The organism is Rothia sp. HMSC072E10, assembly GCF_001813965.1.
In the GTDB taxonomy this organism is placed as follows: Bacteria; Actinomycetota; Actinomycetes; order Actinomycetales; family Micrococcaceae; genus Rothia; species Rothia mucilaginosa_A.
In genome coordinates, this window is record NZ_KV814489.1 from 51,043 (window position 1) to 95,038 (window position 43,996).

The following is a 43,996-nucleotide window of genomic DNA, read 5'->3' on the forward strand; positions in this document are numbered from 1 at the left end:
CTTCACGCTGCGGGCGCATCAGGGTGTGGTGTACCGCCGGCGGTAATTTGAAGGTCTCTTGTTACAGCGTATATACGGTGGTACTCTGTACCCTACCCGGGGCGGGAATACCGCCTATTCGTTTCCACATGGTGGAGAGCATACCTGAATAAAGTCCGTTTCATGTCAAGAAACGGGCTGATTCACAGCGTAGCAGCCCTGTACTGTTGAACAAGCGGCTGGAATACAGCCAACCATTCTCGTGGTGTTGAGTTTAAGGAGTGAACTACAGTGAATATTCTTTTGATCGACGGCGGTAAAGCATTCGCCCACTCGGCGGGTCGCCTGAACCACACCCTGCATCAAATAGCCCGTGATACGTTATCGGCGCTCGGTCATCAAGTGCGAGAAACTGTGATTGACGACGGGTACGATATTCAGCAGGAAGTAGAAAAATTCCAGTGGATGGATGCGGTCATCTGGCAGATGCCCGGTTGGTGGATGCACGAGCCGTGGACCGTGAAAAAATATATCGACGAGGTGTTTACCGCCGGCGCGGGTACCCTGTACACTAGTGACGGTCGCCACAGGGTTAGCCCCACTGAAGGATACGGCACCGGCGGTCTTCTTCAGGGTCGGCGGCATATGCTGTCGCTGACGTGGAACGCGCCTCGCGAAGCTTTTACCCGGGAGGGCGACTTCTTCGAGGGAGTCGGGGTAGATGCCCTCTATATGCACTTTCATAAGGCCCATGAGTTCATGGGGACTACCCAATTGCCCACCTTTGTTTGCTATGACGTGATTAAAAATCCGCAGGTCGAACAGGATCTCGCTGACTATACTGCCCACCTCAACGAGGTCTTCGGTCGGGCGTAAGGGTTTAAGCCTGCATGCCTTCATAAGCATGTCTGAGATGGATGCGGCAAACCGTCCGGTGCTCTCGAGCTTCACGCTGCGGGCGCATCAGGGTGTGGTGTACTGCCGTAAGGCGTAATTTACCGCTCACGCATCTCTTTGGAGCCTCTGTGCGGCACCGCTTATTTGCGTATATAACCTCATAAACAAACCCACCGGCAATATAGCCAATTGGCTATATATACCGGTGGGTTTGTTATATGTGTGCTAGATGAGCTGGGGTAGCTTACTTAGCGGGGTAGGAGGGGACGTCGTAGCCGCCCATACGCTCCAGAACGCGAATCACCTGGCAGGAGTAACCGAACTCGTTGTCGTACCAGACGTAGACAATCGCGGAGTCATCGGTCACCACGGTAGCCAGCGAGTCCACAACACCTGCGGTGCGGGAACCCACGAAGTCGGTGGAAACAGCCTCGGGGGAATCCGAGTAGCCCACCTGGCGGCGCAGCTCGCCGTCGATGGACTCGCGGCGGAACAGCTCGTTCAGCTCCTCAGCGGAACCTGCGGGCTTGGTCAGCTTCACGTTCAGGATTGCCATGGAGACATCCGGGGTGGGAACGCGGATGGCGTTACCGGTCAGCTTGCCTTCCAGCTGCGGCAGAGCCTTAGAAACAGCCTTCGCAGCACCGGTCTCGGTGATGACCATGTTCAGCACAGCGGAGCGACCGCGGCGGTCACCCTTGTGGAAGTTGTCAATCAGGTTCTGATCGTTGGTGAATGCGTGAACGGTCTCAACGTGGCCGCGCTCAACACCGTATGCGTCATCCAGAACCTTCAGCGCCGGAGTAATCGCGTTGGTGGTGCAGGAAGCGGCGGAGAGAATCTTGTCCTCATCGGTGATGACGTCGTCGTTCACGCCGAACACGATGTTCTTCATGTCGCCCTTGCCGGGAGCGGTCAGCAGAACACGAGAGATACCGGGGCGGTTCAGGTGCTGCTCCAGGCCCGGAACGTCGCGCCAACGGCCGGTGTTGTCCACCAGCAGAGCGTCCTTAATGCCGTACTCGGTGTAGTCGACAGTGGTCGGGTCCGAGGAGTAAATGAAGCGAACCGGAACACCGTTAGCGATGATGGTGCTGTTCTCCTCATCCACCTCAATAACGCCCTTGAAGGGGCCGTGAACCGAGTCGCGCTCCAGCAGGGAGGCACGCTTGACCAGGTCCTTATCACCGTTCTTACGCACCACCACAGCGCGCAGGTTCAGGCCAGAACCCAGCGGCGAGGAGGAACGCTCCAGCAGGATGCGGGCCAGCAGGCGGCCAATACGACCGAAGCCGTACAGCACAACGTCCTGCTCCTTCGGCTGGTCACCCTGGTGGTTCACGGAGGAACCCAGCTGCTCGGGCAGCCACATGGACAGCTCGGGGGAGCCAGCCTCACGGTGTGCCTTGTGCAGGGCAGCGATGTTAATCGAGCAAGCGCCCAGGTTCAGCTCAGTCAGAGCACGAACCAGCTCGAGGGAGTGCGCGGGGTTCAGGGGCGCACCATCAATGTGGGATACGAAATCGTGCAGCTTCAGCAGCTCAATGACGGACTTGTTGACCAGGCTGCGGCCGTGAATGCTCAGCACCACGCCGTTCTCGCGGTGCAGCTTACCGATGAGGGGGATCAGCTCCTCTGCGGTAGCCTCACGGTTAACCCAGGTAGCGGTTGCAGTCGTCACGTATGACCTTCTTCCTAACTTCGTTGTCGGAGGGTAGGCGCGACGATGCTGTCGCGTCAATACCGGGCCGGGCGTAAGACCCGGCGTCGGTTTAAGTCTAACCCGTACAAACCCTTCCAGAGCCTCAAAATCAGCGATATTGAGGCTAAAAGTCAGAAGAGACCGAAGGCAGTTTGTGAACCCACACGGCAAGCCAACAGAACCCGTCAGAAGGGAAAGCAAAACCACTTGAAATCCCCACAAAAACGCACTCTCCCGAACGGGCTGGCCGAGTAGAATTGAAACCATGTTGACTGTAATCGGTGAAGCACTCGTAGACGTCGTCCACCAGCACGACGGAGAAACCCACGCCTACCCCGGCGGGTCCCCCATGAACGTCGCCGTTGGCGCATGCCGCCTCGGCCACCCCACCAACTTTGTCGGCCACTACGGCCCGGACGCCTACGGTGAAAGCATCAACGCGCACCTAAACGCCTCCTCGGTGCAGCTGCCCTTCGAACCCACCGCGGAGCGAACCTCCGTCGCCCAGGCCACCATTGGCGCCGACGGTGCGGCGGAATACGAATTCGATATCGAGTGGGCCCTGGACGCTATCGCCGAGGAGCTGGCTGAACTGGCCCGCACCTCTGACGCGGTGCACACCGGTTCTATCGCCGCCATGCTTGAGCCCGGCGCACACGTTGTTGCGGCCGCCTTCGAGGCCGCCCGCGACAGCGCCCTGCTCAGCTACGATCCCAACTGCCGCCCCACCCTCATCCACGACGTGGAGCAGGCGCGACAGTGGGCCGAAAAGTTCGTCTCCCTCTCCAGCGTGGTCAAGGCCTCCGACGAGGATCTGCAGTGGCTCTACCCCGAGCGTTCCCTCGAAGACACCGCCCGCGCTTGGCTGGACCTCGGTGCCGAGCTGATGGTCATTACCCGTGGTGAGGACGGCCCCATCGCCTACAGCAAGAAATACCCCGAGGGTATTTCCCAGCCCGCCTACCGCGTTGATGTTGCGGACACCGTCGGTGCCGGCGACTCCCTCATGGCGGCTCTTATTGCGGGCCTGCTGGACCGCGGTATTGCCGGCCCCGAGGCTCGCGCCAAGGTTGCCGCACTGGCCGCCGAAGACATCGCCGACCTGATGCACTTCTCCGCCACCGCGGCGGGCATCACCGTATCCCGCGCGGGCGCCAACCCGCCCACCCGCGAGGAACTCGTCGCCGTTCTGAACGGCTAATAAATGGCGCGCGGCCGGCGGATAGCTCACCCTATCCGCCGGCATCGTCATATACACGGCCCCCTACCCCGTGAAAATACAACCACCGCGAGAAATCACGAGGAGAATCATGAGCTCCATTGGCCCCGCACCCCTGCCCCGCGAACCCTACGCGGGTCTGCCCGAACTGCCCGAATTCACCCTAACCTCGACCGACGTGCAGGACGGCGGCACCGCCCCCGAGTGGATGCGCTCCGCCCTCTTCGGCGTGGCAGGCGGTCAGGATCGCTCCCCGCAGCTGTCCTGGAGCGGATTCCCCGAGGGCACCAAGTCCTTCGTTCTGACCTGCTTCGACCCGGATGCGCCGGTCCCCAGCGGCTTCTGGCACTGGACTGTCTCTAATATTCCCGCAGAGGTGACCAGCATTGACACCGGCGCGGATGCACCTGCCGGCGCCCTGACGCACCGCAACGACGCCGGTGTGGCGGGCTTCCTGGGCGCTGCGCCTCCGGCTGGTCACGGCCCGCACCGCTACATCTTCTGCGTCACCGCCGTGGATGTGGAGAAGCTCGACATTGACGAGAACGCCAGCCCCGCCGTCGTGAACTTTAACCTGCTCGGCCACGGTCTGGGTCGCGCGTTCCTGACCGTCACCTACGCGGAACCGGCGGCATAGCGGCACGCCGGCACAGTCTCACCAGACCCGCGCCCTGACCAGTACCGTACACTGACCAGCACCGATACACCCCACCACTGAAGGCATATCTGCATGATTAAACTCATCGCCAGCGATCTGGACGGCACCCTCATCGGGCACGACTTCCGGTTCCGTCCGCGTACCTTACGCGCCCTTGAGGCCGCCCGCGCCGCCGGGATCGACATCGTCTTCGTCACCGGCCGCCCGAGCCGCTGGCTCACGCCCCTGCGCGAGCAGACCGACTTCGACTCCTACGCCATCTGCTCTAACGGTGCCGTGGTGTACCACCTGGGCGCGAACGAGGTGGAAGAAGTCAACGGCGCTGATCCCGTGGTGATTGCCCGTACTCACGAGCTGCTGGAGCCCATGTTCCCCGACGCCACCTACACCCTCGAAACCGTGGATACCGTCTTTATCCAGGGGCCGCACGAGGGCGGCGAGGTGCTCGAGGGCGCCCGCGTAGTGGAGGCGAAAATTGCCGAAGCGCTCGAACGTATCGGTTCAACCCCGGTCATTAAGTACCTGATTCGTGTGCCCGGCATGGACCCGGATATTCTGCAGGCACGCGTGCATCAGGCGGTCGGTTCGCTGGTGTCGGTGACCCGCGGCGTGGTCGGTGAGCCGCTCGTCGAGATGGGCTCTAAGACCGTGAATAAGGGGCGGATTCTGGAGAAGTTCGCGGCACGCCACGGCATTGAGGCGCACGAGGTGATGGCGTTTGGTGACATGCCGAATGACGCGGAGATGCTCTGCTGGGCGGGTGAAGGTTTTGCGATGGCGTCGGGTCAGCCGGCGCTCATTGCGAAGGTGGGGCGCACCTGCCCGCCCTTCCATGAGGACGGTGTGGCGCAGACGATTGAGGCGATGCTCGCCGAACGGTCCTAGGTGCCTAGCACTAGCTATCCAGCACGGGCCCTCCGGTGCTAGCTATCCAGCGCTAGCGGCTTGGTTAGCCTCCGCAGACATAACTTAGACATAAACTTTTATGTCTACACATAAAAAAATTTGAGTCTAGACATAAAAATTCATGTCTAGACTCAAATTTTTGTGTCTGATTTGTGTCTAGACTAAAATTTTTTGTATGAACAACGTGGAATGGACCCCCGAATGGCTTGCTGAAACCATCAAACTATTGCGTACTCACGGCAGTGATACGCAGTTTATTGAGGTTAAAAAAGCCCACGGAGGCTACCCGGGAAGCCTAGACGCAACCCTGAGTAGTTTCTCCAATAGTTCCATGGGCGGAATCATTATCTGCGGCCTCGACGAGAATAATGACTTTGCGCCTGTAGGCGTATACGACCCTGCAGACCTAGAAAAAACCCTCGGCAACAAGCTCCGCAGGGGCCTCAAGCCGCCGAACACCATGGAATCCGGCACCATCCTCTACGAAGACGCCAAAATCTTTGTTGCCGCAATCCCTCCGCTGCCTCCCTATGAACGCCCCGCCTACATTGGCGGTAAAGCGTACGTGCGTTCTGGCGACGGTGACCACGAAATGAGCCGCCATGAAACCGACCTGATGGTGGCTCAGCGGACACGCACCGGATTCGATGAGGAGCCGGTAGAATACACCTCCATTGCCGACCTAGACGAAGGCCTCAAAACTGCTTATCTGCGAGACATCCGTGCTAAATCACGCCGCCTCGCCGGAAGCTCCGATGAAGAGGTCCTCCGCCGCAAGGGAATTATTGCCCTCGGAACCGACAACCTTTCCCTTGCGGGCTTGTACGCCTTGGGTTCTTACCCTCAGGAGTTCAGGCCCTCGCTCAAAGTCACCGGAGTCGTCATCGACCCGAGCGGTAAAGCCCGCAACCTCGACAAATTTGAGGCGGACGGCCCCATCCCCGCCATGCTCGAAGAGACTCTGGCATGGGTCAAACGGAACCTGGCACACCCGGTTGTCGAACTGTCCAATGGGCACCTCATCAACGGGCAGGAAGTACCCGATATTGCCCTTCGCGAGATTCTGTCGAATGCACTCGTACACCGCAGCCTCAACCCCAAAGCAGATACCGAAGAGGTGCGCGTCAGGATTTTCCCTGACCGAATCTCTGTAGAGAACCCCGGCGGTCTGTACGGAATCACTCTCCAGCGTCTGCAAGAGTATGGCGAACGCTCCCGCGTGAATGACCGCCTGTATGACGTCTGCACGCATGTAACAACCCCTGACGACGGATACCGAGTCATCGAAGGTGAGGGTAGTGGCATCTACACGGCACAGGAGGCGGTGCGTCAGGCAGGGCTGAAACCCATCCAATTCATTGATGGGGTCATTCGTTTTACCGCGATTATTAGCAGGGAGCCTCTGGATGGTGCTCGTATCGCCGATGTTAGTTCACCGCAGCAGAAGTCGGAGATAGACCCGCGCCAATCGTCACCCACGGTTCCTAGTAACCGTCAGGAGGCGGTGCTCCTGGCTCTGCGCTCGCTACGCCCCCCCGCCGGTATCGAGGACATCATGGGTGCTCTTCCCGGGCCTTTTGCTGAGCTGCAGAAGCCGCAGGTCCGGTACGTCCTCACGAAGCTCCTTCAAGAAGGAGTCATTACCCGTGAAGGTGGTCGAGGTAACCGCAATACGACATACCGCCTGGCCTAACCGAATATCGGGCTAACGCGCAAAAGCGGCCCGGATGGAAACAATCCATCCGGGCCGCTTTTCTACAGCCTACGCCTCAGGAGTATTACTCCAACGGGCGGTGAAGAACTTAGTGTCCCTCAGTGCTCTTCTCAGGGTCGAAGGGCTCCAGCGGGTCGCCAGCGGCCTTCGTGTACTTCGCGATGAAGGTCATCAGGTGGAAGATAATCAGGGTTGCCGCGGTACCCAGTGCAATACCGGCGAAGGACAGCTCACCGAAGGTCCAGGTGTAGTCCGCAATACCCACAATCAGCGCCACAGCGGCGGTGGTCAGGTTGATCTGGTTCGAGAAGTTCACGCGGTTCTCGCTCCAAATACGTGCACCGAGCATACCGATCATGCCGTACAGCACGGTTGCGGCACCGCCCAGAACACCCGCCGGGACGGTCGCAATTGCCGCACCGAATGCGGGGAACATGGACAGTGCAATCGCGAAGATAGCCGCCACCCAGTACGCCGCGGTGGAGTACACCTTGGTCGCAGCCATCACGCCAATGTTCTCGGCGTAGGTGGTGGTACCCGAACCGCCGCCCATACCGGCAATGGTGGTTGCCAGGCCGTCAGCCATGAGGGCGCGACCCGAGTAGTCGTCCAGGTTTTCACCGCTCATCTGAGCCACTGACTTCACGTGGCCGATATTCTCTGCCACGAGCACCAGAATCACAGGGATGAACAGACCGGCGAGCTCCCAGTGGAACTCGGGGGTCTGGAAGTGCGGCAGACCGATGATGCCCTGAGTCTGCACAGCCTTGTCAATCTTGGAGAAGTCCACCTCGCCGCGAATCACGGCGGTGATGTAACCAACGCCCACGCCCAGCAGGATGGACAGGCGACCAATGATGCCCTTGAACAGCACAGAAATCAGGATGATGGAGCACAGGGTCACCAGCGCGGTCACCGGTGCCACCATGAAGTTGTCCTTGGCGCTCTTCGCCAGGTTGAAGCCAATCAGCGCCACAATCGAACCGGTCACGACCGGGGGCATGAGCTTGGTGAGCCAGCCGGTGCCGGCGAACTGAACGATCAGGCCGACCAGGAACAGCGCCACACCCGCCATGACGATGCCGCCGAGGGCGCCCGCCGGACCGTGCGAGTTCATGGCAGCCGCCAGGGGAGCGATGAACGCGAAGGAGGAACCCAGGTAGGAGGGGACGCGGCCGCGGGTAATCAGCAGGAAGAGGACGGTGCCGATACCCGAGAAGAACAGGGTGGTTGCCGGCGGGAAGCCGGTGATAATCGGCACGAGGAAGGTTGCACCGAACATGGCGACCACGTGCTGCGCACCGATACCGATGGTAATCGGCCAGGCGAGGCGCTCGTTCGGGGCGACGAAGGAACCGGGCTTAATGCTGCGGCCGTCGCCGTGAATCGACCAGTCGAAGCCGAAAAGCTTAGAGATGCTCAAAGGGAGCTCCTGAAGTGAATGTGGTGTATAAAATTCCACATTATTCTACGCGCCTATGGGCGTAGGTCACAGCTAAATGCCTATAAATATGAGCAGGGATACCCCTAAACCGCTTATATTCCCAATTCGCTATCTGATTGATGGGTGCGGGGCACATAAAAATACCGTCGCCCTCTATATGCAAGATATTGCATATAGAGGGCGACGGTATTGATGAAGACAGCGTCGCTAACGTTTAGAGAGCTTCCTGAAGAGCCTCGAGGTGATCGTACTTCGACAGCTCGTAGCGCAGGTGGCCCTCGGTCGGGGACTGCACCGGCAGGAAGGAAGCCTCACGCAGGCGGCGAGCGGTCGGGGACTCGGCCACGTAACCGGCACCTCCAACAACCTGCAGCTCAAAGTGAGTAGCAATGGTCGCGAAGTGCGAAACCCCCAGGCGCAGGCTCAGCAGGTCACGGCGCTCGGCGCGCTCCGGTTCGGACGCCAGGCGAATCAGCTCCTCCCGCAGGCTCTCGTACTCGGAGAGGATTAGCGGGAACTCGGGGCGGAAGATGCCCTTCGACACGTCCAGGTGCTTAGCGGCCTCCTGCAGAGCACCTGCGGCCAGGCCCAGGCAGAAGGAAGACTGAACCAGCAGGAACGGTGCGGTGACATCGTGCAGGAACGCCTCGAGGTTATCGCTCAGGATATCCTCGCTCGGCACGAAAACGTCCTCGAACTTCAGGGTGCCCGACTCGGTGCTGTTGAGCGCCAGCAGGTCGCGGTGGTAGTAAATCTCCAGGCCCGGCACATCCTGGCGAATCGTCACAATGTAGCGGTCCGGGTGACCCTCGGGAGCGTTCTCCAAGGCCACCGGCAGAACAATTACGCCGCTCGGGTACAGGTTCGATGCCCAGGAGATAGAACCGTTGAGCTTCAGGCCACCCTCAACGAGGGTGCCCTTCACCTTAATCGGCTCCAGACCCGACGCCTCCTTGTACGCCGCCGCCATCGCGGTGGTGCCGCTGACGGTCGCATTGGCCAGGCCCTCGGGCAGCTCGCGGCCCACGGCGTCGAAGAACGCGATGGTCGAACGGTGAGCCCAGAGCGAGAAGGCGGTGGTGGCGTCCTCGGTAGCCAGGTCGAATGCAACAGCGACCTGGGGAACCAGGGAGCCGCCGTCGCGACCCAGGGTAATCAGGCCGTCCTTGGCAATCTCACGGAGGGTCTCGAAAGGAGAACGCTCGCCGCGGTCAACGGCCTCCGCATTGGTGCGGGCGAGGGCGAGAACCTGCTCGCGCTGAGGGTAGTCGTACAGGGGTTCCAGGGTGAAGTCGGACATGTGGTTTCTCCTAAGCGGGGAGCGCGCGTCTATGCGTGCAGCTTGAACAGTCGGTCGATGGGGGTGCTGACGGCCTTGCGGGCGCGGACGACAGCGTCTTCGTCGGGTGCATCGTAGAAGCACAGGCACTTGGCGGTGTCTTCACGAACGTAGGTGCGCAGGAAGGAAACCTCGGGCACCTCGGCGTACTTGGGGGCGTTGGCCTTCTTACGGGTCAGGTACTGTTCCATGGTGATCTCTGCGGGGATGTCCCACTCGACCAGGTAGTCGGCGTCCTTCTTGAGCTTCTTGATGTCATCGAGCTCTGCGCCGACGAGGCGGACGGCATCGGGTCCTTCGACGGAGGCGCGCTCACCGATAGCTGCGGCGAGGTCGGGGCCGAATGCGGTGTTCTCGGCTTCGATGATGACGAAGACGATCTTGTGGTCTGCGGAGACCTGGGTTTCGATGAGCTCCGCGCCGTTGGTCAGGGAGGAGTTGACGGTCTCGATGAGGGCGGTTGCCTCTTCCTTGGACGGGTTAGCGGGGGTCAGTTCTACCAGGTACAGTGCCATGATGTTCTCCTTGGGAGGTTGCGTTGGGGTGGCCGGCCGCGTGTTTGTCCGGCCGTTCTGGAATCACCTTAGACCTGTAGTTGAGGGCTGTCTAATAGATGTCCGTTCGTGGCGTAATGAGTCCTTTTTTGACTCTGATTTCCGTCATGTGCGTTCACGCGGAGACATAAATCGTCACAGTTCCGCGCGCGGGAACCTGCCTGCGGCCGCAGAATTTTCGCGCGGGTTATCGAACCCGATGGCGCATCTATCCGCGGCGTCCTGCTCGTGCCGCAAAGTCATCGAGGGCGCGGTTGAGAGCGGGGACAGTCCACACTTTTTGCCCCTGAATTTTGACGCGTTCTTCACGCAGAATCTGCAGCTCCACCATGCGGTTGAGGAGGCGATACACACTAGCTCGGGACCCCTGCGTGTGCTCCTCCACCATGTGCGCAGTGAAGGCGGGCTCAGTGCAGCATAGGTCAGTGAGGGAACGCAGGAGAGGGGTTTTACGCTGGGCAATGGACAGCACCTCATCGCGCAGGGTTCCAATGTCTTGCGCCAGGATTTCTGCGTTGGTGATTGCCTTCTGCGCGGCGTCGATGAAGAGCTCGATGATGGGCTCAGCATCGCCTGCACGGTAGTCGGTGAGCGCCTGAATGTACCCGTCAGTATCGTGCAACAGCCCGGAGGAGACGGGCAGAATCACGTGGCGAGTGACGCCGCGGGCGAGCAGGAGCGCGGAGATGAGGGCTCGTCCGGTGCGGCCGTTGCCGTCGGTGAAGGGGTGAATCGTTTCAAATTGGGCGTGCGCGATAGCCGCCTGCGCGAGGGGATCAATATCGCGGCGGTTCATGAAGGCTACAAGGTCTTCGAGGGCGGCAGGAACTCTCTCGTGATGCGGTGCTACATAGTCGGCGGTTACCGGCGAATCACCCTTAATCCACACCCACTGGGTGCGGAGTACACCGGAGTCCTGATGCAGACCGCGGGTCAGTTCGCGGTGCATCGCGAGGATATTATCGACGCTAATGTTTTCTGCGGTATTCAAGGCTGCACGCATGGCGTGAACATTGCGCGCCACCAGCTCGGCGTTAACTCCGACCTTCGACCCGCTTGCACCCAGGACAGCTAGTGAGAGCCTGCGTGCGCTAACGGTGAGGTTTTCAATCTGTGAGCTGGAGGCGGATTCGCCGCGCAGAAGAACCGCGGAGAAGGGGATTCCGCCGATGTGGTGGAGCCGCTCATCGAAGCGGGTCATTGCGGTGGCGTTCTCTTGGAGGCGCGCTCGCAGTGCGGGGCTGAGTTCGACGTTGAGTGTGGCAATGGAGGCGGGTACGGCGCTGGAGAAGGCGCCGGAGTTGCGGCGCGTTGCGCGTCGGGAGGCGAGGGCGTCGCGGTGAACCCAGGGGGTTTGCGGCTCCCATGTGAGGGCGGGCCAGGTGATGGCTGTGGGCATGGTTCCTCCTCCCTCCTCCTCTTCATCGGTGTCGTCTTGCTGGTCGTATGGGGGGTCTTAATAAGACAATACACTTCGATTTTCTTATTAAGGCGCTTAATAAGAAAATCCGTGCGGATTGTCTCATTGAGGAAAACGCCCGGAGTGTGCATCCAAAGCCTCTTTACCCTTCCCCTCCTGAACCTGTCCTCAACATTTCGGCGCTCCGGCTACCGGCGCATACAGCAGGGCCCCGAACCCTTGGTAATTCAAGGATTCGGGGCCCTAGCCTATATGCGTTCGCCTACACGCTCACGCCGCCCGAAAGCAGCGAGTCAGCGGTACAGGCAAATGCGGTTACTTCACGCCGCGCATGAGCTTCTGAACCGGCTTGTGCACCAGGAACAGCAGCACACCGGTCGCGATGGTGATAATGCCCATCCAGGTGAAGTAGGGAACTTCAGTTTCCATGCTGTAGAACGGAGCCAGCCAACCGGAGAGCACGGTACCCATTGCCACGGAGGTGAAGTACAGCGCCATCATGTTCACGCGGTGCGCCTTCGGTGCGAGCTTGGTCGCCAGCGAAATACCCACCGGCGAAATAATCAGCTCAGCAATGGTGCAGACGAACAGAATCAGCACGATCCAGCCGACGTTCACGCTCTGAACGCCCGCCTGAGCGAGGAAGATCCAGAACGCCAGACCAATAATGATCAGCGCTGCGGAGAACTTCAGGGTGGTGACCGGCTGGCGGTCACCCCACTTGGTCCACAGGGCGGAGAACATCATGCCGAAGATGATGATGAAGATCGGGTTGATGGAGTTGACCAGGTTCGGGCTCAGCTCCATGCCCAGGATGTTCCAGTTGAGGCGCTCATCCGAGTACACCGCCATGACGGTGAACTGCTGCTGGTACAGTGCCCAGAACACGGCGTTTGCAATCCACAGGGGGATGAACGCGGTGACGCGGGAACGCTCATCGGAGGTGACGTCCTTGGCGGTCAGCATCTGTGCGAACAGGGCGATAGCGCCGATGAAGATGAAGCCCATGACCCAGTTCTTGAGGTTATCTGCGGTCATCAGACCGGTCGCCAGCAGGATGCCGAGAACGACGACGATACCGACCAGTGCCAGGGCGAAGTTGCGCTTCTGGGCGCTGGTGAAGGGGGTGCCCACGTGGTGTACGGAGGCGGGCAGGTTCTTGCGGGTCAGCGCGTACTGGGTCAGGCCGGCGGCCATACCGATGGCAGCCAGGCCGAAGCCGAGGTGGAAGCCACCGGCAGTCCAGCCCCAACCGGTCAGGAGCGGGCCGAGGAGTGCACCGGTGTTCACGCCAATGTAGAAGATGGTGAAGCCCGCGTCGCGGCGTGAGTCGTTGTCGCTGTAGAGCGAACCGACCAGCACGGATGCGTTACTCTTCAGGCCGCCGGAGCCGATAGCGACCAGCAGCAGACCAATCACCACGCCTGGCACGCCGGGGATGAGGGAGAGGGAGATGTGGCCCGCCATAATGCCAATAGCGGAGTAGAAGAGGGTACGCTCGGGGCCGAGGAGGCGGTCACCGAGGATACCGCCGAGGATTGCCATGAGGTACACGACTGCACCGTATGCGCCGATAACGCCGGTGGCGAGGTCCTTGTCGAGGCCCAGGCCGCCCTTGTCGGCGGTGTAGTACAGGTAGTAGATCATGATGCCCTGCATGCCGTAGAAGGAGAAGCGCTCCCACATTTCTACGGTGAACAGGTTCGCGAGCATACGCGGGTGGCCGAAGAAGGTCTTGGTGTCCTTGGGTTCGGCACCTGTGATGGTGTGAGACATGGTGGTAATTCTTTTCTGTGCAAGCCCGGGGTTCTGTGTGACCCGGACAATATATTTACAAGTGTATACCCTTACCCATGTATATGTATACATGGTACACACCCATATTTCACAGAATAAACTCTTAGTCAGTGCATGAAAAACCATTTCGATTTTTTCGTATGCACTGCTTCTGAATCTCACAAACCCCCAAATACCGGGCTAGATGCGCCACGCACCCCCAACGCGATAGAGTGGAACCACAACTATGTCCGCGGTGCACCAGCCCGTGCCGACCGGCGCATTTTTAACCATTTCAAAGGAGAACCCCATGTCTGTAGTACCCCAGGTTGACCCCCGCGACGTTCCCGCCGGTGCGACCATTATCGACGTTCGTGAAGACTATGAGTGGGAGGGTGGCCACGTGACCGGCGCAAAGCACATCACCCTCGACACCATCGCCGAGCGTCTAGCCGAGCTGCCCGCACCGGGCGAGGACTTCTACGTCATCTGCCACGGCGGTGGCCGTTCGAACCGCGCGGCAACCTTCCTGCGCGGATGCGGCTACGCGGCCCACAACATTGCTGGCGGCACCAGCGCATGGTTCGCCGCCGGTCTGCCGATGACCAGCGAGAACGGCGAAGCTCCCGCGGTCGTTCACTAAACCGCCGGTTCGCCTGCACGCCATACAATGGAGTCCGTGACTGAAACTTCCGCGGACCGTATGTTTTCTACCTCGAACGCTCCCGCTTCTGCGCCCGATTCCCACGCCCTGCCGAGTATTCTGCAGAGCATCCCGTGGGATGCGCAGACGCGGGAGCTTGTCGTGCGCCCGCTGCCTTTCGCGGTGAACTGCGAGGACGCGTACCCGCTGCTGGCCGCCGGTGCCGAGTACTCGTTCTGGCTGGATTCGGCCCGCGAGGAGTCGCCCATGTCGGTCGCCTCGTACGTGGGTGTGGTTCCGGCGCAGCTGTCGCCCCTGCGCGTGGATTCGGCGCGCGCGGCGGCTGAATCCGGCGCGGAAGACCCCTTCGCCCAGCTGGAGGCGGCGCTCGCCCGCGCACCGCGCGTGCACCCGGATACCGCGGCGGCAACCGGTCTGCCCGCGGGTTTGCGCGGCGGTTACGTGGGCTATTTCGGCTACGAGGCGCGTGCCGCCATGGGCATGGAGCATGGCCACCCGGTGCCCGGCTACCTGCCGGCGCACGAGGCGCCGACCCCGGATTCTCTGTGGTTGCCGGCGGTCCGCTACCTGGCGCATGAGCATGCGCGCCCGGGGGTTGCGGCGCGAAGCTGGCTGGTGGGCGATGAGCCGTGGTGTGAGGCGGCGGAGCGGCTGTTGCGCGCGGCGGGGGAGAGTGCCTCAGATAATGCCCCCGTAAATACCCCCGAGCTCGCCGAGCCCCTGCTCTTCCCTGCACCCGCCGCGGAAGCCTACATGGATGCCGTTCGCGCTAGTCAGCACGAAATCTACGAGGGTAACAGCTACGAGGTGTGCCTGACCGCGCAGACGAGTGCGCGCATCCAGAACCCGAGCCAGGAGCTTTTCTTTGAGCTGTATCGCCGCCAGCGCGCCCACAATTCGGCGCCGTATGCGGCGTATCTGCGGTGCGGTGATTTTTCGGTGCTTTCTTCTTCGCCGGAGCGTTTTTTGAGCGTGGATACGCACCGCAACGCCCAGACGAAGCCGATTAAAGGCACGGTGCCGCGCGGCGCCACCCCGGAGGAAGATGCCGCAGCGGCGGCATGGTTGCGTACCGATGAGAAGACCCGCGCCGAGAACCTCATGATCGTGGATTTGCTACGTAATGACCTGTCTACGGTGTCTGACCCGGCGTCCGTGCGCGTGCCCGTGCTCATGGGTGTGGAGAGCTATTCGACGGTGCATCAGCTGGTATCTACGGTCAGCTCGCGCCTGCGCGAGGGAATTTCCGCGGTGGCTGCCGCGCGGGCGTGCTTCCCGGGCGGCTCGATGACGGGTGCCCCGAAGCCCTCGACCATGCAGATTATTGAGGGCCTGGAGGGTCGCGCTCGCGGCGTGTATTCGGGTGCTCTGGGTTTTGTGTCGACGGATGGTTCGGCGAACCTGTCGATTGTGATTCGCACGCTCGTGGCGCACGATGATGGCACGGTGACTCTTGCCGCGGGTGGCGCTATCGTGGCTGATTCCGACCCGACCGCCGAGTATGAGGAGATGCTGACGAAGCTGCGTGCTGCGTTGCCGCCGTCGGTGGGCCGCGTGGTGGAATAGCCTAGCGCTGGAATAGCACAGGGAATAGCCTGCGCCGCCTGCACGTGAGCCGCTACACTTGAACTATGACTAAGCTTTCTGAAAACCTCCCCATTGAAGAAGCCCGTGAACGCCTGCGCCAGCTGATTTCTGAGCTGGCTGTGGTGCGCGGGCACGTGGTCCTCGCCTCCGGCAAGGAAGCCGACTACTACGTTGACCTGCGCCGCATCACCCTGCACCACGAGGCTTCTCGCCTGGTCGGTCAGGTCATGCTGGACCTGCTGGATAAGAACGGCATCGAGTTTGAGGCCGCTGGCGGTCTGACCATGGGTGCTGACCCGGTGGGTACCGCGATTATGCGTGCCGCTGGTGATCAGGACCGTGCGATTGATGCGTTTGTGGTGCGTAAGGCTCAGAAGTCTTACGGCATGGGTCGTCAGGTGGAGGGCCCCAGCGTTGAGGGTCGCCGCGTGGTTGCTGTTGAGGACACCTCCACTACCGGTGGTTCGGCGCTGACCGCTGTTGAGGCGCTGCGTAAGGCTGGCGCTGAGGTTGTGGCGGTTGCTGTGATTGTTGACCGTGCAACCGGCGCTAAGGAGCATGTGGAAGAGGTCGCGGGCGTTCCGTGCCTGTACGCATACTCGAAGGATGAGCTGGGCCTGGACTAGTCTCTACTGGCTTGGACTTAGGACCTCGTGAATTTTTAAGACGTTCCCGTTGCGGCGGGTGAACCCGTGCCGCTGGCTGCTGTGTGTGGCTGGTGGTGCGGGTTTTTGTCTGTAAGATGGCTCTGTGGGCGCCGGTCGTGGCGCTGGTTGTTGGCGTGAAGGTGGTTGTGATGGTTGAGAATCGTGAGGCGGCTGAGGCTGTACCTGCTGAGGCGGCTGTAGCTGAGGCTGTTGAGGGCACTGAGCAGGGTACTGCCCGTTTTGAGGTGGGTGTGGGCCCGTGGGAGGGTCCGTGGCCTGAGGGCGACCATTGGGATGAGGAGCTGCTGCGTGAGGGCGACCGCCGTAACGTGGTGGATAAGTATCGTTACTGGTCGATGGACGCGATTATTGCTGACCTGGATACGCGCCGCCATGATTTTCATGTGGCGATTGAGAATTGGCAGCATGATTTGAATATTGGCACGGTGGTGCGTACTGCGAATGCGATGTTGGCGAAGGAGGTCCATATTATTGGGCGTCGCCGCTGGAATCGTCGTGGTGCGATGGTAACGGATCGTTATCAGCATGTGCGTCATCATCCGACGATTGAGGATTTTGTGGCGTGGGCGCATGGTGAGGGTCTGGAGATTATTGGTATTGATATTTTTCCGGATTCGGTGCCCCTGGAGACGTATGATCTGCCGAAGAAGTGTGTGCTGGTTTTTGGCCAGGAGGGCCCGGGCCTGTCGGAGGAGTTGCATGCGGCTGCCAAGGATACGTTGTCGATTGAGCAGTTTGGGTCGACGCGTTCGATGAATGCGGCGACGGCTGCGGGTATTGCGATGCATGCGTGGGTTCGCCGCCATGTGTTTGGTCAGATTCCGTCGTAGTTTGGCGGCTGTTGGTTAGGTGTTTAAAGGTTCCGATGCGTTGTGTGCGTGTCGGAACCTTTTTCGTTGTGGTTTGGGCGGCTTAAACCACGCATGGAATTACCTAGGCGTGTTAGTGTTAACGCAAATCACAGGAGATGTGAGAATCGCACTCTCAATTTCGGTTTGGGGTGTGCGATGGATTTCCTGACTTCGGCTCGCCAATGGTTGCGGGCTGTGGATATGAATGACCGCGGCGTCATTCCCCTGAAAGGAGTCGGTAACAATGAAGAAATCTTCTGCCCTACTCGCCTGCTTTGCTTTAGCTGTAAGTTCCTGCGCCGCTGCGCCTAAAGATACTAGCCTCAAAGCCCAGCTGGATTTTGAAAATAACTACATTACTCTTCCGCTCGACGAATACGACATGAGTGACCAGGCCCTAGATATAACATATAGGGCGTATTTGTTGATTCTTAAAGAGTGCTACGCGAAAAAGGGATACGATTTTGAAATTCTAGAAAACGGCTTCGTTTCTGGCGACGCCTCCCAGTACGGCTCCTGGAATGTGAAGCATGCGGCGAATCATTTTACGTCCAGCAAAGTCAGAGAAGAGCAGTCTAGGATTTATGACAGCATCCCTGAAGACGTCAAGGCCAGCTGCCGCGAAGAGCATCGGGAAGAACTGAATGCGCTCAAGTTTGATGAGGCTGATGAGGAAAAGTACCGCCCCGTCCGTCGTATCAGTGGCGAAGCGTACCAGCGTGCGCAGGGTGACCCTGAATGGAAGAAAGCCCGCTCAGATTGGTGGGACTGCCAGCGTGAGGAAGGGTTGACGCCTCGCACCGGGGACGGTGAATGGACGAGCAAAGAAACGGCCAATCTGAATGCTGATGATCCCAAAGTGTTGGAGGAGGTTATCCGCCTGGCGACCATTGAAGCTCAATGTAGTGAGAAGGTGAGGTTGGCTCAGCGTTTGGGTGATCTTGAGGCGTCCTATCAGGGTCCTTTGATTGAGAAGAATCAGGCGTTGCTGAATGATTTGAAGGCCTATCGTGACGCGAAGATAGCCAAGGCGCGTGAAATTATCGCCACCCACCAGTAGATATCAGCGACAAGCAGATAGGAGCCCTTGGGATAATTGGGGTAACTCCGTTTGAACGTCGAGGTATGGAGGAGGAAAAGCCTATGCGTAAGGCTCTCTCTGCGGTAACAGTATTCTGCCTGCTGGGGGCGTGCGTGTCCTGCTCCAGCAGTGCCGAGCGGGACACCTCACGAAAAGCTGTTCTCGACTATTCAAAGAACTACGTACACCTTCCACTGGACGAGTACGCCTTTGACGAACTCACACTCCGTACGGTGAGCACGGCGTGGCACACGCTCATGTCCGAGTGCTATGCGCACCACGGGCAGTCCTATGCCGTGCCCTCAGTAGACACCCCGCAACCGGGAGGCCTGTACGGCAGCTGGAATGTCGAGTACGCCAAAAAGTACGGGTACTCCCAGAAGGAATCCCGAGGCTCAGACGATTCAGCATCAGACGACATCAACACCCGGTGCCAAGAAGAGGTGAAAGCCGCATTCTCTGACGTCGAACTGGACGAAAAAGAATACCGGTTCGTAGGAGAGCTCAACTCACAGGCATACACCTACGCCTCCCAAACCGATGAGTGGAAAAATATCCGCTCAGAATGGTGGACCTGCCTGCGTGAACGCGGACTAACCCCCAGGGAAGGAGAGCGCGACTGGACGTCCGAAGAAAGCGCACATCTCATGACTTCTTCCCAAGGCAACGAAGAAGCTAAGCCGGAGGAAATTCGCCTCGCAACGATCGAAGCGGAATGTAACCAGAAGGTGGGTATGGCTCAGCGCCTGGGCGATATTGAGGCGTCCTACCAGGGGCCTCTCATCGAAAAGAACCAGGCGAAGCTTAACCAGTTGAAAGAAGAGAAAGAAAAGCGTGTGGCGAAGGCGCGCGAAATTATTGCCACCCGCCAGTAGCCGCACCCGCTGAAGGGCAGAACGGGCGAACCAGCCGCAGATTGCGCACAAGTTACCCACAAGAAAATCCGCGCACACGAAAATTTCACAAAGAAGGAGCCGGGGAGTGTCACCACTCCCCGGCTCCCGCTGTATCCACTCTCAACCTCGCAGCCCATGCCAGCGCACCTACAGGCCCGCCAGCTCAAGGCCGCTCAGCGTCAGGTCGCTTAGCCCTTTAGCCCACCGGAACGTTAACGTTCACCAGCGAGTACAAATCCTTCGGATCATCCGGGCTAGCAACCAGGTCAATGAACTGCTGCAGGTCGGTGTCCTGCGTAGCCGCACGGGCATAACGCAGACCCGAGAAGTCAGAAATCGCGAAGCCCACCGAATCAAACAGGGTAATCTGCTCATCCGACACGCGGCCCGGCTCCTCACCGGTCAGAACCTTCCAGAACTCCACCACCGGGAAGTCCGGGTCCTTCTGCTGAATCTCGCCCTCAATGCGGGTCTGCGGCGGGAACTCAACAAACACGGTGGAGCGGTCCAGAATTTCGCTTTCCAGCTCAGTCTTGCCGGGGCAGTCGCCACCAATAGCGTTCAGGTGCACGCCGGGCTTTACCTGGCGGTCCAGCAGAACCTTCGCCTGCTGCTTATCGGCGGTGCAGGTGGTGATGATGTCTGCACCCTCGACAGCCTCGTCCACGTCCTTAGCCAGGTGGATGCGGAAGCCCAGCGGCTCAAGGTTACGGCGGAACTTCTCCATCGCGTGCGGATCAACGTCGTAGACGGACAGGTCCTCAATGCCGAGCACAGCGCGCATACCCAGCGCCTGGAACTCAGACTGCGAGCCGGTACCGATCATCGCCATCTTCTTCGAATCCTTGCGTGCCAGGTGCTTAGCAACCATGGCGGACACGCCGGCGGTACGCAGCGCGGTCAGCAGGGTCATCTCAGCCAGGAACACCGGGTAGCCGTTGTCCACGTCAGCGAGCAGACCGAACGCGGTCACGGTCTGGAAGCCGCGTGCCGGGTTCGACGGGTGGCCGTTCACATACTTGAAGGAGTAGGTGATGTTATCGGAGGTGGGCATCAGCTCAATCACACCGAAGGGGGTGTGGGAGGCGACGCGCGGAATCTTGTCGAAGCTCTGCCACTTCTTGAAGTCTTCTTCGAGGAAGTCGACCATGCCGGCAATGATGTTGCCTACGCCGTCCTTCTGAATCCACTTCGCCATCGAGGCGACATCAACAAATTCCACCGCGTGTGCGCTAGGACGTTCAGTCATGATTTTCTCCTTTGAATAATTATGCTGCAAACAATGCGTTGGCAGTGAGTGCGTTTAGCGCGGATATTAGCAATAATTATGCCAAAAATATTCCAGAACACACTCTTAAAAAATTTATTTTGGTTTTTGGTGCGTGCACGGTGAGCTAAGCACCGTGCACGCGGGCGGGTGGGTTAGGGCTTGTCGTGGTGGCCCTTATGTGCGGTGCCGTGGTCTTCATCGTCGGCAAATTCGTCGAGCGCGATGTGGGTGCGCGGCTCCGAAACGAGCTTCTTCACCACGGGGCGGGCAGCAATCACAGGCACGGAACCGGTGTAGCCGTCACGCACGCGAGCAATCTCGTTGACGCGGTCACGAACCATGAACCAGCCGATAATCAGCAGCGGGATAACCACCAGCAGCGATGCCAGGGTGTAGGTGCCCACCGGGTAATCCAGAGCCATCAGCACAATCACAATCGCGAGGAATACCATCACAGCCCAGTCGCTGAAACGACCGCCGGGTGCGCGGTAGTTGGGGCGCTTGTACTTGCCCTCACCGACCAGCTTCAGGTACTTCTGGTGCGACATTGCGATAGCCGCCCAGCTAGCCATGGTGCCGACCGAGGCGATGTTCAGCACGACCTCGAACGCCTGCTCGGGAACGAAGAAGTTCAGCACAACACCGAAGAGGCCAATTACACCGGTCAGCAGAATACCTGCCACCGGAACGCCGGAGCGGGACACCTTGGTGGTGAACTTCGGTGCCGAACCTGCAACACCCATCGAGTGGAGAATACGGCCGGTGGAGTACAGGCCAGCGTTCAGCGAGGAAGCAGCCGCGGTAATAACGACCAGTTGCATAATCGGTGCGGTACCGTCAATGCCGATAGCATCGAAGAAGGTCACGAACGGCGACTCTGCATCCTTGTATGCGGTGTAGGGCATGAGCAGGCAGAGCAGAACCACGGAACCAACGTAGAAGATCGCGATACGCCAGATCACGGTGTTGATAGCGCGGGGGATAACCTTCTCAACGTTCTTGGTTTCACCACTGGTGGTGCCGACCAGCTCAATACCGGCGTAGGCGAACACAACGCCCTGAACCACGATAAGAGCGGGAAGAATACCGTTGGGGAAGAAGCCGTCATTGGCTGCAATAAGGCTCAGGCCGGGGGTGACGCCGTTGATGGGTTCACCGAAGACCAGGTACCAGATACCTACCGCCATGAAGGACAGCAGGGCAAGGATCTTAATGAGTGCGAACCAGAATTCCAGCTCACCGAAGATCTTCACGGAGATGAGGTTCAAAGCAACGGTGATGACAACGACGATGAACGCGCTGAGCCACTGGGGAATATCTGCGAAGAACTGGTTGTATCGACCGAACCAGCTGATGTAGATAGCGATAGCGGTGGCGTCTGCAACGGCGGTCATTGCCCAGTTCAGCCAGTACAGCCATCCGGATACGAATGCGGCCTTTTCGCCGTAGAATTCGCGGGTGTAGGAGACAAAGGAGCCCGAGGAGGGGCGGTGAAGAATCAGCTCGCCGAGGGCTCGAAGGATCAGGTAGCCGAAGAAGCCGATGACGGCGTAGATGACGGCGAGCATGGGGCCTGCGTCCTGCAGGCGGCTACCGGTGCCCAGGAACAGGCCGGTACCGATAGCGGAACCGATGGCAATCATCTGGAGCTGGCGTGCGCCGAGCCCCTTGTGGAAGCCTTCCTGTTCGTGTGCGAACGGGTCGTCTGTGGGGGGCTTAGTGTACTGATCCGCTGCAGAAGTCTGCGGGTTCTTGTTCGGTGAGGTGCTCACGCTATACCTCCTTGGATAGTTACGTCTGAAGCACGTGCTACACGAAATGTGGTTGGGAACACGTCTGCGGGTTGTTAATGACTATAGCACGGTAATTTAGGTAATATAACTCGCATCACGTAACAATTTATATACATATAATGCATATCTTATAAATATATTTGGTTCATGTTGTATTGTGTGGTTTTCATTGTTTTATGAAATAGATTAATTGAACCCTGAGTCCAAAAAATCAATTACCCCACCACCGCACAGCACAAGAGCACCCACAGCGGGGTGCTCTCACAACCTATTCAAAACGGGGACTTAGCCCTCCATAAGGCGCGTAATCTTCGCGCGTAGCGCGCGCTCGCGACGGTTCAACCACCACCAGCTTGGCCAGTGCAGAAACGAACGGCGACCCACCTGCACGACCGAGGGCAGCTTCGCCTTGGCCAGCGCCTCGTCAATCTGCGGGTCCTCCGCACTCTCGGCGCGCATCCGCTCGATAAGCGCCAGGGATTTGGCGACATCGCCGTGACCCATCACGTGGCGGCTCTTGCGCTCCAGTACCGCGTCCAGACGGGTGCGCACCGGAGCAATAGCGGCGGCGTTCGGGTGCTCACGTTCAGCGCGACGCTGCGCCTGACGAGCCCGTTTTTCGCGGTTAAGCTCGCGCCGCTTCGCGCTATTTTTTGCCTTTGATGCGCCCATGAGAGTCCCTTTCGGTGCCGCAATATCGTGTGCGTTATCCCCGTAGCGGGTCGGGCTGGTGATTGAACCGCGGGCCGAACCCCACTCGAGGCATTAGGTCATTAATACCTCTACTTTACCGCGTAATTCCGCGGAATCTCCGGCCCAGCAAACCCCAAAAAACCCCACAAAAAGATAGAGCTTCTTAGTTATGCCTTGGTAAAATAGTGCGAGTAGGAGGCGCCCCGCGCGCCAACAAAATGGTGAACCGGTCCACTAGGTGTCCGGTCGCATCTATCCAAGGAGTCAGCATATGGCTATTGCAACCCCCGAAGTCTACGCAGAAATGCTGCAGCGTGCGAAGGAACAGGGCTTCGCATACCCCGCAGTGAACGTGACCTCCTCGCAGACCCTGAACGCCGCAATCCGCGGCTTCGCAGAGGCCGGTTCGGACGGTATCATCCAGGCATCCACCGGTGGTGCAGCATACTGGTCCGGCGCTTCCAAGAAGGATATGGTCGTTGGCTCCCTGGCCTTCGCAGCCTACGCACGCGAAGTTGCTAAGCAGTATGACGTGAACATTGCACTGCACACCGACCACTGCCCCAAGGACAAGCTGGAGGGCTTCGTTCTGCCCCTGCTGGCAGAGTCCGAGAAGGCTGTCGCCCGCGGTGAGGACCCCATCTTCAACTCCCACATGTGGGACGGTTCCGCAATCGACCTGGACGAGAACCTGAAGATCGCATCCGAGCTGATCGAGCGTACCTCCAAGGCAAAGATTGTGCTCGAGGTTGAGATCGGCGCCGTCGGTGGCGAGGAAGACGGCGTTGAAGGCGCTATCGACGACTCCCTGTACACCACCGTTGCAGACGCCATCAAGACCGTTGAGGCCATCGGCCTGGGCGAGAAGGGCACCTACATGGCAGCCCTGACCTTCGGTAACGTTCACGGCGTGTACAAGCCCGGTAACGTGCACCTGCGCCCCGAGCTGCTCAAGGAAATCCAGACCGAGGTCGGCGCCAAGTACGGCAAGGGCGACAAGCCCTTCTACCTGGTGTTCCACGGTGGTTCCGGCTCCACCGAGCAGGAGATTGCAGACGCAGTGTCCTACGGTGTTATCAAGATGAACATCGACACCGACACCCAGTACGCCTTCACCCGCCCCGTTGCCGGCCACATGTTCAGCAACTACGACGGTGTGCTGAAGGTTGACGGCGAGGTCGGCAACAAGAAGACCTACGACCCCCGCGTTTGGGGTGCCGCTGCTGAGGCAGGCATGGCCGCTCGCGTGGTTGAGGCTTGCCAGCAGCTCGGCTCCGTTGGTACCTCCCTGAACAAGTAAGGTACCGCGCGCCTAGCGCAGCCGCAGAGCAAAGAGCGGTGCCCGCCTCCTCTTCACGAGGGGGCGGGCACCGCTCTTTTAAATCTCGGGTGAGGGCCGGCCGGGGCCGACGCTCGCACCGGGTCTCAGCTGGGCGGGGTCGACCCGCCGCCGCGGTCGGCTAGTGGCCGCCGCAGCCGCAACCACCGCATCCGCAGCCGCCGGACTTGACGGCCACCGAGCCGGAGGCGGGAATACCGTCGCCGGTGTCGCCGCCCATGAGGTTCACGCGGTTGCCGATATCCGGGCCGCCCACCGGCTGGGCGGTCTTGCCGGCCAGGGTGGCCGCAAAACCGGCGGGCTCGGCCAGGGGGCTGAGGTTCGGCACCATGGAGGAGCCGGTCGGGCCGCACGCCGCGGCGGCCGCGTTCGCCTTCGGCTGCGACACCATGTGCGCGCGGGAGAAGCGCTTAATCTGCTCTGCGGTCGGGTAGGTGAAGGACACCTTCACCTCGCCGTTGACGAGCATGAGCGGCAGCACCTCGCGGCCGTTCATCTCAATCTGCTCGGCCACCGGGGCGCACTCCTCAAATGCAGAGGGGTACGAATCGGTGGAGTACACCTCAATCTCAACGCCCGAATCCAGGGCTTCCTGAGCTGCCCCCAGGAAGACGGAGCGCTCCATGTCCTGCGGGTCCTCCGGGTTCTCGCCCGGGCCGGGGATAAATACTTCAAGAACGGTCTCGGTTGCCGTTTCAGTCATCGTGTAGCCTTCTTACTCTCTCGGCGCGCACCTGTTCGCGGCGCCGGTTCTTCCCTAAGTGTACTCGCGCGCTACCCGCGCATTGAAGCGAGGCTAAAATGCCAGATTTGCGGAATATTTGCAGAAATTCGCTGAAACCGATTACGGTTCATATGTAGCGGCCCCGGGTGCGGTATTCTGAGTTCATATGCACCGGAGTGTCTAGAGCGGCTTCCCTCAACTGGCCTCCCCGGGAGCCCCGGTGCGGAATCCATCAGGCAATGACGCCGCATCCGTCGCGGACGAGCCTGCGCTACGAAAAATACGCTACCCCTAGCGCTAGAGAAGGAGCATATATGTTTGGTTTCGGCAAGAAGAAGAAGGAAGCCGCCGCACAGGAAGCCGCATCCGCAGACGTCTACGTCGCACCCGTCACCGGCGAGTACCTGCCGCTGAGCGAAGTTTCCGACCCTGTCTTCTCCCAGGGTGTCATGGGTGACGGCTACGCCGTGAACCCCACCGCAGGTACCATCGTTGCCCCCGTTGCGGGCACCATCGCCCTGATTCAGGACACCCTGCACGCCTTCATGCTCCGCACCGACAACGGCGGTGAGGTGCTCGTGCACATCGGTATCGACACCGTTGAGCTCGGCGGCGAGGGCTTCACCAAGATTGCAAGCGTGGGCGACAAGGTGGAGGCAGGCGCCCCCATCATCGAGGTGGACTGGGCAGCCATCGAGGGTCGTATCCCCTCCAAGGAAACCATGGTGATGATCACCAACACCGCCAAGTTCAACATCTCGAAGGACTCCGAGGCACGCCGCCCCGTCAACGCCGGTGACCGCGTGGCCCAGGCTACCAAGAAGTAATCGAGGCCCCTACGTTGGGTGAAGGCCTCGTGCAGTGACCGCACGAAAGGCCGCGTTCTGCAGGCTCGCACGAGTCTAGAACGCGGCCTTTTTCGTTATTCGAGAAATTTTTTAACGACCCCGGGATGTTAAACCCGAAAAGCGGCGGAAAAGGTGAAACGCCCAACCGCCCCTTGCGCCGAGAGTAAAAAGGAGGTGTGCATAATACCCCAGAATCCCTAAATACCCGTGAAGAAACGATAAAAAATCGTTATTCTACTTAGAGTTACAGTTTGAGTTGAGAGATTCCGGCATCTCAGCTATAAACGGAAACTTTGAACCCAACCACACACATAACGCTCAACTCACTACAGAAAAAAGGACCACTACGGTGACCGTACTCTCGAACACCACCAAGAAGATGAGCCGCCGCGGCTTCCTCGGTGCCTCCGCACTCGTGCCCGCAGCCCTCGCGCTGCAGACCGGTGAGGCCCACGCAGCCGCCAACACGACCGCACAGCTTGCCGCCGTGCGCAGCGGATCCCCCGCGCACCAGCTGCTGTACAAGACCGATGAATTCTTCATCGCACACCGCGGCGCGGGCAACATCAGCCCAGAGCACACCGCCTACGCCTACGCCGAGTCCGTACGCCGCGGCGCCCTGGCCGTCGAAATTTCCGTGCGCACCACCCGCGACGGCAAATTTGTCTGCATGCACGACGCCAGCATCAAGCGCACCACCGGCGCCAACCTGGTCGTCCGCGACACCAACCTCGATGAGCTGCGCCGCCACCAGGTCGACATGCGTGAAAACCTGGGCGATAACATCGGCCTGTACGACATCCCCACCCTCGAAGAGGCCATCGAAGCCATCAACAACGTGCCCGAAGGCGGCGAATACGCCTCCATCGGCGGCAAGAAGGTTGTGCTCTTCATCGAGGCGAAGGACGGCCCGGCACAGCAGGGCCTGCTCAAGTTCATCACCGACCGCGGCCTGCAGCGTCGCACCGTCATCAAGATGTACCGCGACGGCAGCGGCGGCTTCAACCCCACTTCTCGCTACCTCAAGCTCGTGAACGCCGCGGGCTGCGGCACCTGGTGCTACTTCGACGGCGGCGACCCCATCGACAAGATTTCCGCCATGGCCCGCCACAAGAACGTGGACGCCCTCGGCGTGCCCTTCTACGAGAAGCCCACCGGCGCGGGCTACGGCTCCATGAGCGAGGACGCCGTGCGCACCCTCACGGGCCTTGGCAAGGCTGTCATCGTGTGGGAGGTCCACCGCCGCTCCGTCTACGAAAACTACAAGGCGCTCGGTGTGAAGGGCTTCATGTGCCCCGACCCCTACTGGGTGATCGGCGACCCCTTCGACTCCAGCGTGAAGATTAACACCGGCCGTCGCCAGCACGGCATCCTGCCGGCCGACCCCTCCACCGCGGCCGACATGCCCGAACTGAACGGCAAGGCCATCGTGCACCGCCAGCGTTACGACGAGTCCGTGCTGCTCGGCCCCCTGTCTAACTTCACCACCCGCGATAAGTACACCCTGGACTTCTCCATGAAGTGGACCGGTGAACTGCCCAAGCAGCAGAGCCACTACGGCTACGTTGCCTTCGGCCGCCAGCACGACGGCGCCTTCGGCATCGGCAAGAAATTCGCCGCCAAGCAGGATGACGGCACCTACCTGCTCGCGGTGCGCCCCTCGTACCAGGGCGGCTCGGTCGCGCAGATTCTCTGCTTCGCCCCCGGCCAGTCCACCCCGCGCGTGCTGCACACCATGAAGCTGCGTCAGAAGGTCACCACCGGTCAGGCGCTGAACTGCAAGATCGTGGTGAACAAGAACAGCTTCTACTACACGATCAACGGCCAGTACTCCAGCCCGATTAACCACAGCGCCTACCGCGGCCCGTACGTGCACTTCGGCCGCTTCCACGGCACGAACGACGGTGGTCCTCTGGAGCTGACCCGCATCGAGGCACGCCAGTCCTGGGTTTGAGAGCGCAGGTGGGCTTAAACCACCGCCGAGCACCCCGCCACTCGCGGCTCACCACCGCGGAGAGCGAGGCGCAGGGCTTCGCGGATGCACACCGAGCATCCCTTCCGGGCTAGCCTCCCATAATCCCCAGTTGCTCGCGTACCGAGCGAGAATTCACCCCGAGGGGGGCTGCATCCGTGGCGGATGCGGCCCCCTTCGGCGTGCTCGGGCGGGTTGGTCGGGCGGGGGGGGGATGATTGGAGAGGGGCAGCGGCGGCGCGCGAGGGCACCCCGCGCGCGTTTTGGGGCGCGTAGCGTGCCGCGGGGTAGGGGAGAAGCACGGGACTAGAATTAAAAGCGTCAGAGTCGACCGCACCGGCCGCCCCAACCCGAAAGGCACGCCATGACCACCTCGCCCGAAAACCCCGCCGCAAACACGGCACCAGAGAGCCCCACTTCCGAAAAGCCCGCCGCAAAGTCCGCCGAACTGCGGGGGCGCACCGAACCGCACATGCAAAGCATCAACATGCCGCAGCGCGAACCCATCGACCCCTACGAGCGGCCCTCGTACCCCTTCTTCTACGTGCCCACCGACCTGCTCCTCGGCGGCACCTGGGTCACCGGTGACAACGGCTCCTTCCCCGTGCACAACCCCTCCTGTGGCCAAATCCTCGCGCACATCGCCGACGCCAGCATCGAACAGGGCATTGAAGCACTCGACGCCGCCTGCGACGCCCGCACCTCATGGGCGGCAACCAGCCCCCGCGAACGCGCCGACATCCTCAACCGCGCCTACACGCTCATGACGCAGCGCACCGAAGTCATCGCCCGGCTCATGACCCTCGAAATGGGCAAGCCCCTCGACCAGTCCCGCGGCGAGGTCGCCTACGCCGCGAACTACCTGCGCTGGTACGCTGAAGAAGCCGCCCGCAACTTCGGTCGCACCGCGGTCGCCCCCGAATCCGGCCTGCAGATCACCACCGTACGCCGCCCCGTCGGCCCCTGCCTGCTGATTACCCCCTGGAACTTCCCGCTCGCCATGGCGGCACGCAAGGTCGCCCCGGCGCTCGCGGCGGGCTGTACCGCGGTGCTCAAGCCTGCCTCCCTGACCCCGCTCAGCTCCCTGTACTTCGCGTCCCTGATGCGTGAGGCGGGCCTGCCGGACGGCGTGCTGAACGTGGTGACCACCTCTCGTACCAGCGAGGTTGTCTCCGCGCTGATGGCTGATGAGCGCCTGCGGAAGGTCTCGTTCACCGGCTCCACTGCCGTGGGCCGCACCCTGCTCGCGCAGGCTTCGCAGAACGTTCTGCGCACCTCCATGGAACTGGGCGGCAACGCACCGTTCATCGTCTTTGAGGACGCGGACATCCCCGCCGCCGTGGAGGGCGCCTACGCGGCGAAGATGAGGAACATGGGCGAGGCCTGCACCGCCGCCAACCGATTCATCGTGCACGAGGACGTGGCAGAAGAGTTCACGCGCGCCTTCGTGGAGCGCATGGAGGCGACCGTCGTGGGTGACGGAGCCATCGACGGAACCGAATGTGGGCCGCTAATTCAACCTTCAGCGGTTGAATCCATGCTTTTTATGGTCGAAGACGCCCTGGGCAAGGGCGCGCTCCTCGCCTGCGGCGGAGACATTCCCGAGCTGCCCTCGGAGGTTTACGGCAACACCGGCGGCATGCCCAGGAACCTCAACAAGGGCAACTTCGTGACCCCCACCGTGCTGACCGGCGTGACCGATTCGATGCGCGTGTGGCGTGAGGAAATCTTCGGCCCCGTCGCCCCGATTGCCACGTTCAGCGGCTACGGTGAGGAGGGCGAACGCACCGCCCTGAAGCTCGCTAACGACACCGAGTACGGCCTGGCGGCGTACGTGTACACGAACAACCACCCGCGCTTTACGCGCATGGCGGCTGGTCTGGAGTTTGGCCTGATCGGTTACAACTCCGGCGTTATCTCGAATGCGGCAGCCCCCTTCGGTGGCGTGAAGCAGTCCGGTATGGGTCGCGAGGGCGGCCCGGAGGGTCTGGAGGAGTACACCGAGCTGCAGTACATCGGCGCGCCGAACCCGTTCGCCGGATAAGGCTGTTCGCCGAGTAGGTCTGTTTGCCGGATAGGGCGAGATGCCAGCTATGGCGAAGCCTGGATACAGTGAATCCCCGGCGGGTACCCGAGAAGGTACCCGCCGGGGCTTCGCGCTGTCTGGAGCCCTGCCGAGGCTTTGCCGGGGTTCCGGGTCTCAGCGTTCCGGGGCTCCGGAGTTCTGAGGCTCGGCTGGTGCAGGCGCTAGAGCCGATACAGCCCGCGCAGCTCGCGGCTGAACGCATCCGAGGGCCCCTTGCCGCACGAGTTGGGGCGCGGCTCGAGGGTGACCCGCTCAAAGAAGGCGACCCAGGTGCGTCCGTCGGTGTGGGAGGTGAGTGCTGCCTCCAGGGTGGGGTTCTCGGCAGAAAGCTCGGGGGAGGGGCCTGCCGCCGGGTTGGTGCTCGCCGCGTTGAGCGCATCCAGTGCCTCCTGCACCGACGTTTCACGTGAAACCAAACCGCCAGAGGTTACTTCCTCGCCTTTTTTCTCCAGCTCGAGGCGTACCGCGACGTCGGCAGCCTGCTCCGCCGGGGTGTCCGTACTGCGGCCTCGCAGGCCGTGCAGGGAGGGCACGGAACGTCCAGCCAGCGAAAGATAAGCGACCATAGCCGAGGGCTCCGACAGACGGCCGTAGGTGTAGCCGGTAGGCAGCACAATGCCGACCGGAGCAAAGCGGTGACCGCCCGTGTGCGAACACTCCCAGGTCGCGCCCGGCGGCAGAACATCCGCCAGGTGTGCCGCAATGGGACGACCGCGCAGGGCACAGCAACGATCACGCTTGGAATGGGTGCACACCAGGATGAGGGGCGAATCCATGAGCTCCGCGCCGGTTGCCTGAATCAACTCCTCCGGGTTGTCCAGGGGTAGGTCAAGCAGTTGCTCAGGGGTGCTCACACTGAAGGAGTAGAGGCGTTCCTCGCCGGGGGTTGAAATCGCGTAGAACACGCGGTGGGTGAGGTTGCCCTCCGCGTCGGGTTCGCCGTGCAGCGCACGGCGCTGCTCGCCCGGCTGGTGGATGAGAAGGAACTTGAGCTTTGCGCGGTCGACGGCTTCTTTGAGTGCCGCCGAGAGCTCCTCACCGAGGGCGGAGCCGTCGAGCACGTCGCGGCCCCAGTGCCCGGTGTGTTCGAGCACCAGCCAGGCGGCGGTGCGTCCGGCGGTGCCGCCGAGTGCCTCGTCGTCGTAGAGGGAACAGGAGTCGGCGGGAATCTTGGTGGCACGGGTGCGTGAAGAGAGCTCGTCGGCGTGCGCGGCGCGCAGGTTCTTCAGCTCGGCGGGGTTGGTGGCGCGCGGCTCGGGGGTGGCGGGGGCGCAGAATTCGGTCATCGTTTTCTCGATTTCGGGTGAACTGTGGGCGGGTTCAACGTGCCGCAAGGGCACGGGCGCTGAGGTGCAAGGGTACGGGGTGCTTCACCAGGCTACGGCGCTTAAATGCAGAAAAACAACCGTGAGAGGGTGAATTTCAGGGGCTTTAGGTCTAATAGCGGATTTATAGACCTTTCTACAATAACCCGAAAATCTGCAGATACTCCCCGTGCCTCCTACTCGGGTAGCAGGCTCATTGCCACGCGGTAGAGGTGTTCCTTCTCTTCGGGGGTGCCGAAGAAGGAGCGGAGCATGAACCCCTGGAAGACCATCATGAAGGCGTCCGCGGTGTCGCGGGCGTAGTCGGTGATGAGCGCCTCCTGCTCGGGGGTGCGCTGCGCCGGGTCGGGGTTGATTTCGTGCAGAACGCTCAGCTGGTCGACCGCCCAGGGGGTGAGGGTCTTGGTGATGATGCCCTGCAATAGGGGCATGATGTTCGCGGTCGCCTTGGCGATTTCGGGGGCGTGGAGCGATTCGAGGCGGATGCGCAGCATGGCGGAGAAATTCTCGCTCACCAGCTGGTTGGTGTAGATGGCTTCGAGAAGATCCTGGGGGCCGGCGCCTTCGGGGAACGCGCCGTAGAGCTCCTTGAGGTAGCTGAGGCGTTCGTTGACGGCGCCGATGAGGATGTCTTCTTTGCCGGAGAAGTGCGAGTAGATGGATCCGGAGGACAGCCCGGAGGCTTTGATGATGTCGTTCATGGAGGTGTTGGTGTAGCCGTGTTCGAGGAAGCAGTCGATGGCGGCTTCGATGATTTGGGCTCGGCGTGCGGCTTTGGTGGCGTCTGTTAGTTGGGGCATGCTTCCAGTCTAGGGGTTTAGGGTCCGGAAGGCGTAAACACAATGCTGATTCTTTTTGTTACATTGCAAACAAAATAGCTATTTCGTTTGTGTGTGCCAAAAATTGGGAGTAGAGTTCTAACTCGTAAACGAAATAAGCATTTTGTTTGGAGATCATCGTGAACAACGAAACCACCACCGCAGTCACCGCAGAATCGGTGACCGCCGCAGCACCCCAAGCTGCCGCATCCCAGAACGTAGCCGCCAAGGGGGCAGACACCAGCGCCGCAACCGCCGAGCGTTCCTCCTGGATCAAGGTCATCAGCACCTCCCTGCTGGCATCCTTGATCGTCGCGGTTGTTATTCTCGCCTTCACCTGGCCCACCAAGACCATGGAGGCAAAGAACCTGCCCGTCTCCATCGCGGGCCCCGAAGTGACCGTCAGCCAGTTCGAACAGTCCCTCAAGGACAAGGGCATCGAGACCTTCGAGCTGAAGCAGGCATCCTCCCGCGAAGAGGCCGAGCAACAGATCAAGCAGCGCGAAACCTACGGCGCAATCATCTTCACCGAAGGCGCCGCACCCGAGGTGCTGACCGCCCCCGCCGCCAATGCCGCAGCAACCCAGATGCTCAACGGTGTAGCCACCCAGCTGAACGCGCAGATTCAGCAGAAGGCACTCACCGCTAAGACTGAAGCCCTCACCCAGGCGGTGCAGGCTGGCGGTGAGCAGGGTGCCCAGGCCGCCGCGCAGCTGGAGCAGATGAAGGCGCAGGCCGAGCAGGCCTCTGCCATGACGGTGAAGGCCACCGCCGTGGTGCCCCTGAGCGAGAGTGACTCCTCCGGTACCGGCCTGACTATTGCCGCTTTCCCCCTGGTTATAGGTGGAATCCTCGGCGGCGTGCTCTCCCTGAACCTCATCAAGGGCACCTGGCGCCGCTTTGCTACCGCAACCCTGTATGCCGTCATCGCCGGCGCTCTGACCGCCCTGATTCTGAGCACCTGGTTCGGTTTCATCCCCGGCGACTTCGCAACCCTGTGGGCTGCGTTCGGCGCCACCTACCTGGCGACCGCCTTCTTCATTGTGGGTGTGGGTGCACTGTCTTCGCCGCTGATTGGTCTCGCTGTAGGCGCGGTCATCACCATGTTCATTGGTAACCCGATTTCGGGCGCAAGCATGCCGAGCGTGTTCCTGCCCGGTGCGTGGGGGCAGATCGGTCAGATGATGGTGCCGGGTGCATCCTCGACTCTGCTGCGTTCGATTGCGTACTTCCCGGAGGTTGCAACGAGCGACCAGTGGCTGGTGCTCGGTTCCTGGATTGCCTTCGGTCTGCTCGCCGGTGTCATCGGCTGGGCTCTCAAGGAGCGCCGCACCGCAACGGTGGAGGCATAAGCGCCGCGGGTTAGACCGCCGGTACAACGTAGCCGACGCAACATAGCCGGTGCAACGTAAGAAGGGTGTGTGCCGTGTTCACTGAACACGGCACACACCCTTTCGGCATACCGACTATTACCGGCTGCTATTCGCTGTTACTGGTTGTCGAGAACGTACTGTTTGAACTGCTCGTCCCGGCGTTTGAATTCCTTGAGCTCATTCTCCAGGGCAGCCTGGTTCTTGGCGACGAGCGGCTTCTGGTACTGCGCCTCCAGGTCGTAGAGCTTCTGCGAACGGCCTACATCCTGATTGCACTGCGCCTGGATAGTAGCGATTCGAATTTCCTCTTCTGAGGGGGTGGTGCTCTGACGAATATTCTTTTCTTCCTTGACGGTCATCTCACTATCGGGGGTGAGACCCTTGTCCTTGACGCATCGCTTCCATTCGTCGTCGAGAGATTTTTTGAGCTGCCTATCGCCTGCGGCGTTTCGAGCGTCGGTCTCCAAACGCCTATACGTGGCGGAGCCGAATGGTATCTCTCCGATTTTTGCCATCTCTTCGCTGGCGCGCTGATAACATTCGGTGCTGACATCCTTCCCGGGGTCGGATGAGGGCGCAGGGGAGGACAGATCCAGCGTATTCGAGTCTTCGCTCTTGTGGAGGCCGTATTTTTGGGCGTACTCAACGTTCCAGATTCCGTAGGTCCTGCCCAGGTTCCTGCCGGATCCCTCGGTGCGGACAAACATCTTGTAGTGTTGCCCGTGTTCGGCAAAGCACTTTTTGCGGGCGAGCTCAAGGGCTTTGGTAAAGTATTCGTCTTTGCCGGTGGTGTCGTATGCGTCCAGGGGTAGGATTACCTGGTCATTTTCTGCGTCGAAAATCGCGCGGGCACTTTCGTCCTTCTCCAACGTGGGACCGAAAGAGCAAGAGGACAGCACAGTGCTGATGAGGGCAGCCGCCAGGAGCTTTTTCAAAGCTGACATGGTGTATATCCAATCTGTTACGGGGAGCCCGTGGCGTCGCGGCCACACCCCCCCGTAGACCACGCGAACGATGTGGCCTTGAGAACACTTCTTGAGAAGGTGACTTAACAATACCCCTAGTGGATGCGGGTTTGTGCTCAATAGGCTGGTGCGTGCAATAGAAAATTTTCTGCCGCGTGGCGGGTTCTGAGCCGGTTGCAGCGCGGTTCGGCGAAGCCATGGTGGAACCCCGCCGAAACCCCGGCAAAAATACGGTGGAATCACTGCGAAAACTGTGGAGAGACAGGACGCGCAGGCGGGCGCACCTGATTTGGTGCCCCGCCCGCCTCGCGCCACAATGAACACATGACCGCAGAAGACACCAACGCACTAACCAGCGCCAGGCTCGACCTATGGCTCTGGTCGGTGCGCATCTTTAAAACCCGCTCCCTCGCCGCCGACGAATGTAAAGGCGGCCACGTGCGCGTCAACGACGCCCCCGCCAAACCCTCCCAAAAACTCAAAAAAGGCGACGTGGTGCGCGTGCGCTACCCCGGCTGGGAACGCGTCTTCAAAGTTGAAAAACTCCTCGTCAAACGCGTAGGCGCACCCATCGCCGTCACCTGCTACGAGGACCTCTCCGGCCCGCGCCCCGCCTACCTCTCCATGCCGCCGGTTGCCAAACGCGAACGAGGCAGCGGCCGCCCCACCAAGAAGGAACGCCGCGCCCTCGACGAACTGCGCGGCCGAGGCGCCTAACCGCGCATCTCGCACACTTATCTCGTAGAGTGCACCCCGCCCCGCGCGCAGGCACCCGCCGCGGCGGCGGGGAGTAGCCTAGAAGGATGAGCACACAGAAGCACCCTATTGCTGAACCCAGTAGCACCGCGTCCGGCGCGAAGAATACCGTCGCGAACACCGCCGAGCCTTCGCTGAACCGGCGCATCCTCGCGCTCGCCGTACCCGCCTTCGGTGCGCTCATCGCCGAACCCATCTTCGTGCTCACCGACTCCGCCCTCATCGGCCAACTCGGCAAAGCAGAACTCGCCGGCATGAGCATCGCCGCCACGCTCGTCACCACGGTCGTGGGCCTCATGAACTTCCTCGCCTACTCCGTCACGCCCGCCGTGGCGCGCGCCTTCGGCGAGAAGAACCTGCGCCGCTCCTGGCAGATCGGTGTGGACGGCGTGTGGGTCGCCTTCGGCCTCGGCATGCTCCTCATGATCGCCGGATACGCCTTCGCAGACCCGCTACTGCGCGGCCTCGGCGCGACCGACGAAACCATCAGCTACGCCCTCGACTACCTGCACCACTCGCTCTGGGGTATTCCGCCGATGATGATTATCCTCGCGCAGGTCGGCACGCTCCGCGGACTGCAAGACACCGTCACCCCGCTCAAGGTCGCCACGGTCGGCACGCTCGTAAATATTGTGCTGAACTGGCTGCTCATCTACCCGGTCGGCTGGGGTGTCGCCGGTTCGGCGACCGGCACCTCCCTCACCCAGTGGGGCATGGCTGCCGCGCTCGGTGTGGTCATGATGCGCGGCACCCGCGAACACGCCGTCCCCTGGGCACCCGACGTAACCGGCATGCGTTCGGTGCTCTCGCTCGGCTCCTGGCTCATGCTGCGCACCCTGTCCATGCGCATCGCCTCCCTGCTGACCGTGTTCGTCGTGGCACGATTCGGCACCGAACACACCGCCGCCTACCAGCTCGGCATGGGCGTATTTAACCTCTTCCTCTACGCCCTGGATTCCCTCGCCATCGCCGCGCAGGCGCTACTCGGTAAGGAGCTCGGCGAACGCGACCTCAACGTAGAATCCGAGCGTGCGAAGGTGCGCCAGCTGAAAAACCGACTGCTCCGCATGAGCCTCATCTACGGCGTCATCACCGGCCTGATCTGCCCGCTCATCGGCTTCTTCGGCTCCTGGATTTTCACGCAGGACGCGCAGGTGGCGTTCCTCTTCACCATCGCCACCGTCATCATTGCCCTCGGCCAGCCCATCGCCGCGTACGTGTTCGCCCTGGACGGCATCCTCATGGGCGCGCAGGACGTGAAATACCTGGCAATCGGCTGCTTCATCATGCTGGTGATGTACGTGCCCGTCATGCTCGGCCTGCACTGGGCGGTCGGCACCGGTGCCATGGATGCGCTCGCCGGGTATTGCGGCTTGTGGGCGGCGTATATTCTGTACTTCCAGGGAATCCGTGCGGTCATTTTCGGCCGCCGCGCCCGCTCGGATGTGTGGATGAAAGCCGGGCGTCGAGTAGGGGTTTTGTAAGGGGACTTGCAGGGGGCTCTGGGTAGGTTCCGGGCGGCTTAACCGGGCTTTCGCGGTGCCGCCTCGAATGCCTTACCGGGCGTATTTCCTGCGAGCGTAACTCGCCACATTTTCCGCCGCCCGCACCCTCCGCAGGTGTAGCATGACAGGGTATTGAAACCCTCATGTAAAGGATGAAACCGTGACCGTAACCCGCGAAGAAGCCCTCGAAATTTTCGCCCGCCGCCGCGCAACCCGCGCCTACGACCCCGACCGCCGCGTCAGCGACGAAGACTTCGCCGCAATCCTCGAATTTGCGCGCCTGTCGCCCAGCTCCGTCGGCACCGAGCCGTGGAAGTTCCTGGTCATTCAGGACCGTGAACTGCGCGAGAAGCTCAAGCCGATTTCCTGGGGTATGGTCGGTCAGCTTGATGCCGCAAGCCACCTGGTCGTACTGCTGGCGAAGAAGGGTCTGCGCTACGACACCCCGTGGATGCGCCGCACCCTCGAAGGCCGCAACCTCACCGAGGAGCAGATGGAGGCCGCACTCGAGCGTTACAGTGACTTCCAGAGGAACTGCATTAAGGTTCTGGAAAACGACCGCGCGCTCTTCGACTGGGCGTCCAAGCAGACCTACATCGCCCTGGGCAACATGATGACCGGCGCCGCTATGCTCGACATTGATTCCTGCCCCATTGAGGGTATGGACTACGATGCGGTGAACGAGCTGCTCGCCTCTGCCGGCCTGTTCGACCCGGAGGAGTACGGCGTGTCCGTGGCCGTGACCTTCGGTTACCGTGCCCGTGAGATTGCGACGAAGAGCCGCCGCCCCATCGAGGACCTGGTCACCTGGGCGTAAGGTTCTGCCGGGCTCTCGGCGAGGTGTTCAAGCCGCCGCCCGTGAAAACTGAATATAAAGAAATGCACCGCCTTTACACGGGCGGTGCATTTCTTTATATCTTTTACCGTACAAAAAGCACGGTGAGATGCGCTTTTGAAATTTTCGTTTGAAATCGCGTGGGGCGATTCAGCCTGTATAACCGTGCCAGCCTGCGCGACCGGCCCGTATAGCGGCGGAACGCTACTTCCTAAACGCCGTCAGACGCATAGAATTCAGCACCACAAACACCGAACTAAACGCCATTGCCGCAGCCGCAATCATCGGGTTCAGCAGGCCCGCCACGGCAACCGGAATAGCCGCCGAATTGTAGGCGAACGCCCAGAACAGGTTCGACTTAATGGTGCGCAGCGTAGCGCGGGAGAGACGCAGTGCCGTCACCACCGAAGCAACATCCGAACGGGTCAGCACAATATCGGCTGCCTCCGCGGCAACGTCCGTGCCCGAACCCATCGCAATGCCCAGCTCAGCAAGAGCCAACGCCGGGGCGTCATTCACACCGTCACCGACCATCGCCACGCGGTGACCGGCAGCCTGCAACTTCTCAATCACCTGCGACTTACCCTCCGGGGTCACGCCGGCGTACACGTTCTCAGCCGAAATACCGACCTTCGAGGCGACCGCCTGCGCAACCTGCGGGGCGTCACCGGTGAGCAGGATCGGCTCCAGGCCGAGCTCACGCAGCTGCGCCATGGTCTCGGCGGCCTCCGGCTTGGGGGTGTCGGCAACCGAAATCATGCCGACCGGCTGCAGAGCGGAGGTGCTGCTCAGGGCCTCACCGTTCGGGGCATCATCAGGGGCCTCACCGCGGGCGACAACCACCGTCGTCAGACCCGCCCGGCGAGCCTGGTCCAGCAGGGCCAACTGAGCCTCGCTCAGCTGCGCACCCGCCGCCTGCAGGTACTCGGGGGTACCCACCACAACCAGCTGGGAGGCGCCACTCTCAGCGCCGTCAACTGCGCCGCTCAGCACGCCACGTACGCCTCCGGGAACACCCTCAAAGCCGCTCACGCTCGGCGCCGAAGCGCCCTCCGCCAGCACGCCCTGCTCACGGGCAAAACCGGCAATCGCGCGAGCAATCGGGTGCTCACTCAGCGCCTCCACGGCGGCGGCATCACGCAGAACAGACAGGGAACGCTCGTTCTTGGAACCGGCAGAATCCGGCGAAATACCGGACAAGTCACCCGCCGACTCATAGTCACCAAAGGTGCCGTAGAACGCCACAGACATCTCACCAGTCGTCACCGTACCGGTCTTATCCAGCACCACGCGATCAACCGTGCTCGTCGCCTCCAACACCTGCGCATTACGAATCAAAATGCCCAACTGCCAGCCGCGACCCGTACCCGCCAGCAGCGCCGTCGGAGTAGCCAAACCCAAAGCGCACGGGCACGCCACCACCAGTACCGTCACCGCCGCATTAAACGCCGCAGCACCGTCACCGGAAATCAGCCACCAACCGACCAGGGTCAGCGCCGAAATCACCAAAACCACCGGCACAAACACCGCAGAAACACGATCCGCCAAGCGAGCAATCGGAGCCTTCGTCTCCTGCGCGCTCGCCACCAGCTCGCCCATCTTCGCCAGAGTCGTCTCAGTGCCCACACGGGTCGCACGCACCGTCAACGAACCAGACGTATTCACCGTCGCACCCGTGACTGCATCACCCGGATGCACCTCAACCGGCACAGACTCACCCGTCAGCAGGGACGCATCCACCGCCGACGAACCCTCAACCACCACGCCGTCCGTGGCAATCTTCTCACCCGGGCGCACCAAGAACAGGTCATCCGGCATGAGGTCCTCCACCGGAACCTGAACCTGCTTCGTCACGCCCTGCTTATCGGTGCGCAGCAGAGTCGCCTCCTTCGCGCCCATGCTCAGCAGGGTGCGCAGCGCCTCCGAAGAACGATTGCGAGTACGGTGCTCAATCGCGCGACCAATCAGCAAGAACAGCGTCACCATGGACGCCGAATCAAAATACAGCGGCGCATGGTTGCCGGTAAACATCGACCAGAAACTACCGCCCGCATGATGCACATGCGCCGTCAACGCCGGGTTCATGAGCAGCTGCGCCAGCGAATAGAAATACGCCAACACCACGCCGAGAGACACCAGCGTATCCATCGTGGAGGAGCCGTGACGGGCATTGATGAGCGCGGCGCGGTGGAACGGCGCGGCGCACCAGAACGCGACCGGCGCGGTCAGAATCGCCACGACCCAGCCCCAGTTCGGGAACTGGAAGGCCGGGAACATCGAAATCAAGAAAATCGGCACACCCAAAATCGCCGCATAAATAATGCGGTCAGTGAAGCCGCCATTCATGCTCGGAGTGCTGTGATGGTTGCCGCCGCCGGATGCGCTCGCGTTCGTTCCAGCGCCCGCGCGCGGGCCGTTCTTGAGGTGCGCCTTGTAGCCGGCGTTGTTGATGGTCTCAACGATCTGGTCGTCGCTCACGCCCTCGGGTACGATGACGCGCGCGGACTCCAGGGGCAGGTTCACCGCCGGGTCAACACCGGGGATTTTGCGGAGCTTACGCTCCACGCGACCCACGCAGGATGCACAGGTCATACCCTGGATATCCACGTGAATGATTCGGGTTGACTCCGTTGATTTTGCGGTTGTTCCGGCGGCATTAAAAAGAGAGCGCTCACTCTGTGATGAGGGCTTCTGGGGTGCCGTTGAAGGCTGTGTAGAAGACACAATACTTCCTCAAAAATAAAAACGGGAGGGTAGAAAAAGGCGCACACCGAGTGGGGGAAGGGCCCCGAAGGACCCCGCCCCGGGCGGTGTTTGGCGCAATGTTTAGGGTGCGGCGTCGAGAGCGCGCGAAGGCGAAAGCTGCGGCGAGAGTAGGGCTGCGGCGGCTTAGTGGTCGCCGGGTAGCCCATCCGGGCGGGTCGTGTGCGGGCGAACACCGGTCACCTTCGCGCCTCGATCGGAGACACCGTACGCGCGTTTCACAGCGGCCCGCGGGAACGGCGAAGCGTTTGCCTTCTCGCGAGCCTTCAGACCCTGCTCATGCTCGGCGGAACGTTTATTTTCGCTGGTGCCGCCGCGTCGTGAGGCGCCCTTAGCCTCTTCGCGGGTCTTGTATTCGGGGCTCTGCTTGACCCAGGAATCGACCAGGGCGGGGTCCAGGCTCATCTGCCGGGCGACGCGGGCAATCGCGTCGCGCAGGTGCATGTTTTCGACGCCGACGAGGGTGCGAACCGCGCCGACGACCATTGCGATGTAGTTAGCCGGGTATGCCATGGTGACTCCTGGGTGTGGGTTGCTATGTCTAGCGTACCGGTTTGAGTTGTCCCGGGGCTGTTGTGTGGCGGTCGATTAGACGGCGGGGGTGAAGCCAGCCTCCACGATAGCGTCTGCAACAGCCTGGGTGTTGAGGGTGCCCTCGTGCTCGATGGTCACGGTGGAGACGCCGTCCTTGACGACGTCCACGTTCACGCCGGTCACGCCGGGAATTTCGCTGATCTCTTCGCTGACGCTCATAGCGCAGTGGTTGCAGGTCAGGCCGGTTGCCTTAACGGTGGTGGTGCTCATAATGATTTCCTTTCGGTAATGGGTTGAAAAATTGGGTCCGCCGGGTGTTTAGGTGCGGGGCGTTTAGCTACGCATGAGGCGGGAGATTGCGGCGGCTGCCTCTTTGACCTTGGCTTCTGCGATGGTCGGGTCGCCGGTGCGTTCGGATTCGACGGCGGCGCCGGTCACGCAGTGGCCGATATGCTCTTCGAGCAGGTTCAGGGAGACGGCGTGGAGCGCCTTGGAGACCGCGGCAACCTGGGTGAGGATGTCGATGCAGTACTTGTCTTCATCGACCATGCGGGCGATGCCGCGAACCTGCCCTTCGATGCGGCGCAGTCGCTTGAGGTGCGCCTCTTTGTTGGAGGCGTAACCGTGCTGGGTTTCGGGCGCCTCGCCGCCGCAGCATGCGCCGGTGTGCGCCTCGGACTGTTCCTTGGCGGGTGCGTCGGATGCGGTGCTGACCTGGTCGGATGTGCTGTGGCGGCACTGGTTGCTAGTGGTTTCCATGGCTTAAGTGTATACCCTAGGGGGGTATCCCGCAAGGGGGTGTTACGAGTTGTTACGCGGTGAGGGTTTTCATGCCGAGACTTTTTACGCCGAGAATTTTCGCTATGGGGCTGTAACCCGTGCAGAATTTGTGCCATGGTTTAGTGTCTTCTGCCATGGTTTTTAACTACGACCAAAGACACTAACCTATGGCACAATTTTTCGGCACGGCACGGTAAAACAAAAGCGGCCCCGGACGCACATGCATCCGGGGCCGCCTGCTGCGGTTATTTATATATTGGGTCAGAGTTGGTTTACATGTCGGGCCAGTCGCGGTGCAGTGAATACTCTGTGTCCCCGTCACCGTTATCGTTGAGGTGCCAACGCTGGCCGGTACGGATATCGGCCTTACGCAACCTGGGGTTCGGGTTATCCTTTTTACCCATGGTGGGGTCGTTCTGGCAGCCCCAACGAGTGTCGTCTTCATCGCAGGTGCCGCCGACGCGGCCCACATCAACCCACCACACACGAATCAGCAGCGGGTCACTGGTCGCCTGCGGGGTCACCTCCATCATCTGCCACGGACCACCATCCACACGGAAACGAGCCGTGTAGTGCACGGTCGCGTATGCGTGGAAGTTGCCCGAACGCTGGTAGGCGTAACTGGTAGCTGTTTGACGCGGACGCTCACGAGGGTAGGTGGTGACCGGTTTGCCTGCGGTGTAGTTGGTGTCTGTATCGCCGTTGCCGTACTCGATGACGTAGGAGGAGGGCATGAGTTCAATTTCGACGTGTCCGGCGAGCATGTCTGCTTCGAGGCGGTAGGGTCCTCCGTCGTCAACGTAGAAGTTGATGTTGTCGCCTTTGTAGACGTTGGGGTCGCCTTCTGGCCGGCCGGTTCCTGCGGGGTTGTTGTAGGACTGGTGCAGGGTTGGCTTGCCGGGTTCTAGGGACTCTGCAGCATGGCGGATTTCCTCCATGACTTCTTCGTAGGTCGGGCCTGTGGGGCCGGGGTTGTTGGTACCGGTGAGAGTGCGAGCATTGTCGGGGATGCAAATTTCTGATGTGGGGTGCTTTCCGAGACCGTGGTCAACAGATATACCGTCGTCACGGACGAAACGGTTGGCATAGTTAACGTGACCAACACGTCCGTCTTTTGTAGTGCAAGCGTTGAGTGTTGGGTCGGTTTTTGAATACACCATGGTTAGGCCATTGGGAGCTTTAGAAGTGTACGTATCTGAATTTTGACTCTGAGATCCTGAGTTATTATTTTCCGTAACAATATTGTCTCCAGTGGATGAAGTACCACTATGTTTATTGTTCTTCTTAGGGGTTCTCTGCGTTTGACATATTTTTGCGCTACTATCTGAGGAACATTCATGGGTTTCCACTTTTGCTATTGCAGGAGTATGTAAGGAAAACAAAATTGTCAGAGTGAAAACCTGAGATGCAATTAGTTTATGAATCCGCATTATATTTAATCCTCAACAGGTTCATAATTCATAATTTCCCACTTTTGACCGTTGTGCTTCATCTCAAATTTAAAGGTGTCATCGGTTTTATCGTCATTACTCCATTTGCGCCAGCTACCGTCGGACTCAACGTAGGTCTCAGAATCCCACTCACGGTAGGCCTTCCAGAAATAAGTTTCACCATCTTCCGACCAGGGGTTACCGTCAGCTAGATAGTGGTTTATGCCGCCAATAATCCACCCGCCACTTTTGTAAAGATCTTCGACATCTGAATAGGCTTTAATCTCATCTTCGAAAGAGGGAGACATAAATTTGCGTGCCATCGAATAGTCACCTGTTTGAGTACCATAGTTGCCCCACATAATCCAGGCATCCAATGTTTTGCGTATACCATCTATGGATTTTTCTCGGTACCCGTCTTCTGGAGCATTGGGTTTCGGTACATTCTGCGCCGGACCGTACTTATCTGCAGGGCGGTATTCCCCATCGGGGGCTTTGGAACCACCCGAGTAGCCTCGGACAGTAGATGGAGTAGCGCTTGCCGAGGGGGACTCAGATGCCGCCGCAGACGCCGAAGCGGTTTCGCTCGGCGCGGCGGAGGTGGTGGCTGCCGCCTCGTTATTTGCCTGCTGACCGCATGCCGCAAGCAGGCCGGTCAGGCCGAAGAGTGCGCCGCCACTCAGCAGGGTGCGGCGGGTCAAAACGGATTCAGGTCCCATTGTGGTGCTCCAATCGTCGGTGATGGTGTGTATGTGCTAGTCGAGAAGCTTTCTTTAGGTGTAGTAACGTATCCAAAAACACCCAGACTAGGTACCTCGCATTATCGATGCAC

At 60.6% G+C, this 43,996-nt stretch carries 38 protein-coding genes; 19 read left to right on the plus strand and 19 right to left on the minus strand.

Features of this window, described 5'->3' with window-relative positions; all coding sequences use genetic code 11:
• Positions 1-270 precede the first annotated feature (270 nt).
• Positions 271-855, plus strand: a complete 585-nt coding sequence (locus HMPREF2944_RS04305; protein ID WP_070680841.1) for an NAD(P)H-dependent oxidoreductase — start codon at positions 271-273, stop codon at positions 853-855.
• Positions 856-1,120: 265 nt separating this feature from the next.
• Here HMPREF2944_RS04305 and HMPREF2944_RS04310 read toward each other — a convergent pair whose 3' ends face one another.
• Positions 1,121-2,557, minus strand: a complete 1,437-nt coding sequence (locus HMPREF2944_RS04310) for a glyceraldehyde-3-phosphate dehydrogenase (RefSeq protein ID WP_070680844.1) — start codon at positions 2,555-2,557, stop codon at positions 1,121-1,123.
• A gap of 286 nt (positions 2,558-2,843) precedes the next feature.
• Between HMPREF2944_RS04310 and HMPREF2944_RS04315 the strand changes: the two genes are divergently transcribed.
• The 4 genes from HMPREF2944_RS04315 (at position 2,844) to HMPREF2944_RS04330 (ending at position 7,054) form a co-directional block, all read left to right on the plus strand.
• The gene (locus HMPREF2944_RS04315; RefSeq protein ID WP_070680847.1) at positions 2,844-3,779 is read left to right on the plus strand and encodes a carbohydrate kinase family protein; all 936 of its coding nucleotides are present in this window, start codon (positions 2,844-2,846) and stop codon (positions 3,777-3,779) included.
• Positions 3,780-3,888: 109 nt separating this feature from the next.
• A complete protein-coding gene (locus tag HMPREF2944_RS04320) occupies positions 3,889-4,434 on the plus strand; it encodes a YbhB/YbcL family Raf kinase inhibitor-like protein (RefSeq protein WP_070680850.1) in 546 nt (181 codons plus the stop codon).
• 93 nt (positions 4,435-4,527) lie between these two features.
• Complete coding sequence (locus HMPREF2944_RS04325; RefSeq protein WP_070680853.1) at positions 4,528-5,340, plus strand: HAD family hydrolase; 813 nt, start codon at positions 4,528-4,530, stop codon at positions 5,338-5,340.
• 196 nt (positions 5,341-5,536) lie between these two features.
• Entirely contained in the window at positions 5,537-7,054 is a 1,518-nt protein-coding gene (locus tag HMPREF2944_RS04330) for an ATP-binding protein (RefSeq protein ID WP_070680856.1), read from the plus strand.
• A gap of 109 nt (positions 7,055-7,163) precedes the next feature.
• On the opposite strand, the gene HMPREF2944_RS04335 is transcribed toward HMPREF2944_RS04330, so the two are convergent.
• From HMPREF2944_RS04335 to HMPREF2944_RS04355, 5 genes are all read right to left on the minus strand, one after another.
• Positions 7,164-8,498 (minus strand): uracil-xanthine permease family protein, encoded by a 1,335-nt coding sequence (locus tag HMPREF2944_RS04335; protein WP_070680859.1) that lies wholly within the window; start codon positions 8,496-8,498, stop codon positions 7,164-7,166.
• Between the two features lie 235 nt (positions 8,499-8,733).
• Entirely contained in the window at positions 8,734-9,819 is a 1,086-nt protein-coding gene (locus HMPREF2944_RS04340) for an acyl-CoA dehydrogenase family protein (RefSeq protein ID WP_049347498.1), read from the minus strand.
• A gap of 29 nt (positions 9,820-9,848) precedes the next feature.
• Complete coding sequence (locus HMPREF2944_RS04345) at positions 9,849-10,373, minus strand: DUF4242 domain-containing protein (RefSeq protein ID WP_049332333.1); 525 nt, start codon at positions 10,371-10,373, stop codon at positions 9,849-9,851.
• 247 nt (positions 10,374-10,620) lie between these two features.
• Positions 10,621-11,811, minus strand: a complete 1,191-nt coding sequence (locus tag HMPREF2944_RS04350; protein WP_070680862.1) for a Fic family protein — start codon at positions 11,809-11,811, stop codon at positions 10,621-10,623.
• A gap of 336 nt (positions 11,812-12,147) precedes the next feature.
• Positions 12,148-13,608, minus strand: coding sequence for a peptide MFS transporter (locus tag HMPREF2944_RS04355; RefSeq protein WP_070680865.1), 1,461 nt, complete (start codon positions 13,606-13,608; stop codon positions 12,148-12,150).
• Positions 13,609-13,918: 310 nt separating this feature from the next.
• Between HMPREF2944_RS04355 and HMPREF2944_RS04360 the strand changes: the two genes are divergently transcribed.
• From HMPREF2944_RS04360 to HMPREF2944_RS04385, 6 genes are all read left to right on the plus strand, one after another.
• Positions 13,919-14,251 (plus strand): rhodanese-like domain-containing protein, encoded by a 333-nt coding sequence (locus tag HMPREF2944_RS04360; RefSeq protein WP_070681143.1) that lies wholly within the window; start codon positions 13,919-13,921, stop codon positions 14,249-14,251.
• A 27-nt stretch (positions 14,252-14,278) separates the two neighbouring features.
• Positions 14,279-15,838 (plus strand): aminodeoxychorismate synthase component I, encoded by a 1,560-nt coding sequence (gene pabB / locus HMPREF2944_RS04365; protein WP_070680868.1) that lies wholly within the window; start codon positions 14,279-14,281, stop codon positions 15,836-15,838.
• Positions 15,839-15,903: 65 nt separating this feature from the next.
• The gene (pyrE, locus tag HMPREF2944_RS04370) at positions 15,904-16,485 is read left to right on the plus strand and encodes an orotate phosphoribosyltransferase (protein ID WP_005507935.1); all 582 of its coding nucleotides are present in this window, start codon (positions 15,904-15,906) and stop codon (positions 16,483-16,485) included.
• Positions 16,486-16,601: 116 nt separating this feature from the next.
• A complete protein-coding gene (locus HMPREF2944_RS04375) occupies positions 16,602-17,357 on the plus strand; it encodes a TrmH family RNA methyltransferase (RefSeq protein WP_070680871.1) in 756 nt (251 codons plus the stop codon).
• Positions 17,358-17,622: 265 nt separating this feature from the next.
• Positions 17,623-18,438, plus strand: coding sequence for a hypothetical protein (locus HMPREF2944_RS04380; protein ID WP_070680874.1), 816 nt, complete (start codon positions 17,623-17,625; stop codon positions 18,436-18,438).
• An 83-nt stretch (positions 18,439-18,521) separates the two neighbouring features.
• Entirely contained in the window at positions 18,522-19,334 is an 813-nt protein-coding gene (locus tag HMPREF2944_RS04385; protein WP_070680877.1) for a hypothetical protein, read from the plus strand.
• 217 nt (positions 19,335-19,551) lie between these two features.
• On the opposite strand, the gene HMPREF2944_RS04390 is transcribed toward HMPREF2944_RS04385, so the two are convergent.
• From HMPREF2944_RS04390 to HMPREF2944_RS04400, 3 genes are all read right to left on the minus strand, one after another.
• Positions 19,552-20,604, minus strand: coding sequence for an ornithine cyclodeaminase (locus HMPREF2944_RS04390; protein WP_049344604.1), 1,053 nt, complete (start codon positions 20,602-20,604; stop codon positions 19,552-19,554).
• Positions 20,605-20,777: 173 nt separating this feature from the next.
• Positions 20,778-22,397, minus strand: coding sequence for an amino acid permease (locus HMPREF2944_RS04395; protein WP_070680880.1), 1,620 nt, complete (start codon positions 22,395-22,397; stop codon positions 20,778-20,780).
• Positions 22,398-22,703: 306 nt separating this feature from the next.
• Positions 22,704-23,090 (minus strand): cobalamin ABC transporter ATPase, encoded by a 387-nt coding sequence (locus HMPREF2944_RS04400; RefSeq protein WP_070680882.1) that lies wholly within the window; start codon positions 23,088-23,090, stop codon positions 22,704-22,706.
• Positions 23,091-23,382: 292 nt separating this feature from the next.
• Between HMPREF2944_RS04400 and fbaA the strand changes: the two genes are divergently transcribed.
• Positions 23,383-24,411, plus strand: a complete 1,029-nt coding sequence (gene fbaA, locus HMPREF2944_RS04405; RefSeq protein WP_049332351.1) for a class II fructose-bisphosphate aldolase — start codon at positions 23,383-23,385, stop codon at positions 24,409-24,411.
• Between the two features lie 160 nt (positions 24,412-24,571).
• Here fbaA and HMPREF2944_RS04410 read toward each other — a convergent pair whose 3' ends face one another.
• Positions 24,572-25,153 (minus strand): arsenic metallochaperone ArsD family protein, encoded by a 582-nt coding sequence (locus tag HMPREF2944_RS04410; protein WP_070680885.1) that lies wholly within the window; start codon positions 25,151-25,153, stop codon positions 24,572-24,574.
• Between the two features lie 335 nt (positions 25,154-25,488).
• On the opposite strand from HMPREF2944_RS04410, the gene HMPREF2944_RS04415 reads away from it, so the two are divergent.
• The 3 genes from HMPREF2944_RS04415 (at position 25,489) to HMPREF2944_RS04425 (ending at position 30,038) form a co-directional block, all read left to right on the plus strand.
• Positions 25,489-26,001 (plus strand): PTS sugar transporter subunit IIA, encoded by a 513-nt coding sequence (locus HMPREF2944_RS04415; protein ID WP_070648739.1) that lies wholly within the window; start codon positions 25,489-25,491, stop codon positions 25,999-26,001.
• 370 nt (positions 26,002-26,371) lie between these two features.
• Complete coding sequence (locus HMPREF2944_RS04420; protein WP_239663179.1) at positions 26,372-27,976, plus strand: glycerophosphodiester phosphodiesterase; 1,605 nt, start codon at positions 26,372-26,374, stop codon at positions 27,974-27,976.
• A gap of 382 nt (positions 27,977-28,358) precedes the next feature.
• On the plus strand, positions 28,359-30,038 hold the full coding sequence (locus HMPREF2944_RS04425; protein WP_070680887.1) for an NAD-dependent succinate-semialdehyde dehydrogenase: 1,680 nt from the start codon (positions 28,359-28,361) through the stop codon (positions 30,036-30,038).
• Positions 30,039-30,241: 203 nt separating this feature from the next.
• On the opposite strand, the gene HMPREF2944_RS04430 is transcribed toward HMPREF2944_RS04425, so the two are convergent.
• Together HMPREF2944_RS04430 and HMPREF2944_RS04435 are read right to left on the minus strand one after the other, a co-directional pair.
• Positions 30,242-31,366 (minus strand): sucrase ferredoxin, encoded by a 1,125-nt coding sequence (locus HMPREF2944_RS04430; protein WP_070680890.1) that lies wholly within the window; start codon positions 31,364-31,366, stop codon positions 30,242-30,244.
• 215 nt (positions 31,367-31,581) lie between these two features.
• A complete protein-coding gene (locus tag HMPREF2944_RS04435; protein WP_070680893.1) occupies positions 31,582-32,205 on the minus strand; it encodes a TetR/AcrR family transcriptional regulator in 624 nt (207 codons plus the stop codon).
• A 158-nt stretch (positions 32,206-32,363) separates the two neighbouring features.
• Here HMPREF2944_RS04435 and HMPREF2944_RS04440 point away from each other — a divergent pair, with 158 nt between their 5' ends.
• Positions 32,364-33,575, plus strand: a complete 1,212-nt coding sequence (locus tag HMPREF2944_RS04440) for an ABC transporter permease (protein ID WP_246826257.1) — start codon at positions 32,364-32,366, stop codon at positions 33,573-33,575.
• A gap of 137 nt (positions 33,576-33,712) precedes the next feature.
• Here HMPREF2944_RS04440 and HMPREF2944_RS04445 read toward each other — a convergent pair whose 3' ends face one another.
• Positions 33,713-34,540 carry a hypothetical protein gene (locus tag HMPREF2944_RS04445; RefSeq protein ID WP_049344684.1) on the minus strand — a complete coding sequence of 276 codons (828 nt, stop codon included), beginning with the start codon at positions 34,538-34,540 and terminating at the stop codon, positions 33,713-33,715.
• Positions 34,541-34,885: 345 nt separating this feature from the next.
• On the opposite strand from HMPREF2944_RS04445, the gene HMPREF2944_RS04450 reads away from it, so the two are divergent.
• The 3 genes from HMPREF2944_RS04450 to HMPREF2944_RS04460 all read left to right on the plus strand — a co-directional run bounded on the left by HMPREF2944_RS04450 (position 34,886) and on the right by HMPREF2944_RS04460 (position 37,639).
• The gene (locus HMPREF2944_RS04450; RefSeq protein ID WP_005507918.1) at positions 34,886-35,278 is read left to right on the plus strand and encodes an RNA-binding S4 domain-containing protein; all 393 of its coding nucleotides are present in this window, start codon (positions 34,886-34,888) and stop codon (positions 35,276-35,278) included.
• A gap of 86 nt (positions 35,279-35,364) precedes the next feature.
• Positions 35,365-36,801, plus strand: a complete 1,437-nt coding sequence (locus HMPREF2944_RS04455; protein ID WP_070680898.1) for an MATE family efflux transporter — start codon at positions 35,365-35,367, stop codon at positions 36,799-36,801.
• Positions 36,802-36,982: 181 nt separating this feature from the next.
• Entirely contained in the window at positions 36,983-37,639 is a 657-nt protein-coding gene (locus tag HMPREF2944_RS04460; RefSeq protein ID WP_070680901.1) for an NAD(P)H-dependent oxidoreductase, read from the plus strand.
• Positions 37,640-37,861: 222 nt separating this feature from the next.
• On the opposite strand, the gene HMPREF2944_RS04465 is transcribed toward HMPREF2944_RS04460, so the two are convergent.
• The 6 genes from HMPREF2944_RS04465 to HMPREF2944_RS04490 form a co-directional block, all read right to left on the minus strand.
• Positions 37,862-40,264 (minus strand): heavy metal translocating P-type ATPase, encoded by a 2,403-nt coding sequence (locus HMPREF2944_RS04465; protein WP_256370698.1) that lies wholly within the window; start codon positions 40,262-40,264, stop codon positions 37,862-37,864.
• Between the two features lie 282 nt (positions 40,265-40,546).
• Positions 40,547-40,933 (minus strand): hypothetical protein, encoded by a 387-nt coding sequence (locus HMPREF2944_RS04470; RefSeq protein ID WP_049360061.1) that lies wholly within the window; start codon positions 40,931-40,933, stop codon positions 40,547-40,549.
• 75 nt (positions 40,934-41,008) lie between these two features.
• Positions 41,009-41,224 (minus strand): heavy-metal-associated domain-containing protein, encoded by a 216-nt coding sequence (locus tag HMPREF2944_RS04475; protein ID WP_070680907.1) that lies wholly within the window; start codon positions 41,222-41,224, stop codon positions 41,009-41,011.
• 63 nt (positions 41,225-41,287) lie between these two features.
• Positions 41,288-41,713: a metal-sensitive transcriptional regulator gene (locus HMPREF2944_RS09450; RefSeq protein WP_070680910.1), complete on the minus strand. Its 426-nt coding sequence runs from the start codon at positions 41,711-41,713 to the stop codon at positions 41,288-41,290.
• A 293-nt stretch (positions 41,714-42,006) separates the two neighbouring features.
• The gene (locus HMPREF2944_RS09380; protein WP_246826259.1) at positions 42,007-42,672 is read right to left on the minus strand and encodes a hypothetical protein; all 666 of its coding nucleotides are present in this window, start codon (positions 42,670-42,672) and stop codon (positions 42,007-42,009) included.
• Positions 42,673-43,169: 497 nt separating this feature from the next.
• Positions 43,170-43,883 (minus strand): DUF6318 family protein, encoded by a 714-nt coding sequence (locus HMPREF2944_RS04490; RefSeq protein WP_070680917.1) that lies wholly within the window; start codon positions 43,881-43,883, stop codon positions 43,170-43,172.
• Positions 43,884-43,996: the final 113 nt, after the last annotated feature.

Excerpts from the sequence above, each read along its gene's own strand:
- HMPREF2944_RS04410 (WP_070680885.1), bottom strand. The coding sequence starts at position 25,153 with ATGACTGAAACGGCAACCGAGACCGTTCTTGAAGTATTTATCCCCGGC.
- HMPREF2944_RS04350 (WP_070680862.1), bottom strand. The coding sequence starts at position 11,811 with ATGCCCACAGCCATCACCTGGCCCGCCCTCACATGGGAGCCGCAAACC.
- HMPREF2944_RS04360 (WP_070681143.1), top strand. The coding sequence starts at position 13,919 with ATGTCTGTAGTACCCCAGGTTGACCCCCGCGACGTTCCCGCCGGTGCG.
- HMPREF2944_RS04415 (WP_070648739.1), top strand. The coding sequence starts at position 25,489 with ATGTTTGGTTTCGGCAAGAAGAAGAAGGAAGCCGCCGCACAGGAAGCC.
- HMPREF2944_RS04430 (WP_070680890.1), bottom strand. The coding sequence starts at position 31,366 with ATGACCGAATTCTGCGCCCCCGCCACCCCCGAGCCGCGCGCCACCAAC.
- HMPREF2944_RS04320 (WP_070680850.1), top strand. The coding sequence starts at position 3,889 with ATGAGCTCCATTGGCCCCGCACCCCTGCCCCGCGAACCCTACGCGGGT.
- HMPREF2944_RS04385 (WP_070680877.1), top strand. The coding sequence starts at position 18,522 with ATGCGTAAGGCTCTCTCTGCGGTAACAGTATTCTGCCTGCTGGGGGCG.
- HMPREF2944_RS04470 (WP_049360061.1), bottom strand. The coding sequence starts at position 40,933 with ATGGCATACCCGGCTAACTACATCGCAATGGTCGTCGGCGCGGTTCGC.
- HMPREF2944_RS04425 (WP_070680887.1), top strand. The coding sequence starts at position 28,359 with ATGACCACCTCGCCCGAAAACCCCGCCGCAAACACGGCACCAGAGAGC.
- HMPREF2944_RS04435 (WP_070680893.1), bottom strand. The coding sequence starts at position 32,205 with ATGCCCCAACTAACAGACGCCACCAAAGCCGCACGCCGAGCCCAAATC.
- pyrE (WP_005507935.1), top strand. The coding sequence starts at position 15,904 with ATGACTAAGCTTTCTGAAAACCTCCCCATTGAAGAAGCCCGTGAACGC.
- fbaA (WP_049332351.1), top strand. The coding sequence starts at position 23,383 with ATGGCTATTGCAACCCCCGAAGTCTACGCAGAAATGCTGCAGCGTGCG.
- HMPREF2944_RS04490 (WP_070680917.1), bottom strand. The coding sequence starts at position 43,883 with ATGGGACCTGAATCCGTTTTGACCCGCCGCACCCTGCTGAGTGGCGGC.
- HMPREF2944_RS04455 (WP_070680898.1), top strand. The coding sequence starts at position 35,365 with ATGAGCACACAGAAGCACCCTATTGCTGAACCCAGTAGCACCGCGTCC.
- HMPREF2944_RS09380 (WP_246826259.1), bottom strand. The coding sequence starts at position 42,672 with ATGGAGGAAATCCGCCATGCTGCAGAGTCCCTAGAACCCGGCAAGCCA.
- HMPREF2944_RS04380 (WP_070680874.1), top strand. The coding sequence starts at position 17,623 with ATGAAGAAATCTTCTGCCCTACTCGCCTGCTTTGCTTTAGCTGTAAGT.
- HMPREF2944_RS04345 (WP_049332333.1), bottom strand. The coding sequence starts at position 10,373 with ATGGCACTGTACCTGGTAGAACTGACCCCCGCTAACCCGTCCAAGGAA.
- pabB (WP_070680868.1), top strand. The coding sequence starts at position 14,279 with ATGGAGTCCGTGACTGAAACTTCCGCGGACCGTATGTTTTCTACCTCG.
- HMPREF2944_RS04475 (WP_070680907.1), bottom strand. The coding sequence starts at position 41,224 with ATGAGCACCACCACCGTTAAGGCAACCGGCCTGACCTGCAACCACTGC.
- HMPREF2944_RS09450 (WP_070680910.1), bottom strand. The coding sequence starts at position 41,713 with ATGGAAACCACTAGCAACCAGTGCCGCCACAGCACATCCGACCAGGTC.
- HMPREF2944_RS04355 (WP_070680865.1), bottom strand. The coding sequence starts at position 13,608 with ATGTCTCACACCATCACAGGTGCCGAACCCAAGGACACCAAGACCTTC.
- HMPREF2944_RS04330 (WP_070680856.1), top strand. The coding sequence starts at position 5,537 with ATGAACAACGTGGAATGGACCCCCGAATGGCTTGCTGAAACCATCAAA.
- HMPREF2944_RS04340 (WP_049347498.1), bottom strand. The coding sequence starts at position 9,819 with ATGTCCGACTTCACCCTGGAACCCCTGTACGACTACCCTCAGCGCGAG.
- HMPREF2944_RS04445 (WP_049344684.1), bottom strand. The coding sequence starts at position 34,540 with ATGTCAGCTTTGAAAAAGCTCCTGGCGGCTGCCCTCATCAGCACTGTG.
- HMPREF2944_RS04325 (WP_070680853.1), top strand. The coding sequence starts at position 4,528 with ATGATTAAACTCATCGCCAGCGATCTGGACGGCACCCTCATCGGGCAC.
- HMPREF2944_RS04315 (WP_070680847.1), top strand. The coding sequence starts at position 2,844 with ATGTTGACTGTAATCGGTGAAGCACTCGTAGACGTCGTCCACCAGCAC.
- HMPREF2944_RS04375 (WP_070680871.1), top strand. The coding sequence starts at position 16,602 with ATGGCTCTGTGGGCGCCGGTCGTGGCGCTGGTTGTTGGCGTGAAGGTG.
- HMPREF2944_RS04400 (WP_070680882.1), bottom strand. The coding sequence starts at position 23,090 with ATGGGCGCATCAAAGGCAAAAAATAGCGCGAAGCGGCGCGAGCTTAAC.
- HMPREF2944_RS04450 (WP_005507918.1), top strand. The coding sequence starts at position 34,886 with ATGACCGCAGAAGACACCAACGCACTAACCAGCGCCAGGCTCGACCTA.
- HMPREF2944_RS04390 (WP_049344604.1), bottom strand. The coding sequence starts at position 20,604 with ATGACTGAACGTCCTAGCGCACACGCGGTGGAATTTGTTGATGTCGCC.